This is a genomic window from Pseudomonas marginalis, assembly GCF_024169655.1.
Lineage (GTDB): Bacteria > Pseudomonadota > Gammaproteobacteria > Pseudomonadales > Pseudomonadaceae > Aquipseudomonas > Aquipseudomonas paraveronii.
Genome location: NZ_JALJWV010000001.1, coordinates 4,317,672 through 4,373,450 on the forward strand (window position 1 = coordinate 4,317,672; position 55,779 = coordinate 4,373,450).

Annotated in this window: 56 protein-coding genes (2 of these 56 running past the window's edge); 31 read left to right on the forward strand and 25 right to left on the reverse strand. The window is 61.8% G+C overall.

From position 1 onward, the window contains the following. The 3 genes from ngg to J2Y83_RS19685 all read left to right on the forward strand — a co-directional run. Positions 1–1,352, forward strand: partial view of an N-acetylglutaminylglutamine synthetase gene (gene ngg / locus J2Y83_RS19675; RefSeq protein WP_253397625.1) — the 3' portion only. It extends 394 nt beyond the left edge of the window; only the last 1,352 of its 1,746 coding nucleotides appear in the window; its start codon lies beyond the left edge, outside the window; it ends in the stop codon at positions 1,350–1,352. Positions 1,353–1,435: 83 nt separating this feature from the next. Then, positions 1,436–2,620: an osmoprotectant NAGGN system M42 family peptidase gene (locus J2Y83_RS19680; RefSeq protein ID WP_198717301.1), complete on the forward strand. Its 1,185-nt coding sequence runs from the start codon at positions 1,436–1,438 to the stop codon at positions 2,618–2,620. A 59-nt stretch (positions 2,621–2,679) separates the two neighbouring features. Next, positions 2,680–2,907: a YheU family protein gene (locus J2Y83_RS19685; protein WP_003236706.1), complete on the forward strand. Its 228-nt coding sequence runs from the start codon at positions 2,680–2,682 to the stop codon at positions 2,905–2,907. 9 nt (positions 2,908–2,916) lie between these two features. Here J2Y83_RS19685 and csrA read toward each other — a convergent pair whose 3' ends face one another. After that, positions 2,917–3,120, reverse strand: coding sequence for a carbon storage regulator CsrA (gene csrA / locus J2Y83_RS19690; protein WP_198717300.1), 204 nt, complete (start codon positions 3,118–3,120; stop codon positions 2,917–2,919). A 156-nt stretch (positions 3,121–3,276) separates the two neighbouring features. Continuing rightward, positions 3,277–4,092 (reverse strand): SDR family oxidoreductase, encoded by an 816-nt coding sequence (locus tag J2Y83_RS19695; RefSeq protein ID WP_253397627.1) that lies wholly within the window; start codon positions 4,090–4,092, stop codon positions 3,277–3,279. A gap of 331 nt (positions 4,093–4,423) precedes the next feature. Here J2Y83_RS19695 and J2Y83_RS19700 point away from each other — a divergent pair, with 331 nt between their 5' ends. After that, positions 4,424–4,576, forward strand: a complete 153-nt coding sequence (locus J2Y83_RS19700) for a DUF3309 family protein (protein ID WP_198717298.1) — start codon at positions 4,424–4,426, stop codon at positions 4,574–4,576. Positions 4,577–4,631: 55 nt separating this feature from the next. Here the strand turns inward: J2Y83_RS19700 and J2Y83_RS19705 are convergent, their stop codons facing one another. The 5 genes from J2Y83_RS19705 to J2Y83_RS19725 form a co-directional block, all read right to left on the reverse strand. Continuing rightward, complete coding sequence (locus J2Y83_RS19705; protein WP_253397629.1) at positions 4,632–6,719, reverse strand: LTA synthase family protein; 2,088 nt, start codon at positions 6,717–6,719, stop codon at positions 4,632–4,634. 412 nt (positions 6,720–7,131) lie between these two features. Then, complete coding sequence (locus J2Y83_RS19710) at positions 7,132–7,323, reverse strand: PLDc N-terminal domain-containing protein (RefSeq protein ID WP_198717296.1); 192 nt, start codon at positions 7,321–7,323, stop codon at positions 7,132–7,134. Positions 7,324–7,391: 68 nt separating this feature from the next. Further along, complete coding sequence (locus J2Y83_RS19715) at positions 7,392–7,922, reverse strand: hypothetical protein (RefSeq protein ID WP_253397631.1); 531 nt, start codon at positions 7,920–7,922, stop codon at positions 7,392–7,394. 41 nt (positions 7,923–7,963) lie between these two features. Beyond that, the gene (locus J2Y83_RS19720; protein WP_198717294.1) at positions 7,964–8,479 is read right to left on the reverse strand and encodes an ankyrin repeat domain-containing protein; all 516 of its coding nucleotides are present in this window, start codon (positions 8,477–8,479) and stop codon (positions 7,964–7,966) included. 111 nt (positions 8,480–8,590) lie between these two features. Beyond that, positions 8,591–10,417, reverse strand: a complete 1,827-nt coding sequence (locus J2Y83_RS19725; protein ID WP_253397633.1) for a long-chain-acyl-CoA synthetase — start codon at positions 10,415–10,417, stop codon at positions 8,591–8,593. Positions 10,418–10,818: 401 nt separating this feature from the next. On the opposite strand from J2Y83_RS19725, the gene J2Y83_RS19730 reads away from it, so the two are divergent. After that, positions 10,819–11,097 carry a DUF3509 domain-containing protein gene (locus tag J2Y83_RS19730; RefSeq protein ID WP_048721059.1) on the forward strand — a complete coding sequence of 93 codons (279 nt, stop codon included), beginning with the start codon at positions 10,819–10,821 and terminating at the stop codon, positions 11,095–11,097. 56 nt (positions 11,098–11,153) lie between these two features. Here the strand turns inward: J2Y83_RS19730 and J2Y83_RS19735 are convergent, their stop codons facing one another. From J2Y83_RS19735 to aroC, 4 genes are all read right to left on the reverse strand, one after another. Beyond that, positions 11,154–11,420 carry a response regulator transcription factor gene (locus tag J2Y83_RS19735; RefSeq protein WP_198717292.1) on the reverse strand — a complete coding sequence of 89 codons (267 nt, stop codon included), beginning with the start codon at positions 11,418–11,420 and terminating at the stop codon, positions 11,154–11,156. A 210-nt stretch (positions 11,421–11,630) separates the two neighbouring features. After that, the gene (locus J2Y83_RS19740) at positions 11,631–12,161 is read right to left on the reverse strand and encodes an acireductone dioxygenase (RefSeq protein ID WP_253397635.1); all 531 of its coding nucleotides are present in this window, start codon (positions 12,159–12,161) and stop codon (positions 11,631–11,633) included. Then, positions 12,158–13,321, reverse strand: coding sequence for an MFS transporter (locus J2Y83_RS19745; protein WP_253397637.1), 1,164 nt, complete (start codon positions 13,319–13,321; stop codon positions 12,158–12,160). The genes J2Y83_RS19740 and J2Y83_RS19745 overlap by 4 nt, the downstream gene beginning before the upstream one ends. A gap of 52 nt (positions 13,322–13,373) precedes the next feature. Next, positions 13,374–14,465 carry a chorismate synthase gene (gene aroC, locus J2Y83_RS19750; RefSeq protein WP_198717289.1) on the reverse strand — a complete coding sequence of 364 codons (1,092 nt, stop codon included), beginning with the start codon at positions 14,463–14,465 and terminating at the stop codon, positions 13,374–13,376. A gap of 142 nt (positions 14,466–14,607) precedes the next feature. On the opposite strand from aroC, the gene J2Y83_RS19755 reads away from it, so the two are divergent. Together J2Y83_RS19755 and J2Y83_RS19760 are read left to right on the forward strand one after the other, a co-directional pair. Beyond that, a complete protein-coding gene (locus tag J2Y83_RS19755) occupies positions 14,608–15,570 on the forward strand; it encodes an alpha/beta hydrolase (RefSeq protein WP_253397638.1) in 963 nt (320 codons plus the stop codon). A 99-nt stretch (positions 15,571–15,669) separates the two neighbouring features. After that, complete coding sequence (locus J2Y83_RS19760; protein WP_198717288.1) at positions 15,670–16,476, forward strand: hypothetical protein; 807 nt, start codon at positions 15,670–15,672, stop codon at positions 16,474–16,476. Positions 16,477–16,574: 98 nt separating this feature from the next. Here the strand turns inward: J2Y83_RS19760 and prmB are convergent, their stop codons facing one another. Continuing rightward, on the reverse strand, positions 16,575–17,483 hold the full coding sequence (gene prmB / locus J2Y83_RS19765; protein WP_198717287.1) for a 50S ribosomal protein L3 N(5)-glutamine methyltransferase: 909 nt from the start codon (positions 17,481–17,483) through the stop codon (positions 16,575–16,577). Positions 17,484–17,723: 240 nt separating this feature from the next. On the opposite strand from prmB, the gene J2Y83_RS19770 reads away from it, so the two are divergent. From J2Y83_RS19770 to J2Y83_RS19790, 5 genes are all read left to right on the forward strand, one after another. Continuing rightward, positions 17,724–18,314: a cysteine hydrolase family protein gene (locus J2Y83_RS19770; RefSeq protein ID WP_198717286.1), complete on the forward strand. Its 591-nt coding sequence runs from the start codon at positions 17,724–17,726 to the stop codon at positions 18,312–18,314. Positions 18,315–18,454: 140 nt separating this feature from the next. Then, complete coding sequence (locus J2Y83_RS19775) at positions 18,455–18,775, forward strand: hypothetical protein (RefSeq protein WP_198717285.1); 321 nt, start codon at positions 18,455–18,457, stop codon at positions 18,773–18,775. 75 nt (positions 18,776–18,850) lie between these two features. Further along, positions 18,851–19,408: a Smr/MutS family protein gene (locus J2Y83_RS19780; protein WP_198717284.1), complete on the forward strand. Its 558-nt coding sequence runs from the start codon at positions 18,851–18,853 to the stop codon at positions 19,406–19,408. 78 nt (positions 19,409–19,486) lie between these two features. Beyond that, positions 19,487–20,032, forward strand: coding sequence for a GTP cyclohydrolase I FolE (gene folE / locus J2Y83_RS19785; RefSeq protein WP_017845839.1), 546 nt, complete (start codon positions 19,487–19,489; stop codon positions 20,030–20,032). Positions 20,033–20,132: 100 nt separating this feature from the next. After that, positions 20,133–20,504, forward strand: coding sequence for a glutathione S-transferase N-terminal domain-containing protein (locus tag J2Y83_RS19790; RefSeq protein ID WP_198717283.1), 372 nt, complete (start codon positions 20,133–20,135; stop codon positions 20,502–20,504). A 48-nt stretch (positions 20,505–20,552) separates the two neighbouring features. On the opposite strand, the gene J2Y83_RS19795 is transcribed toward J2Y83_RS19790, so the two are convergent. Genes J2Y83_RS19795 through J2Y83_RS19805 form a run of 3 tightly spaced genes read right to left on the reverse strand, consistent with a single transcriptional unit; the run spans position 20,553 to position 23,495 of the window. Further along, positions 20,553–20,879 (reverse strand): AtuA-related protein, encoded by a 327-nt coding sequence (locus J2Y83_RS19795; RefSeq protein ID WP_198717282.1) that lies wholly within the window; start codon positions 20,877–20,879, stop codon positions 20,553–20,555. Then, positions 20,876–22,201, reverse strand: a complete 1,326-nt coding sequence (locus J2Y83_RS19800) for an acyclic terpene utilization AtuA family protein (RefSeq protein WP_253397639.1) — start codon at positions 22,199–22,201, stop codon at positions 20,876–20,878. Before J2Y83_RS19800 ends, J2Y83_RS19795 begins: the two co-directional genes overlap by 4 nt. A 1-nt stretch (position 22,202) precedes the next feature. Then, complete coding sequence (locus J2Y83_RS19805) at positions 22,203–23,495, reverse strand: CitMHS family transporter (RefSeq protein WP_253397640.1); 1,293 nt, start codon at positions 23,493–23,495, stop codon at positions 22,203–22,205. Positions 23,496–23,606: 111 nt separating this feature from the next. Between J2Y83_RS19805 and J2Y83_RS19810 the strand changes: the two genes are divergently transcribed. Then, complete coding sequence (locus J2Y83_RS19810; RefSeq protein WP_253397641.1) at positions 23,607–24,524, forward strand: LysR family transcriptional regulator; 918 nt, start codon at positions 23,607–23,609, stop codon at positions 24,522–24,524. Between the two features lies 1 nt (position 24,525). Here the strand turns inward: J2Y83_RS19810 and J2Y83_RS19815 are convergent, their stop codons facing one another. Beyond that, positions 24,526–25,128: a glutathione S-transferase family protein gene (locus J2Y83_RS19815; protein WP_198717278.1), complete on the reverse strand. Its 603-nt coding sequence runs from the start codon at positions 25,126–25,128 to the stop codon at positions 24,526–24,528. Positions 25,129–25,138: 10 nt separating this feature from the next. Beyond that, complete coding sequence (locus tag J2Y83_RS19820) at positions 25,139–26,305, reverse strand: PLP-dependent aminotransferase family protein (RefSeq protein ID WP_198717277.1); 1,167 nt, start codon at positions 26,303–26,305, stop codon at positions 25,139–25,141. A gap of 81 nt (positions 26,306–26,386) precedes the next feature. Between J2Y83_RS19820 and J2Y83_RS19825 the strand changes: the two genes are divergently transcribed. The 3 genes from J2Y83_RS19825 to J2Y83_RS19835 all read left to right on the forward strand — a co-directional run bounded on the left by J2Y83_RS19825 (position 26,387) and on the right by J2Y83_RS19835 (position 29,043). Further along, positions 26,387–26,821 (forward strand): MarR family winged helix-turn-helix transcriptional regulator, encoded by a 435-nt coding sequence (locus J2Y83_RS19825; RefSeq protein WP_198717276.1) that lies wholly within the window; start codon positions 26,387–26,389, stop codon positions 26,819–26,821. Positions 26,822–27,018: 197 nt separating this feature from the next. Further along, entirely contained in the window at positions 27,019–28,350 is a 1,332-nt protein-coding gene (locus J2Y83_RS19830) for an NCS2 family permease (RefSeq protein ID WP_253400420.1), read from the forward strand. A 66-nt stretch (positions 28,351–28,416) separates the two neighbouring features. Further along, positions 28,417–29,043: a LysE family translocator gene (locus J2Y83_RS19835; protein WP_253397642.1), complete on the forward strand. Its 627-nt coding sequence runs from the start codon at positions 28,417–28,419 to the stop codon at positions 29,041–29,043. Here J2Y83_RS19835 and J2Y83_RS19840 read toward each other — a convergent pair. Both J2Y83_RS19840 and uraH read right to left on the reverse strand, forming a co-directional pair. Next, positions 29,040–34,310 (reverse strand): dermonecrotic toxin domain-containing protein, encoded by a 5,271-nt coding sequence (locus J2Y83_RS19840; protein ID WP_253397643.1) that lies wholly within the window; start codon positions 34,308–34,310, stop codon positions 29,040–29,042. The two genes, J2Y83_RS19835 and J2Y83_RS19840, sit on opposite strands and share 4 nt — an antisense overlap. A gap of 142 nt (positions 34,311–34,452) precedes the next feature. After that, positions 34,453–34,806: a hydroxyisourate hydrolase gene (gene uraH / locus J2Y83_RS19845; RefSeq protein ID WP_198717272.1), complete on the reverse strand. Its 354-nt coding sequence runs from the start codon at positions 34,804–34,806 to the stop codon at positions 34,453–34,455. A 389-nt stretch (positions 34,807–35,195) separates the two neighbouring features. Between uraH and puuE the strand changes: the two genes are divergently transcribed. The 6 genes from puuE to J2Y83_RS19875 all read left to right on the forward strand — a co-directional run bounded on the left by puuE (position 35,196) and on the right by J2Y83_RS19875 (position 40,981). Continuing rightward, a complete protein-coding gene (gene puuE / locus J2Y83_RS19850; RefSeq protein WP_198717271.1) occupies positions 35,196–36,122 on the forward strand; it encodes an allantoinase PuuE in 927 nt (308 codons plus the stop codon). Then, a complete protein-coding gene (uraD, locus tag J2Y83_RS19855) occupies positions 36,119–36,634 on the forward strand; it encodes a 2-oxo-4-hydroxy-4-carboxy-5-ureidoimidazoline decarboxylase (RefSeq protein ID WP_253397644.1) in 516 nt (171 codons plus the stop codon). Before puuE ends, uraD begins: the two co-directional genes overlap by 4 nt. A gap of 41 nt (positions 36,635–36,675) precedes the next feature. Further along, a complete protein-coding gene (alc, locus tag J2Y83_RS19860; RefSeq protein ID WP_253397645.1) occupies positions 36,676–37,677 on the forward strand; it encodes an allantoicase in 1,002 nt (333 codons plus the stop codon). A 118-nt stretch (positions 37,678–37,795) separates the two neighbouring features. Further along, complete coding sequence (locus tag J2Y83_RS19865) at positions 37,796–38,299, forward strand: ureidoglycolate lyase (RefSeq protein WP_198717268.1); 504 nt, start codon at positions 37,796–37,798, stop codon at positions 38,297–38,299. A 51-nt stretch (positions 38,300–38,350) separates the two neighbouring features. Continuing rightward, positions 38,351–39,634, forward strand: a complete 1,284-nt coding sequence (locus J2Y83_RS19870) for a urate hydroxylase PuuD (RefSeq protein ID WP_253397647.1) — start codon at positions 38,351–38,353, stop codon at positions 39,632–39,634. Between the two features lie 561 nt (positions 39,635–40,195). Continuing rightward, positions 40,196–40,981 carry an outer membrane protein OmpK gene (locus J2Y83_RS19875; protein WP_198717266.1) on the forward strand — a complete coding sequence of 262 codons (786 nt, stop codon included), beginning with the start codon at positions 40,196–40,198 and terminating at the stop codon, positions 40,979–40,981. 48 nt (positions 40,982–41,029) lie between these two features. On the opposite strand, the gene J2Y83_RS19880 is transcribed toward J2Y83_RS19875, so the two are convergent. Both J2Y83_RS19880 and J2Y83_RS19885 read right to left on the reverse strand, forming a co-directional pair. Beyond that, positions 41,030–42,184: a patatin-like phospholipase family protein gene (locus J2Y83_RS19880; protein ID WP_198717265.1), complete on the reverse strand. Its 1,155-nt coding sequence runs from the start codon at positions 42,182–42,184 to the stop codon at positions 41,030–41,032. A 30-nt stretch (positions 42,185–42,214) separates the two neighbouring features. Beyond that, the gene (locus J2Y83_RS19885) at positions 42,215–43,150 is read right to left on the reverse strand and encodes a lipid A biosynthesis lauroyl acyltransferase (RefSeq protein WP_198717264.1); all 936 of its coding nucleotides are present in this window, start codon (positions 43,148–43,150) and stop codon (positions 42,215–42,217) included. Between the two features lie 119 nt (positions 43,151–43,269). Here J2Y83_RS19885 and minC point away from each other — a divergent pair, with 119 nt between their 5' ends. The 7 genes from minC (at position 43,270) to J2Y83_RS19920 (ending at position 50,040) form a co-directional block, all read left to right on the forward strand. Next, entirely contained in the window at positions 43,270–44,007 is a 738-nt protein-coding gene (gene minC, locus J2Y83_RS19890) for a septum site-determining protein MinC (protein WP_198717263.1), read from the forward strand. A gap of 199 nt (positions 44,008–44,206) precedes the next feature. Beyond that, positions 44,207–45,019, forward strand: coding sequence for a septum site-determining protein MinD (gene minD / locus J2Y83_RS19895; RefSeq protein ID WP_048721002.1), 813 nt, complete (start codon positions 44,207–44,209; stop codon positions 45,017–45,019). A gap of 3 nt (positions 45,020–45,022) precedes the next feature. Beyond that, entirely contained in the window at positions 45,023–45,277 is a 255-nt protein-coding gene (minE, locus tag J2Y83_RS19900) for a cell division topological specificity factor MinE (RefSeq protein ID WP_003175252.1), read from the forward strand. 96 nt (positions 45,278–45,373) lie between these two features. Then, positions 45,374–46,009, forward strand: coding sequence for an RluA family pseudouridine synthase (locus J2Y83_RS19905; protein ID WP_010208822.1), 636 nt, complete (start codon positions 45,374–45,376; stop codon positions 46,007–46,009). A 161-nt stretch (positions 46,010–46,170) separates the two neighbouring features. Then, positions 46,171–47,460, forward strand: coding sequence for a M18 family aminopeptidase (locus J2Y83_RS19910; RefSeq protein ID WP_198717262.1), 1,290 nt, complete (start codon positions 46,171–46,173; stop codon positions 47,458–47,460). Between the two features lie 162 nt (positions 47,461–47,622). Continuing rightward, positions 47,623–47,799, forward strand: coding sequence for a hypothetical protein (locus J2Y83_RS19915; RefSeq protein WP_253397649.1), 177 nt, complete (start codon positions 47,623–47,625; stop codon positions 47,797–47,799). 72 nt (positions 47,800–47,871) lie between these two features. Beyond that, complete coding sequence (locus J2Y83_RS19920) at positions 47,872–50,040, forward strand: mechanosensitive ion channel family protein (protein ID WP_198717260.1); 2,169 nt, start codon at positions 47,872–47,874, stop codon at positions 50,038–50,040. A gap of 69 nt (positions 50,041–50,109) precedes the next feature. Here the strand turns inward: J2Y83_RS19920 and J2Y83_RS19925 are convergent, their stop codons facing one another. The 4 genes from J2Y83_RS19925 to J2Y83_RS19940 all read right to left on the reverse strand — a co-directional run bounded on the left by J2Y83_RS19925 (position 50,110) and on the right by J2Y83_RS19940 (position 53,458). Next, positions 50,110–50,331: an MbtH family protein gene (locus J2Y83_RS19925; RefSeq protein WP_253397663.1), complete on the reverse strand. Its 222-nt coding sequence runs from the start codon at positions 50,329–50,331 to the stop codon at positions 50,110–50,112. A 235-nt stretch (positions 50,332–50,566) separates the two neighbouring features. Continuing rightward, positions 50,567–51,334, reverse strand: a complete 768-nt coding sequence (locus tag J2Y83_RS19930; protein ID WP_253397665.1) for an N-acetylmuramoyl-L-alanine amidase — start codon at positions 51,332–51,334, stop codon at positions 50,567–50,569. A 124-nt stretch (positions 51,335–51,458) separates the two neighbouring features. Beyond that, the gene (locus J2Y83_RS19935; RefSeq protein ID WP_253397667.1) at positions 51,459–52,778 is read right to left on the reverse strand and encodes an ATP-binding protein; all 1,320 of its coding nucleotides are present in this window, start codon (positions 52,776–52,778) and stop codon (positions 51,459–51,461) included. Continuing rightward, positions 52,778–53,458 carry a response regulator gene (locus J2Y83_RS19940; RefSeq protein WP_198718005.1) on the reverse strand — a complete coding sequence of 227 codons (681 nt, stop codon included), beginning with the start codon at positions 53,456–53,458 and terminating at the stop codon, positions 52,778–52,780. Before J2Y83_RS19940 ends, J2Y83_RS19935 begins: the two co-directional genes overlap by 1 nt. Before the next feature lie 176 nt (positions 53,459–53,634). On the opposite strand from J2Y83_RS19940, the gene dsbD reads away from it, so the two are divergent. Together dsbD and J2Y83_RS19950 are read left to right on the forward strand one after the other, a co-directional pair. Then, entirely contained in the window at positions 53,635–55,362 is a 1,728-nt protein-coding gene (gene dsbD, locus J2Y83_RS19945) for a protein-disulfide reductase DsbD (protein ID WP_253397669.1), read from the forward strand. Further along, on the forward strand, positions 55,362–55,779 hold the start of the coding sequence (locus J2Y83_RS19950) for a TlpA disulfide reductase family protein (RefSeq protein ID WP_247406818.1). 428 nt of this gene lie beyond the right edge of the window; only the first 418 of its 846 coding nucleotides appear in the window; the start codon lies at positions 55,362–55,364; its stop codon lies beyond the right edge, outside the window. Before dsbD ends, J2Y83_RS19950 begins: the two co-directional genes overlap by 1 nt.

Sequence of the window (55,779 nt, forward strand, 5' to 3'; positions counted from 1 at the left end):
ACCAGCTCTATCAGGGACGCGGCATGCTGCCGGTTGACGCCGCACGCCTGACGCCCCGCCACGCGGGCGGCCCGGTGTATTGGCTGGCCGAGGACGAAGACAGCGGCGCGGTGATCGGCAGCGTGATGGGCCTCAACCATCAGAAAGCCTTCCACGACCCGGAACACGGTTGCAGCCTGTGGTGCCTGGCGGTCGACCCACACTGCACCCGCCCCGGCGTCGGCGAAGTGCTGGTGCGCCACCTGGTGGAACACTTCATGAGCCGTGGCCTGAGCTACCTGGACCTGTCGGTGCTGCACGACAACCACCAGGCCAAGAGCCTGTACGCCAAGCTCGGCTTTCGTGCCTTGACCACCTTTGCGATCAAGCGCAAGAACGGCATCAACCAGCCGCTGTTCCTCGGCCCTGGCCCGCAGGCGGGGTTCAACCCCTACGCCCGGATCATCGTCGAAGAAGCCCATCGTCGTGGCATCGACGTACACGTGGACGACGCCGATGCCGGCCTGTTCACCCTCAGCCATGGCGGCCGACGCGTGCGCTGCCGTGAATCGTTGAGCGACCTGACCAGCGCCATCAGCATGACCTTGTGCCAGGACAAAAGCCTGACCCACAAGGTGCTCAACGCCGCCGGGTTGAAACTGCCGGCGCAACAACAGGCAGGCAGCGCCGATGACAACCTGGAGTTCCTCGACGAACACCAGCGCATCGTGGTCAAACCGCTCGATGGCGAACAAGGCCAAGGCGTGGCGGTGGATCTGCAGACCATCGAAGAGGTGCAACAGGCGATTGAAGCGGCGCGCCAGTTCGACAGCCGGGTCTTGCTCGAAAGTTTCCACGAAGGCCTGGACCTGCGCATCCTGGTGATCGGCTTCGAAGTAGTCGCCGCAGCGATCCGCCGCCCGGCCGAAGTGATCGGTGACGGCCAGCATTCCATCCGCGCCCTGATCGAGGCGCAAAGCCGTCGTCGCCAGGCCGCCACCGACGGTGAAAGCAAAATCCCCCTGGACGCCGAAACCGAGCGCACCCTGCACGCAGCCGGTTATGACTACTCCAGCATCCTGCCCAGCGGCGTGCAGTTGGCCGTGCGCCGAACCGCCAACCTGCACACCGGCGGCTGCCTGGAAGACGTCACCGGCATCCTCCATCCGACGCTGGTCGACGCCGCCGTGCGCGCCGCGCGTGCCCTCGACATCCCGATGGTCGGCCTCGACCTGATGGTGCCGGCGGCCGATCAAGCGGAGTACGTGTTTATCGAAGCCAACGAACGGGCCGGGCTGGCCAATCATGAGCCGCAGCCGACAGCGGAGCGGTTTGTGGATTTGTTGTTTCCGCACAGTCAGCCAAGCGCTTGAAAGATGTATTGCCTGGAGCGGCGCTATCGCCGCTCCAACCCCTCATCGAAACCATCGATGCCCTCACCCCATCAGGAGTTTCCATGACCCGAACCCTCCCCGAACCGGATCTCAACTACCTGCAAAAAGTGCTGCTGGAAATGCTCGCCATTCCCAGCCCGACCGGCTTTACCGACACCATCGTGCGCTATGTCGCCGAGCGCCTGGAAGAACTCGGCATCCCCTTTGAAATGACCCGCCGTGGCACCATCCGCGCCACCCTCAAGGGCCAGAAAAACAGCCCCGACCGCGCGGTGTCGGCGCACTTGGACACCATCGGCGCCGCCGTGCGTGCGATCAAAGACAACGGCCGCCTGACGCTCGCCCCGGTCGGCTGCTGGTCGAGCCGCTTTGCCGAAGGCAGCCGCGTCAGCCTGTTCACCGACAACGGCGTGATCCGTGGCAGCGTGTTGCCGCTGATGGCCTCCGGGCATGCGTTCAACACCGCCGTGGATGAGATGCCGGTGAGTTGGGACCATGTCGAGCTGCGTCTGGACGCGTACTGCGCCACCCGCGCCGATTGCGATTCCCTGGGGATCGGCATCGGTGACTATGTGGCGTTCGACCCGCTGCCCGAGTTCACCGAGAGCGGGCATATCAGCGCGCGTCACCTCGATGACAAGGCCGGCGTCGCCGCCCTGCTCGCCGCTCTCAAGGCGATCATCGACAGCGGCGAACCTTTGCTGATCGACTGCCACCCGCTGTTCACCATCACCGAGGAAACCGGCAGTGGCGCGGCGGCCGCCCTGCCCTGGGACGTGAGTGAGTTCGTCGGCATCGACATCGCCCCGGTCGCCCCCGGCCAGCATTCCAGCGAACATGCCGTCAGCGTGGCGATGCAGGATTCCGGCGGGCCGTATGACTATCACCTGTCGCGCCACCTGCTGCGCCTGGCGACGGATAACGAACTGCCGGTACGCCGCGATCTGTTTCGTTATTACTTCAGCGACGCACACTCGGCGGTCACCGCCGGCCACGACATTCGCACTGCTTTGCTGGCGTTTGGTTGCGATGCGACCCATGGCTACGAACGCACCCACATCGACAGCCTCGCGGCGCTGAGCCGTTTGTTGGCGGCTTACATTCTCAGCCCGCCGGTATTCGCCAGCGACGCGCAACCGGCGCAGGGTTCACTGGATCGGTTCAGTCATCAGCTCGAGCACGAGACCCAGATGGAGAGCGACACCCGCGTGCCGTCGGTGGACAGCCTGGTCGGCCAGAAGTCCTGACACTGGCAACAACGGTCCCGGCGCAGTAGCATCGCCGGGACTTAACCCCAGAGGCTTGTATGCTGATTCCCTACGACGCACTTGAAGTCGACACCCTGACCCGCCTCATCGAAGACTTCGTGACCCGCGACGGCACCGACAATGGCGACGACACGCCCCTGGAAACCCGCGTACTGCGCGTGCGCCAGGCACTGACCAAGGGCCAGGCATTGATCGTATTCGACCCCGACAGCGAGCAATGCCAGTTGATGCTCAAACACGACGTGCCCAAGCATCTGTTCGACTGAAATGGCAGTTCAGGGGTTGGGCACCAGCACCGGATGAGTCGCGGCGCCCTGGCGTTCGACGATCTTCTGGTACACCTCGGCGCGATGGACCTGCACCCCGGCGGGGGCTTCGACCCCGAATTTCACCTGGGAACCGTTGAGTTCGAGAATGTGCAAGGCGATGTCATCGCCGATGGAAATGATTTCGCCTACGGCACGGCTTAAGACCAGCATGGCGGTTGTCCTTTTCGAGTGACAGGACCCCGACCTTGCGCGCTTGGGTGATGCTCAGCAATGACTTGCGGTCGAATCAGGCATCACCTACAGCAGCAGGTAATTTGCCTGACAGACCACATGATTTTTTTGCGCAGAGCCCGGTCAAGAAACCGATCAGCCCTTAATCGCCTGGGCTTTGGCGCGCATCTTGTCAGCCATCACGGTCATCTCGTCATACAGCAACTGCGGGTTCTTCTGCTTCAACGCCCAGGCCATCCGCCCTTGCTCGTGGGGCAGGATCATGAACTCACCCTCGGCCACCCGCTGGTAAATGTAATCGGCGATATCGGCCGCCGAAATCGGCGAGCTTTCCAGCAACTTGCCCACCTGCGCCTTCATCGCCGGGGTCGGCCCACGGAATGAGTCCAACAGGTTGGTCTGGAAGAACGACGGGCACACCACGTGAACCCCGACTTCCTGCTGCTTGAGCTCCACCAGCAAACTCTCCGACAACGCCACCACACCCGCCTTGGCCACGTTGTAGTTGCTCATGGCCGGCCCTTGCATCAGCGCCGCCATTGAGGCGATGTTGATGATGCGGCCTTTGCTCTTTTCCAGCAGCGGCAGGAACGCCTTGCAGCCCTTGACCACGCCCATCAGGTTGATTGCGATCTGCCAGTCCCAGTCTTCCAGGGACAGTTCGGCGAAGAACCCGCCAGAGGCCACGCCAGCATTGTTGACGATTACATCGATGCCGCCCAGCTTGACCTCGCAGGCCTGGGCAAAGGCGGTGAGCTGGCTGTAGTCGCGCACATCGCAACGCTGGATAAACCCATCGCCGCCCGCCTCGCGCACTCGCTTGAGGGTCTCTTGCAAGCCCGGCTCGCTGACATCCGACAAGGCCAACTGCCAACCCTCGCAGGCCCAGCGCAGCGCGATTTCGCGACCCAGTCCGGACCCGGCACCGGTGATCATCATGCGATTTTGCATAGGAAAATAGCCTTGTGGTTCACGGAAGAAGTGATCGGCAGTGTAGCGAAGGTTTTTCCTACACCCACGCACCATCCAATTGATGAATGCCCTGAGCAAACCGCGGGACGGGTCGGATGCCATGGCCTGGCCTAAGTTCAATCTTTTTCAACTAAGCGCAGGCATTTGTCGGCGCGTTAAAAGAAATAAGTGCGTTTCCAAAATGCTTTAAAAAAACACGGAATTTTCTGCGAAGCGGCACAGTCGGAGTTGTTAAGGCGTCCGCAATTAAACCGGCGGGCCTAATGTTAAACAACCAGTCCTTGCACAAGGCCTATAAGGAAATACAACTATGAGCCTCATTTTAATCATCATCCTGATTCTCCTGCTGGTCGGCGGTTTGCCGGTGTTCCCGCACTCCCGTAGCTGGGGTTATGGGCCGTCGGGTATTCTCGGTGCCGTCCTGGTGGTGCTGCTGATCCTGTTGTTACTCGGCAAGATATAAACGCCGGGCAAAAAAAAGAGGCCTTCATGAAGGCCTCTTTTTTATTGCCGGGCGATTAGTCCGGCTTACCGTCGACAACACCGGCGGTGTTATCCAGCAAACTTTTGGTCGCGGTCTGCAGGAACGATTCGAGCTTCTGTTTCAGCCCAGCCTCGTCCGGCGATTCCGCGATCACTTTACCGGTCGGCTCGGCGCCCAGTTCGTATTGCCACAGTTTCGCTGGCATTTCCTTAGGCAATACCAGCACGCGGTCGCCGGTGACCAACGCCACGGTCTGATCGCTGCCCGAAGGTTTGATCACGCCGAAGCCCTTGTCGCCTTCCGGCAGGTTGAGCAGGTCACGGCCCCAGCACTGGTGCAGGGTGTCGCCACCGAGACGGCCCATGATGGTCGGTACGATGTCGATCTGGGTGCCCACGGTGTGGTCACGCTCGCCGAACTTCTCTTGCATGCCCGGTGCAATCATCAGCATTGGCACGTTGAAGCGGCCCAGGTCCATCTCGGTGATCTGCTGCTCGTTACCGAAACCGTGGTCGCCCACGATCACAAACAGGGTTTCCTTGAAGTACGGCTCCTTGCGGGCCTTTTCAAAGAACTGGCCCAGGGCCCAGTCGGAGTAGCGCATCGCCGTCAAATGCTCGTTGAGGCTGCCACGGTCGGTGACTTTCTCCACCGGCAACGGGGTCGGCAAGGCATACGGCGTGTGGTTGGACAGGGTTTGCAGCAGGGCGTAGAACGGTTTGCCGCCTTCACGCGCTTTCAGTTCTTCCAGGCCACGGTTGAACATGTCCTGGTCGGACACGCCCCACGTCGGATCGGAGAACACCGGGTCGACAAAGTCGTTGCGGCCGATGAAGTTGGTCATGCCCTGGTTGCTGAAGAAGCCCGACTGGTTGTCCCAGGCGAAATCGCCGTTGTAGACATACACGTCGTCAAACTTGCGCGCACTGAGCAACTGCGGCAGGCCCGACAGCTTGTGGCTGCCTTCCGGGGTCTGCATCAGGTACTCGAACCCCGGCAGGTTCGGGAAGCACGCCATGGTGGCAAACATACCCTGGTGGGTGTGAGTGCCGTTGGAGAAGAAGCGGTCGAACAGCAGGCCTTCCTTGGACAGTTTGTCGAAGTACGGCGTGATATTGCCCGGACGCCCCAGGGCGCCCACCGAGTGACCGGCGAAGCTCTCCATCAGGATGACCACGACGTTCTTGATCGGCAGGGTTTTCTCGGCCGGTGGCGTGAAATCACGGCGCACGGCGGCGGTGTCGGTATCCACCAGCTTCTCTTGCGGCAGCACCAGCATGTCGCGCACGGTCTGGGTGGCCAGCGGTTGTTCGAGGGTGGCCTTCCAGATGTTGGTGCGGTCTTCGGAGAAGCGCGACTTGGCTGCGGCGATCAGCGACAACGTGCCATTGAGGCCCAACTGGTTGGCGAAGTTCGAATCGGTGGTATAGACGTCACCCCAACGCAGCGGCGGGCCCTGGCGCAGGGTGCCGCGAGCGGCGACCACGGCGACCAGCAGGCACACCACAAACACCGCGATCCGCGAATACCACGGCGCCACTTGGCGGGTGCCAATGCTGCCGCCGCTGAACGGGCCGCGTGGGCGCGTCGCGCGGTCGGCGCCCTTGAAGGCCATGCTCAGGATCAGCGTGCCCACGGCCCAGGCGAGCAGGTAGCGCACCACCGGAAAACCGTACCAGAGCATGCTCATCACGGTTTTCGGGTCTTCCTTCACGTATTGGAAGACCAGGCCGTTGAGGCGCTGGTGGAATTCGCGGTAGAAGTCCATTTCCATCAGGCCCAGGAACAGCGCGATGCTAGAGGCCAGGGTCAGCCAGAAACGGAAGAACCCGCGCGCGGCCATGGCCCGCACACTGAACAGTGCCAGCAGCAAGGGGATCACCAGGTACACCACCAGGCGAATGTCCAGGCGCAGGCCGTTGGCGAACGCTTCCAGGAAGGTCGAGGCCGGTGTGTCGAGGATCATCTCGCGGTTGTACGCCAGCAGCGCCAGGCGCAGCAGGGAGAACATCACCATCATGACCAGTGCGCAAAGCAGCGTGTATGCCAGATGGGATTTGACGGTCGGTTGCAGCAGGCGATTAGAAGCTCGCTGCTGATTCAGGGCGTCCGGGTTTGCCATGTCGTTTCAGGACCCATTGGAAGTTTAAGTTGCGAAAGAGTGCAGTGGCGTCCGACCCTCGCCCAGGCTGGCTGGGGTAGGCGGTAAACGCGGTGGCGCAAATGGTGCCCGATCACTGCCGGCAACGCTATTAATTACTGAACGCATGCCGCAATCCTGCCGCTGACGGAGCGTGAGATAGAGCCGTTGCAGGGAGATAAAGCCGGCGAATTGTCTTGGATGAGATGTGAAAATTTCGTACAGCGAATATTTCGACACACAATATCAAGGCATTCGTTGAAACCATTGTGGGAGGGGGCTTGCCCCCGATAGCGGTGGTTCAGCCACTGTTGTAACGACTGATACACCGCTATCGGGGGCAAGCCCCCTCCCACATTTTCCGTACTCACTCCTGCTTGAGTGAGTCGAGCGCTCAGAAGCGCATGTTGCCCCGTGGCCCGGCGATCGCCCAGATGATCAGGCCCAGGACCGGCAGCAGCAGGATCAACAGAATCCACAGCACCTTGGCACCGGTGCTTGCGCCACTTTTGAACACATTGATGATCGCCCAGATATCCAGCGCGAGGATGATCAGCCCGACCAGACCGTTGAAAGTGGAACCCATGGTGTCGCTCCTAAGTGAGGGCATGCCCTTGTAGGATAGCCAGCCCTGGCAGGGGGTTCCGTTTTATTTCAGACGTGGACCGCGACCCGCAGCGCTTCCAGGGACGGTTCGCCCTTGATGCCAACTTCGGCGCACAGTTCCAGCACGCGCGGCAGGTCGTTGCCGTACACCAGCACGGCCTGGATCTCGTCGTCCAGTGGCTGGCTGAAGTTCAGCAACACATAACCACCGTCTTGCGGGCTGAGGGCACTCATCTGGATCTGGATACGATTGAGCGCGGTGAGGGCTTCGGTCTTGGCCAGTTGCTTGGGCTTGAGGTTAAACGCCACGCCGGGGCCGAACGATGCAACGATCTGCGTAAACAGGTCGCCATAGGTGTCGGCCTGGAACAGCACGGTGTCCGGCAGGCTGCCGACCACTACCCACTCGCCCAACGGAATCGAGAACGTATCGTCGTAGTTGATGTCCGGGTTTGCCGCCAGAAACGCCACAGGGTCGGCGTAGGCCTGCGCCGCTTCTTCGGCGATGCGTGCCACCTCGTCGTCGCCCATGACGCCGGCGCTGATTTTACGGATGAGTTCGACGAGGGCGTTTTTCATGAAAGGGTCCTGTGGCGGGCTGGTTTTTGAGGGCGCGTAGCCTACACCAGTTTCTGCAACTGCGCCGCCGTATCCACCGCGCCCATGGTCTGTGCCGCTGCCAATGCCGTGGCGCCCTGGGCGTCGATCGCCTTGGGGTTGGCGCCCTGGCTGAGCAGGTAGTCGAGCATTTCGACGCGGTTGAACATCGCCGCCATCATCAATGCCGTGCGCCCGTCCGAGGATGACGCGTCAACCGGCGCGCCGCCTTCGATCAGCGCCTTGACCACGGGCAAATGGCCCTTGAACGCCGCACCGGCCATCGGCAGTTGATGCTTGTCATTGGCGATCTGCGGGTCAGCCTTGAATTCCAGCAGCACTTTTACCGCGTCGGCGTGGCCGTGATAAGCGGCCAGCATCAGCAAGGTGTCGCCATTGTGGTTACGCAGGTTGGCTGGCAAGCCCTTGGCCAGCAGCGCGGCCATCAGGGCGGCATCGCCTCTGCGCGCGACGTCGAAGACCTGCTCGGCAAATTCGGCGGCTTCGTCGTCAGTCATTTGTTTGGCGTGGTCCGACATGTGGGGGCTCCTTGTCTGGTAAGGCTTGGGGTACTGAAGAGTAGGCGCCCAGTGTCGCGAGGGAGTTCCCCACTGTCATGGTTTTTTTGTCGAAAGCGGCCATAGGCAGAATCAATAGCGGAACTGACCGCCCTGGATCTGCGCAAGCAACTGGCCGGTGACGGGCACGTAACTGTCCGAACCGGGCAACCAGGCGTACACCGGGTCGTTGCCCGCCTTGTCCGGGTCGAACGCTTCCTCCTTGAGCCGCACTTTCTGGTACTTGAACGTACCCGTTGTCTCCATCTTCATCTTGATCCGCAGGAACAGCGGCACCGCATAGTGCGGCAACTGGCCATGGGCGAATTGCAGCAACTCGCGCATATCCAGGGCGGCCAGGGATTCGCTGGGGGTGATGGCGACCATGCCGGCGCGGCCATTGGTGTTTTCGATCTCGACGCCGTAGGCCACCACTTCGGCGATCTGCGGGTGTTGCAGCAGGATGTTCTCGACCTCGGTGGTGGAGACGTTTTCACCTTTCCAGCGATAGGTGTCCCCCAGGCGATCGACAAATTGCGCATGGCCAAAACCGATGCTGCGCAGCAGATCGCCGGTATTGAAGTAACGGTCGCCCTTTTCGAACACGTCGGTCAGCACCACCTTGCGGTTCTTTTCCGGGTCGGTGTAGCCGTCGAACGGCGCCTTTTCGTCGATCTTGGCCAGCAGCAGGCCCTGCCCGCCCGTTGGCACCTTGCGCATGAAGCCATCGGCGCCACGCAGTGGCTCACCGCTGTCGTGGGCGTAATCCACCAGCGCCCAGTGCTGCAGGCAGAAGCCGATGGTGTTGTCGAAATTCAACACATTGGTGAAGCCGATATTGCCGTCACTCGCGGCATACAGCTCACAGATATGCTCGACGCCAAAGCGTTGCTTGAACTGCGCCCATACGCCGGGCCGCAGGCCATTGCCGACCATCTTGGTCACGCGGTTGTCACGATCCTGGACGTTGGCGGGTTGGTCGAGCAAGTAACGGCACAACTCACCGACATAACCCAGGGTGGTGGCGTTGAACTTGCGCACATCGTCCCAGAACTGGCTGGCGCTGAATTTGCGGCGAATCGCAAATCCCGACGCGCCGACAATCGCCGAGCCCCAGCACACGCAAAGGCCAGTGGCGTGGTACAGCGGCAAGGTGCAATACAGGACGTCGGCGGGACCCATGTCGAGGGCGATGCTGCCGAAGCTGACGGCGGTTTTGGTCCAGCGGCCATGTTTCATGATGCCGGCCTTGGGCAAGCCGGTGGTGCCGGAGGTGTAGATATAGAAGCACGGGTCGTTGAAAAAGATCTGCCGGGAGCTGGCCAGGTTGTCCACCGCGCACTCGGCACTGGCGGCCATCAGGTCGGCATAGCCAGCAGGCACGGCGCTGCTGTGTTGATCCGCGACAAACCAGGTGCGGTCCGTCTCGATCGCCACTTGCTCGCGCACCGCCGTGTAGGCCGCCACCAATTCCGCCCCCACCACAATCGCCACCGGGTTGACCAGATTCAGGCTGTGAACCAGCGCCGCCTGGGTTTGCGCGGTATTGAGCATGGCGCAGATGCCGCCCAGCTTGGCCACGGCCAGCACGTTGAGCAGCAATTCGGGGCGATTTTCAATAAACAACGCCACTACATCGCCTTTGCGGATGCCCTGGCTGTGCAAGTGATGGGCGATGCGGTTCGCACGCTGATTGGCGTCGCGGTAACTAAGCACGCTGTCGCCATACAACAACGCAGCACCGTCAGGGTTGCGCAGGGTCGCTTGCTCGAAATGCCAGCCCAGGCCACAGGGCTGCGCGGGGTCGGTGACATTGGCGGCACGCATGCCGCGGACTACCCGAGGCAAGGCCCGGACGATGGCGGGCACCTTACGCAGCAGCATGCTCCAGGTAATCATGTCGTTTTGCGGAGGGTTCATAGAGGAACGTCCTTTTTCTTATTCTTCGTGGAGGCCAGAAGCTCCGGCACTTTTGTAGGCAGCAAGCCACATGCTTACGGGAAAATACGCCAGCCGTTCTTAGGCTGTACACGCGGGATTTGAAATGTTTTGTATCCCGGGCCGGCAACAGGCAACCGACAAACAGGGAATTTAGCGACACATCCACAGTCCTTATGAGTAACGATGCGCCCGCCTGGCCGGATCGAATAGCGCAAAATGCAGGATGCATGATGGCCACTCATGCAAATTGCACGAAATCAAAAATCTCTATTTTTCACAACTGATTGATTTTTAAAGACTTATTGTAAAGTAGTGAGGTGGCACAATCACTGCACCTATCACTCCATGCTTGCCAACTTGAGCCAACGGAGCTGATAGACATGAGCCTGATCCAAGATAAATTCGCCTCAGTATTTTCCCAATACGACGTCACCACTCAGCCACGCCCGGACGGCGGTATCCTGTTGACCCTGCGCAACAGCGAAGGTAAGCAGGTCAAGCGTTCGATCTCCTACCAGCAATTGCACACGGCCGATCAACTCACCTGGGTAATCAGCGCCATTCGCCGCGACCTGGCCGAACAAGCCAGCGACCTGCCGCAGATTTCGATGCTGCAAAGCCAGAACCGCTTTGCCCTGCCGACTTACCACTCGGCATAAGCCACCCATAAAAAAGGGCCGCGACGCCATTAAGCGTCGCGGCCTTTTTTATGAACTCAACACAAGCCCAAGCGGGCCGCTTCATTCATCGCTTGTACACGATTGTTGACTTGTAACTTGCCGTAGATGTTACGTAGGTGGAATTTCACCGCGGCTTGGGACGTTTCACGAATCCGGCTGATTTCCCAGATCGTCTTGCCTTCGGAGGCCCAGCGCAAGATCTCCAACTCGGTCCGGGTCAGGGGCTTGCCGGACAGGGCCAGACGCTTTCTGGCATCGATGGGCACGCTGAACGGCGTACCTGACGCCTCTGGATCACTCATCGCTTTCTCTCCTTCTTATTGGTTGATGCTTATCGCCTTTCGGATTCCTCCTATTGACAGGCGATATAAACATTGAGGCCGGAGAGAGTTACATAATGCAGAGCGTTAGAGCGTAAGGCCGGTGATAAACAGCCAGGCCTTACAGGTAAATAGGCCTTTTCCCACAACAAATTCCAACTTGCCGGGGTTGAACATTCAAGTCGATTAAGACTAGTCATCCATCCCTGGAAAACCGGCAGCGATATCGTCCCCGGTGAACTCAGACACCCCACCGTTTGCCGTATGGGACAGGCGCAACATCACAAAATGTGGGTTCTCGCCCATATCGAACCAATGAGGCATGCCGGCCGGGATCACCAACAGGTCATTTTTCTCACAGCGCACGCCGTACACATAGTCGCCAATGTGCAAGGCAACCAGGCCTTGGCCGGCGACGAAAAAGCGCACGTCATCTTCGCTGCGACGGCGCTCGGCGAGGAACTGATCGCGCAATGCCGCCTTCTGCGCAGGATCGCCGGGGACACGCAGCACGTCGACGCTGGCATAGCCGAGGGCGTCGATCTGCGGCCGGTACGCTGCGATCATGGCGGCGTCGTCCGCGCCCTTTTCAATAACGGCGGGCTGCCAGCGCTCGAATCGCACGCCGTGCTCGGCCAGGGTCGACACGACATCCTCGAAGTGGGTCAGGACTTTGTTCGGGGTATCCGGTGTGGAGACGTGGTAAACAGCTACATAACTCATAGGACAGTTCCTTGGTTCTGCTCGTGCAATCGAAAGCCGATGATAAGGGCGGCGGCCAGGGCCGCAACGCTGGCGATACTGAAGGTCAGGGCCGGCCCCAGCAGGTTCCAGCTGTAACCGGAATACAACGCACCCAGCGCGCCGCCGGTGCCGGCCAAGGCCGCGTATAACGCCTGGCCCTGGCCTTGTTGGCGGGGGCCGAAGCTGCGTTGCACAAAGGCAATCGCCGCCGCATGAAAGCTGCCGAAGGTGGCCGCGTGCATCACCTGCGCCAACAGCAGCACCCAGAAAAATTCCGCGAACGCGCCCAGCAACAACCAGCGCAGCGCCGCCAACAGGAAACTCGCCATTAACACCCGGCGCAGCGAAAAGCGCGTGAGGATGCGGCTCATGCCCAGGAACATCAATACTTCCGCCACCACCCCGAGGGCCCACAGCATGCCGATCACGCCACGGCTGTAGCCCAAGTGTTCCAGGTGCAGGGTGAGAAAGGTGTAATACGGGCCATGGCTCATTTGCATCAACGCCACGCAGGCATAAAACGCCAGGACGCAGGGGCTGCGCAACTGCTTGAGGAAGCCTTCGCTGGCCAGGCGCGGGCCGTGGTTCGCGGGCTGCGCATTCGGCACCCACAGGCTGGCAGCAATGATCCCGGCCATGATCACCACGACCACTACCGGGTAAATATCCAGGCTCAGCCAGTCGAACAGGCGACCCATGATCACCACCGTGAGGATGAACCCGATGGAGCCCCACAGGCGGATCTGGCTATAACGCGAGGTCTGCTGGTGCAGGTGGGCCAGGGTGATCACTTCAAACTGCGGCAGCACCGCATGCCAGAAGAACGCATGCAGGGCCATGACCAGAGCCAGCCAGGCGTAGGTCTTGCTGACGAAAATCAGCGCAAAACTTACCAGGGTACACACCGCGCCAAAGCGCACGATGGCCAGGCGCCGGCCAGTGTAGTCGCCCAGCCAGCCCCACAGATTGGGGGCCACGCAGCGCATCAGCATGGGGATGGCCACCAGCTCGCCGATACGCGCGCTGGAGAACCCCAGGTGATCGAAGTACAGCGCCAGGAACGGCGCCGTTGCCCCCAGCAGGGCGAAGTAAAAGAGGTAGAAGCTGGAGAGTCGCCAGTACGGAAGTGCTGGAGTCATGCAAGGGGCCGCTTTGCGGCAAGGCGCGAGCAAGCTCGCGCGCCACACACCGTCACAGCTGGCCCAGTACCGGAGTACTCACGCGCACATCGGCGTTTTGCCCACGGTTGCGCAGCAGGTGATCCATCAACACGATGGCCATCATTGCTTCGGCGATCGGCGTGGCGCGGATGCCGACGCACGGGTCGTGGCGGCCCTTGGTGATCACGTCCACCGGGTTGCCGTACACATCGATCGAACGGCCCGGCGTGGTGATGCTCGACGTGGCCTTGAGTGCCAGGTGCGCAACGATCGGCTGACCGGAGGAAATACCGCCGAGGATGCCGCCCGCATTGTTGCTGAGGAAGCCCTGCGGGGTCAGTTCATCGCGATGCTCGGTGCCGCGCTGGGACACGCAGGCGAACCCGGCGCCGATTTCCACGCCTTTCACGGCGTTGATGCTCATCAGCGCGTGGGCCAGTTCAGCGTCCAGGCGGTCGAAGATCGGCTCGCCGAGGCCCGGTTTCACACCTTCGGCGACCACGGTGATTTTCGCCCCGACCGAATCCTGGTCGCGGCGTAGCTGGTCCATATAGGCCTCCAGCTCAGGCACTTTGTCCGGGTCCGGGCAGAAGAAGGCGTTGTCGCCGACACTGTCCCAGGTCTTGAACGGGATTTCGATCGGGCCCAGCTGACTCATGTAGCCACGGATAACGATGCCCTGGGTCGCCAGGTATTTCTTGGCGATGGCACCGGCGGCCACGCGCATCGCGGTTTCGCGGGCCGAGCTGCGGCCGCCGCCACGGTAGTCGCGTTCGCCGTATTTGTGGTGGTAGGTGTAGTCGGCGTGGGCCGGGCGGAACAGGTCCTTGATCGCCGAGTAGTCCTTGGACTTCTGGTCGGTGTTGCGGATCAGCAGGCCGATGGCGCAGCCGGTGGTGCGACCTTCGAACACGCCGGAGAGGATCTCGACTTCATCGGGTTCCTGGCGCTGCGTGGTGTGGCGGCTGGTGCCGGGCTTGCGGCGGTCGAGGTCACGCTGCAGGTCTTCCAGGGACAGCTCAAGGCCGGGCGGGCAGCCGTCGACAATGGCGACCAACGCCGGGCCATGGCTTTCGCCCGCGGTGGTGACAGTGAACAGCTTGCCGAAGGTATTGCCGGACATGCAGGGCGCTCCGTGAAATCAGTTGTAATCACTCAGAGGTGATAACCAAGCGCGCCAGTATACGCGGGCCAACCGACTAGTTCATCCTCGAAACCTTCCCGGTAGACGTTGGTCGAACCGGCACCTCCTCAATGATGGCGCGATGATGCTTCGAGTTTTGCTGTTTACCCTCACCCTGTTGACTGCCGTAGCCCATGCCGCGTCCCCCGTGGTGTTGCAACGCCCCATCAGCCTCGACACCGGCAGCGGCGAGCTGTTCGGCTCGCTGCTGCTGCCGCAGTCCGACAAACCGGTGCCGGTGGTGCTGATCATTGCCGGCTCCGGCCCGACCGACCGCAACGGCAACAGTGCCGACGGCGCGCGCAACGACAGTCTCAAGCGCCTGGCCTGGGTCCTGGCTCGGCATAACATCGCCAGCGTGCGTTACGACAAGCGCGGCGTGGCGGCCAGCCTGGCCGCCACCCCCGATGAACGCAACCTGACCCTCGACGCCTACGTGGCCGACGCCGTGGCCTGGGGCAAGCTGCTCCAAGCCGACAAGCGCATGGGCCCGCTGATCGTGCTCGGCCATAGCGAAGGCGCGCTGGTGGCTGCGCTGGCGGCACCGCAACTCGACCCGGCCGGGGTGATTTCCCTGTCCGGCAGCGCCCGCCCGGTCGACCAGGTGATCCGCCAGCAACTGGCCGGTCATCTCCCCCCGGCCCTGCAGTTGCGCAGCAATGAAATCCTCGACCACCTCAAGGCAGGCCAAGTGGATGCCGATGTGCCTGACCCACTGCTGGGCATTTTCCGACCCAGCGTGCAGCCGTATCTGATCAGCCTGTTTCGCGCCGATCCTTCGGCCGCCTTTGCCAAGTTGCGCATGCCGGCACTGATCATCCAGGGCACCCACGATTTCCAGGTGGGTGTGGGCGATGCCCGACAATTGAAGAGCGCCAAGCCCGATGCCGAACTGACGGTGATCGAAGGCATGAACCATGTGATGCGCATCGTGCCCAATGAGGTGAAGCAACAGTTGGCGTCCTACAACGACCCGCAATTGCCCCTCGCCGCCGAGCTGGGAACCCGCCTGGTGCGCTTTATCGACGGACTTCAACCCCGTTAACCGACTAATTGCCTCCAGTACTGGGAAAAACGGCCGATAAGCCCAACGTCGACAGCAAAAAGCCTGTCGATTGGCTGGGCTAGGACAGGATCGCGCCGCATGACTAACACCGAAGCAACACCAGAACCTACCGCCGACACCCCGGCGGAACATACCGAGGTCGTCGACGCGGCGTCCCTGCCGTGGGCGGACGTGCAGGCCGAACATTTCAAAATGCTGCGTCTGGCGCCTCTGGCCACCGACCGCGCCACCGGGGTGCGGCCCTTGCGGTTCGTGCAATTTGGCTATGTCGAGCGCCATGACCAGCATCACAGCCTGCTGCGCATGGTCATCCAGTTGCCGGGACAAAGGGTGCGCCGCGAGCAGAATCACCTGGATATCTGGGTCGATCACGCTAAACACCGCGTGCATTTCGGCCCGGGCAATAGCCTCGAAATCGAACCGGCCAACCGTGGCATCGGCCGCTTCCTGGTCGCCCAAGGCGCCGCGTGGGCGAAGAAGAAGTGGTCGCACTACCGCGTCGACGGTGTGGACCTGTCCAACAAGGACGCCCTAAACGAAGCCACACGCCTGCGCCGCGATCATTTCTTGCGTATCCAGGGTTTTGATGTGGCCTACGCCGACGTGCAGCATCTGAAGGGCAACGTGCAACCCGGCAAGGTCAGCGACGTGCTCGATAGCTGGAACACCGAGAAAGTGCAGTTCGTGGAAATCCTTGAAGCCGCGCAAATGCTGCAACAGGCCGAGCAGAACCTGATGGAGCAGGAGGTGAAGCTGCGCAAGGAAGAGGAAAAGGTCACCAAGTTCAAGCGTGAGGACAGCGGGCTGCGCTTCACCATCACCTGTCTGGTGGCGTTTACCGTGTTTCAGGCGGGGTTGTTGATCTGGATTGCCACCCACCGGTGATGTGGAAGGGGGTTTGCTCCCGATAGCGGTGCATCAGTCAATGCATTCAGTGACTGTCACGCCCGCATCGGGGGCAAGCCCCCTCCCACACGGGTCGGTTAAACCCTGGCGGCGAATACCGCCTGATGGTTGCGGCACTGCTCCGCCGTGAGCATGAACACCCCGTGCCCGCCGCGCTGGAACTCCAGCCATGCGAAGTCGACTTCCGGGTACAGCGCCTCGACATGCACCTGGCTGTTGCCCACTTCGACGATCAACAAGCCCTTCTCGGTCAGGTGGTCCGCCGCTTCGGCCAGCATCCGCCGTACCAGGTTCAAGCCATCGTCGCCGCAGGCCAGGCCCAGTTCCGGTTCATGCTGGTACTCGTCCGGCATGTCGGCGAAGTCTTCAGCGTCCACATACGGCGGGTTGGACACGATCAAATCGAAGCGCTGGCCTGGCAAACCATCAAAGCCATCGCCCTGAACGGTATACACACGCTCGTCGGCGCCATGGCGCTCAATGTTCTGGTTGGCCACTTCCAACGCTTCAAACGACACGTCCCCCAACACCACTTCGGCGTCCTGGAACTCGTAGGCACAGGCGATGCCGATGCAACCAGAGCCGGTACACAGGTCAAGAATGCGTGCCGGCGGCTGGTCCAGCCAGGGTTCGAAGCGGTTTTCGATCAGTTCGCTGATCGGTGAGCGCGGGATCAGCACGCGCTCGTCAACGATAAACGACATGCCGCAGAACCAAGCCTCGCCAATCAGGTAGGCTGTCGGCACCCGCTCATGGATGCGACGGTGGAGCAGCCGTTGCAGGTGGGCGACTTCCTCTTCTTCCAGGTTGCAATCGAGGTAGCTGTCGGCGATTTCCCAGGGCAGATGCAAGGCGCCGAGCACCAATTGCCGGGCGTCGTCCCAGGCATTGTCGGTACCATGCCCGAAAAACAGCTCTTCCCCATGGAAACGGCTGACAGCCCAACGGATATGGTCGCGCAAGGTGCGCAGGCGGGAAGTGATCACGGGGGCAGACTCCTGGAAAAAACGACTGGCGATTCTAACAGCCTTCGTCTGTACCGACGATGTACGAAAAGCCTCAGCCGTATGTCGGATTTCATCCAATTTGCCATCATCGCGTCAAACAAGCGCACCTCTTGACATGGCTGCACGCCAGCAACGGCGTAGCTTACGATGGTAGCGATTCACAGAACCGCTCAGCCAGTGGACAATGGCGCAAAAGCCCCCCTCACAGGAGCCCCCAGAATGTCCGTTCCAAAGACGATGTTTCAAATCAGCGGTCGAGGTTACGCGGCTGCCAATCTCAGCCATGCGACCCTCGTGATCATCGATGCGCAGAAGGAATACCTCAGCGGTCCACTCGCCCTCACGGGCATGGACGCGGCGGTCGGCAATATCAAGCAACTGGTCGCCGCGGCGCGCAACGCCGGTCGCCCAATTGTGCATGTGCGCCACCTGGGCACCGTGGGCGGCCTGTTTGACCCACAAGGCGAGCGCGGCGAGTTCATTCCCGGCCTGGAGCCTATGGGCGACGAAACCATCATCGGTAAACTGCTGCCCAGCGCGTTCCACGGCACCGGCCTGGAAAAACACCTGCAGGACCTCGGTCCTCTGGACCTGATCGTCTGCGGTTTCATGAGCCACTCCAGCGTCAGTACCACCGTGCGCGCCGCCAAGAACCTGGGCTTTCGTTGCACCCTGGTGGAAGACGCCTGCGCCACCCGCGACCTGCCGTACAAGGGCGGCGTCCTGAGTGCCGAGCACGTGCAACAAACCGAAATGGCCATCATGGCCGACAACTTCGCCACCCTCGCCTTGACCAAAGACCTGATCTGATTGCCCTGGGATGAGCGGCGCGGCCGATTCAAGGCCCCGCTCATCTGCAAATGCCTGTCATTTGCTGCAATTACCTCTGGCACAGGAACAACCTGTGTATCTTCCGGTCGAAGGGCCGATACCCTGGAGGAAAGGTCGGAATGAAGATATCCGATGGTTTTGATGCTCGTCGCTTGCGCTCCAAGGGCCCGAGCAACTGGCGTCTGCGCCTGGCAACCGGCATTGCCGCGCTGCTGGCGATAATAGGTGTGCTGCTGGCGGTCGCCGGCGGCGCTGGCTTGTCGGGACATTCCCCGGCGCTGGGCGAACTGAATGCCAGCCCCGGCGGCTCGGCGATTCTGTTGGTGATCGGCCTGTTGGTGCTGTGGTTCGGCGTGTGGTTGTGGCGCCGCAGCCGTCGCCGGATGCGCCAGCCATTGGAGCTGAACATCGCCTCGCACTTGATGAAAAAGCACGACTGATGGCGCTTGGATAGCGTTTCCTGCGCCCCGGCCGCCGCGATTTAGGTAAACTGCCCGCCCCTCGCGGAGGCTGACATGCAAGACGACGATTTTTCCCTGTTCAAAAACGAGCTGCGCGGCGTCAAGCCGATCAAGCACGACCGCGCCGAGACCGGCAAACCCAAGACTGACCGGGCGCAGATCGCCAAGCTGCGCCAGGCCGCGACCGTGCGCACCGATGCCACCACCGTGGACGGTCTGTCGGACCAGTTCGTCATCGACGTCGGCCCCGAAGACGAGTTGATGTGGGCCCGCGACGGCGTACAGGAAAGCCAGATGCGCAAGCTCAAGGTCGGCCAGATTCCGTTCGAAGGCAGCCTCGACCTGCACGGTATGAATGTGGAAAAAGCCCGGGAAACCCTCTGGGCATTCCTCGCCGAAGCCACCAAGTTCGAAATCCGCTGCGTGCGCGTCACCCACGGCAAGGCCGTGCGCCTGGACGGCAAGCGGCCGATGATCAAGAGCCACGTCAACACCTGGCTGCGCCAGCATGCCCAGGTGCTCGGCTTTACCTCTTGCCAGGCCCGCCATGGTGGCGCGGGCGCGGTATACGTGATGCTCAAGCGCACCATGATGGAAGGACGCGACGAGTAACAAGTGCCATCGTCAGGCTTGCAGCGATGTGTCGGCCACCGTACCCTTGCGCTTTGCGAAAATCCCACAGGTAGTTTCATGTCCCTGGAACAGAATTACACCGCGATCCTCGGCCAACTCGGCGAGGACGTTACCCGCGAGGGCCTGCTCGACACGCCAAAGCGTGCCGCCAAGGCGATGCAGTACCTTTGCCGCGGCTATGAACAGACACTGGAAGAAGTCACCAACGGTGCCTTGTTCAGCTCCGACAACAGTGAAATGGTGCTGGTCAAGGACATCGAGTTGTACTCGCTGTGCGAACACCACCTGCTGCCGTTTATCGGCAAGGCCCATGTCGCGTATATCCCGAGCGGCAAAGTGCTGGGCCTGTCGAAAGTCGCGCGAATTGTCGACATGTATGCGCGCCGCCTGCAGATCCAGGAAAACCTCAGCCGCCAGATCGCCGATGCCGTGATGCAAGTGACCGGCGCGCTGGGCGTGGCCGTGGTGATCGAAGCCAAGCACATGTGCATGATGATGCGCGGTGTGGAGAAACAGAATTCGTCGATGATCACCTCGGTGATGCTGGGTGAGTTCCGCGAAAACGCGGCGACCCGCAGCGAGTTCCTCAGCCTGATCAAGTAACCGGTCGGGTAGGAAAAAGCCGGCGTTCATCGCCGGTTTTTTTTCGCCCCCGTAAATCAAGTAAGATGCGGCCCTCTGTTCTGGGCAAGAGGTTTCAGCCATGTTCGTCAAAGCACTTCGAGTGGGCCTCGGCCACGTCATCATCGCGGGCGACTACATTACCCGCCCACGCAAAAAGCAGCGCCCCGCCGAGCAGCAGGCGCAGGTCAACGCGGCCGCCAAAGAGCTGACCCTGTATCAGTTCCACGCTTGCCCGTTCTGCGTGAAGACCCGTCGTACCCTGCATCGCCTGAATGTGCCGGTAGCGTTGAAGGATGCGAAGAACAACGAACAGGATCGCCAGGCCCTGCTGGAACAAGGCGGCAAGATCAAAGTGCCGTGCCTGCGCATCGAAGAGAATGGCCAAACCACCTGGATGTATGACTCCAAGGTGATCATCGATTACCTGGACAAGCGTTTCGCCGCCATCTGACAGACCTGCGCCGATCCACTGTGGGAGGGGGCTTGCCCCCTCCCACATTTAGTTCGGTGTTGGCAAATCCAGGTCCAGATCCAGCAGCGCCGAACCCAGGCATTTGCCATGGGCATCCAGCGCCAGCGAGCGGGTCACTCCGCCGCGCAAGATCCCCGGCAACACGAAGTTCAGCGCCTGGACATTGGGCAACTCATAGCGCCGTACCGGCGCCGCTCCCGGTTCCAACAAACCGGCGAAGAACGCCGCCACACGCTCGGCCGTGAGCTGTTCGCAGAGCCGCGGATAATCCTCGGCGCGATAGGCAATGATCGAGATATTCGAGGTGTCGCCCTTATCCCCGGTGCGGGAATGGGCCAGGGTATGCAGCTTCATGCTTCGATCCTCGGGTTGACTGCGCCGCGCGGCAACAACAACGATGCCACCGCCACCACCTGGCGCACGCTCTTGCTGGCACCGCCGCCGCCGGACGGGCCGTTGGTGTAGAGGGTTTCCACTTCATTGCCAACCCGCACCGCTTCGCTGCGCTCTTCACAGCGCGCGGCCACGCGCAGGCGCACTTCCCACGGCTCGACGCTGCTGCGCGGGCCGTGCAGCGAGTCCATGCCGATCAACTCGGCGCGCACGTCCTGCATCTTCACGCCCATCAGTTCCAGACGCTTGAGCACCACTTCCCGCGCCAGTTGGGCGCGTGCGACGGCGCCCGGGCCGCCGTAGGACATCTGCCCCTCGCCGATCCACCCGTCCAGATAACCCACGCTGACTTTCAGCCGCTCTGGCCGCGCCCGTCCGGCAGCGCCCTGGGCGCGTACCCGGTCGACGCTTTCCTCGACAAAGCTCACGCGGGAAAAGTCGGCCGTCACGTCCGGCGTCAGGTATGCCGCCGGGTCATGCACTTCGTAGATCAGTTGCTCAGTACACGTGGCGCGGCTGACGCGCCCGCCGGACCCGCTCACTTTGGTGATCACGGCGTTACCCTCGGCATCGATCTCGGCCAAGGGGAAGCCCAGGCGCGCCAGGTCATCCACGTCCTTGAACCCGGGATCGGCGAAATAACCACCGCTGACCTGCCCCGCGCATTCGAGCAAATGCCCGACCAGCGTGCCCCGCCCCAGGCGCGGCCAATCGTGCGCCGCCCAACCAAACTCAAACATCTGCGGCGCCAGGAACAACGAGGGGTCCGCAACACGCCCGGTGATCACCACATCGGCCCCGGCGCGCAACGCATCCAGAATGCCGTCGACGCCCAGGTAGGCGTTCGCGGAAATCAGCCGCGCGCCCAGCGAGCCGAGCGTCTGGCCGTTATCCAACACCTGCTCGGGGCGCAACACGTCGAGCACATCATCGCCCACCACCGCCACGACCTTGAGGGCCAGGCCCAGTTCGCTGGCGATGCGCCGCACTTCACGGGCCGCCGACACCGGGTTGGCCGCGCCCATATTGGTGATCACCCGCAAGCGCCGACGACCTTCATGCTCGCCCACAAAGGGCAGCACCCGGCGCATGCGTTCACTCAGCAGCGGGTCATACCCGCCCTGTGGATCGCTGATGCGCGCCTGTTGCGCCAAGGCGATGGTGCGTTCGGCCAGGCATTCGAAAACCAGATAATCCAGGTCGCCAAGTTCGGCCAGTTCCACGGCAGGTTCGATACGGTCGCCGGAGTAGCCGGCGCCGGAACCGATGCGCAAGGTTTTCATCTCAAAACACTCCCAAGAGCAACGCCGTCATGGTCATCAACACCGACGCGGCGAACAGAAACGGAATGGTGAAGCGCTGGTGATCGGCCAGTTCGATCTTGCACAGGCCCACCAACAGGAAGGTCGCGGGGGTCAGCGGGCTGACCGGGAAACCGGTGGTGTGTACGCCGAGCAACGAGGCCTGGGCCACTTGCAGCGGGTCGACGCCCAGGGCCTTGCCGACTTCGGCGATCACCGGCATCACGCCGAAATAGTAGGAATCAGGGTCAAACAACATGCTCAGCGGCATGGAAATAAAGCCCACCACCGCCGGGATCAACTTGCCATGGCCAGCCGGAATCTGCGCCACCGCCACTTCGGCAATCGCCTTGAGCATGCCGGTGCCTTGCATGATGCCGGTGAACACCCCGGCGGCGAGCAGGATACTGGCCATGGTCAGCGCCGTTTTTGCATGGGCATCGATGCGTGCACGCTGGGCGTCGACATTCGGGTAGTTGATGCACAGCGCGACCACGGTACCGAGCATGAACATCACCACCGGGTCGACCCAGCCGGCAATCATCACCACCATGACCAGCACGGTCAGGAGCAGGTTGACCCAGAACAGCCGTGGGCGACGCAGCTTGATGTCGTCGTCGCTGAGCACCCGTTGCGGCATCGCGTCCACCGTCGAACCGGCGCCCAGGCCCAGGCGTTTTTCCTCACGATGGCCAAGCCACCAGGCGCAGGCGAAGACGAAGATCAAGCCGACGATCTGTACCGGGATCAGCGGCTGGAACAGGTCCGCCACCGGCACATGCAACGCCGCCGACGAGCGCAGCACCGGACCGGTCCACGGCAGGAAGTTGACCCCGGCGGCCATCGCGCAGACGCAGGCGAGGATGCGTTTGTCGATGCCCAGCCGCGTATACAGCGGCAGCATCGCCGGCACCGTCACCAGAAACGTCACCGCGCCGGAGCCGTCGAGGTGGACCAGCAGGGCCAGGGTCGCGGTGCCAACGACAATGCGTGTCGGGCGCGTCCCTACTGTGCGCAGGATGCGATCAATGATGGGGTCCAGCATGCCGGCATCGGTCATGATCCCGAAAAACAGGATCGCGAACACAAACATGCCCACCACTGGGGCGACGTTCTTGATACCGGTAATGACGAAGGCACTGGTTTGCAGGCCGAACCCACCGAGCAGCGCGGCGATGATCGGCAAGGCGATCAGCGCCACCAGGGGCGAGAGGCGTTTGCTCATGACGGCAGCGAGCAAGCAAAGGATGGTAATGACACCCAGGGTAGCGAGCATGGGTTACTCCAGAGCGGCCTTGGTGGCCGGTTATTGTTTTCCCTGGAGTATTGGAAGCGCGTTAGACTTTGTAAATTGGAATATTCACCCGCTGGTGTTCGAAAAAACAAAATGAAGAATTCAATCCAACACATCCACGCCTTCCTCGCCGTCGCGCGCACCGGCAGCTTTACCAAGGCGGCCAACGAACTGCACCTGTCGCCGTCCGCGCTCACCGTGCAAGTTCAGCAACTGGAAGACTGGCTCGGCGTCGCCCTGCTCGACCGCAGCCCGCGGCATGTGAGCATCACCGCCGCCGGCCAGGAGGCGCGCGGGCCGATGGAAAAACTGCTGCTGGACCTGGACAACATCGTCACCGGCTCCCGCGACCTCGCCGCCCTGCGCCGGGGCGTGGTGACTATCGCCGCCCTGCCCTCGGTCTGCGCAGGCGCCCTGCCGCCCGCGCTGCGCCTGTTTCGCGAACGGTTTGGCGGAATCGAAGTGCGCCTGCATGACTTGGTGGCCCACCGCATTCACGCCCAGGTACGCTCGGGCGAGGTGGATTTCGGCATCGGCGTGCGCGCACGACTGAGCCACGGGCTGGCGTTTGTGCCGGTGCTCAATGATCGGTTGTGCGCGTTTGTACCGCTGGATCATCCGCTCGCCCGCCATCGGACGTTGACCCTGGAGCAACTGGCGGATCAGCCGATCATCCTGACCGGGCGCGACAGCAGCGTGCGCGAACACGTCGAGGCGTTATTTGATCAGACACGCCTGACGATGAACGCAGGCATGGAGGCCAACTACATGTCGACGGTGTTGGCGCTGGTGCGTCAGGGCTTGGGGATCAGTGTGTTGCCGGAGTCGGCGGCGGACAGCCTGGAGGGGTTGAAGCGCATCAGCATCGATCATCCCGGCGTGAACCGGGAGATCGGGCTGATCAGTCGCGGCGGGATGGGCCTGAGCCCGGCGGCGCAGCGCTGTTTCGACTTACTGCATGAGCAATTATCCGACACACCACTGAGCCCCCTCCCACCGTTGACCGAGTGAGTCAGTCAAGCATGGCCACATGCTTGGGATGGCTGGCCACCCGCTTCAGCCACGCCTGCACGGCCGGGTAAGGCGTCAAGTCAAAACCGCCCTCATGCGCCACATGGGTGTAGGCATACAGCGCAATATCGGCAATCGAATACTGCTCGCCCACCAGGTACGGCGTGCTTTGCAACTGACGCTCCATCACCCTCAACGCCTTGTAGCCGCCCTTGTGACTGGTGTTGTATTCGTCGAGGCGATCCTGCGGCATGCCCAAATACAGCTGGATAAACCGCGCCACCGCAATATACGGCTCATGGCTGTACTGCTCGAAGAACTGCCACTGCAACACCTGGGTGCGCAGGCGCGGTTCGGTGGGCAGAAACTCGCTGCCATCGGCGAGGAAGTTGAGGATCGCGTTGGATTCCCACAGGCAGGTGCCGTCTTCAAGTTCCAGCACCGGGATCTTGCCGTTGGGGTTCTTGGCCAGGAACTCAGGGGTCTCGGTGCCGCCGTTGAGGATGTCGACATCCACCCATTGATACGGGATGCCCAACAGGTTGAGCATCAATTTGACCTTGTAGCAGTTGCCCGACTTGTGATCGCCATAAACCTTGTACATGGGGCTCCCCTTATGCCGCTTGCGCGTGCTGTGCTTGACGGACCACTGCGGCCAGGCGCTTGAGACCTTCGTCCAAACGGGACGGGTCGATATGGCTGAAATTGAGCCGCAGTGAGCCAAGGTGCTGGTCCGGCTCGGAAAAAAACGGTTCACCGGGCATGAACGCGACGTTCTGATCGAGTGCAGGTGCCAACAAGGTGCGGGTATCGAGCGGTTGTTTCAAGGTCAGCCAGAAGAATAATCCGCCCTGGGGCACCTGCCAGTCCGCCAGATCGTTGAAATGTCGCACCAATGCGGCCTGGAATGAGTCGCGGCGCTGGCGATAGAAACTGCGCAGTTCCACCAGGTGCTGTTGATACTTTTCGCTGCCAATCCACTGCATCGCCTGCCACTGGCCGATGCGATTGGTGTGCAGGTCGGCCGACTGCTTGAGCTTGAGCAGGTGCGGGAACAGGTCGGGGCTGGCGATCAGGTAACCGACGCGCAGGCCGGGCAACAATGTTTTGGACACGGTACCGGTGTAGATCCAACTGGCCTTTTTCAGACGGCCGGCGATGGGCTGTGCACTGCCGCCGTCGAAGGTCAGTTCGCGGTAGGGTTCGTCTTCGATCAGGGTCACGCCGAACTCGTCGAGCAACGCCGCGACGGCTTCGCGCTTGGCCTCGCTGTAACGCACGGCCGAAGGGTTCTGGAACGTCGGGATCAGGTAGATGAACGCCGGGCGGTGGCGTTCCAGATTTGTGCGCAGCGCGGCCAGGTCCGGGCCGTCGGCTTCCAGTTGCACGGTGAGACACTCGGCGCCGAACAGTTGGAAAATCTGCAGCGCGGCCAGGTAGGTCGGGCCTTCCAAGAGGATTTTCGTGCCCTTGTCGATATACAGCTTGGCCGCCAGGTCCAGGGTCTGCTGCGAGCCGCTGACCACCAGCACCTGGCTGGCCTGGCACGGCACGCCGAGTGCGCGCGCCTCGGCGGCGAGCAATTCACGCAGTTGCGGCTCGCCTTCACTCATGCCGTATTGGCCGATATTCAACGGCATGTCGTCCCAGTTCAACGCGGGCAACATCGCTTCGGCAGGCAACCCGCCGGCGAACGACATCACTTCCGGGCGCTGGGCCGCCGCGAGGATTTCACGGATCAGGGAGCTTTTGAGGCGTGTAACACGTTCTGAGAAGGCCATAGGGTCACCGGTAGCAAAGCCTGTGGGAAATACGTCAAACTGGTTGACCGAAATTACGACGACTTCAGTGGATACGTCAATATGCTTGACCTTAAAAACCAGACCAGCCAGCAAAAAGCCATGGAGGCGTTCTTCTTCGGCTACCAGGCGTTCACCGCCAAGGCCGACGAAATGCTGGAGCGCCGTGGCCTGAGCCGGGTGCATCAGCGCATCGTGTTTTTTATCGCGCGCTACCCCGGCCTGAGCGTGAAGGAGCTGCTGGAATTGCTCGGCGTGAGCAAGCAGGCGCTGAACATGCCGCTGCGCCAATTACAGGAAATGCACCTGGTGGAGAGCGTCGCGTCCGAGACCGACAAGCGCAAACGCCTGCTGGAATTGAGCACCGAAGGCCTGCGCTTCGAGCAATCCTTACGCCGTGAACAGGTGAAGCTGTTGCAGCGCGCCTTCAATGAGGCGGGGGAAGAAGCGGTGAACGGCTGGCTGGCGGTCAATCTGGCACTGAGTGCGGTGAATTAGCCTTTCATCCTTTTTTGCGCAGACAATCGAAAACATTATTTGCTTTATTTGTATACAAAAGCATAATTCGCTTCGTGCGAGTTCCTGACCAATTAGTCAACAAAACCCGCCAGTACCTCACAGCGCCTACGCGCTGGCCATAACAATAAAATGCTTGAGGAGTACTCGCTGTGGATAGCCGCAAATCCGAAGCCCCGCTGGACCTCGCCCCGCCGGACCTCTCCCTCACGAACCCTGGCTGGCTGGAACGCCTGTTCAAACTGCGCTTGCATGGCACCACAGTGAAGACCGAGTTGATCGCCGGCCTCACGACGTTCATCACCATGGCCTACATCATCTTCGTCAACCCGAACATCATGGCCGACGCCGGAATCGATCACGGCGCCGCGTTCGTCGCCACCTGCATCGCCGCCGCGCTGGGGTGCCTGTTGATGGGCCTGTACGCCAACTGGCCGGTGGGCCTGGCGCCGGGCATGGGCTTGAACGCGTTCTTTACCTACACCGTGGTCGGGACCATGGGCTACACCTGGGAGACGGCACTCGGTGCGGTGTTTATCTCCGGCGTGTTGTTCATGCTGCTGACGCTGTCGCGCATCCGTGAATGGCTGCTCAACAGCATTCCGGTGAGCCTGCGCCACGCGATGGGCGCCGGTGTGGGGTTGTTTCTCGGGGTGATCGGCCTGAAAACCGCCGGTATCATCGTCGACAGCCCGGCCACCCTGATCAAGCTCGGTTCGCTGCACGAGCCAGCGCCGTTGCTGGCAGCCATCTGCTTCCTACTGATCGCGATCCTCAGCTACCACCGGGTGTTCGGCGCGATCCTCATCAGCATCATCGCCGTGACCCTCGCCGGCTGGGGCCTGGGCCTGGTTCACTACAACGGCATCCTCTCCACCCCGCCGAGCCTGGCGCCAACCTGGCTGGCCATGGACGTTAAGGGTGTGTTCAATGTGAGCATGATCAGCGTGGTATTTGCCTTCTTGTTTGTACACATGTTCGACACCGCCGGGACCTTGATGGGCGTCGCGCAACGCGCCGGTCTGGTGAACGCCGACGGCAAGATCCACAACCTGTCCCGTGCGTTGAAGGCCGACAGCGCCTCCAGCGTATTCGGCGCCATGGTCGGCGTGCCGCCGGTGACCAGCTATGTGGAAAGCGCCGCCGGTGTCGCCGCCGGTGGCCGTACCGGGCTGACCGCTGTGACCGTGGGCGTGCTGTTTGTGGCGGCGATGTTTTTCGCGCCGCTGGCCGGCATGATTCCGGCTTACGCCACCGCCGGTGCGCTGATTTATGTGGCGATGCTGATGATGGCGAGCATGGCCCATATCAACTGGGACGAAGCCACCGACAGCATTCCGGCTATCGTCACCGCGATCATGATGCCGCTGACCTTCTCAGTCGCCGACGGGATCGCCCTGGGCTTTATCACGTATGTGGCGCTCAAGGCCGGCACCGGCAAGTACCGCGAAATCTCCATCAGCCTATGGGTGTTGTGCGCGATTTTTATCGCAAAATTTATCTTCCTGTAGTTCGGGAACGCACAAAGAAACCGCCTCACCCTCGGGTGAGGCTTTGGCATCAAAGGAGCACTGTAAATGAACCTGGAAACCTGGCTGCTGTTCAGTGGCGCGGCGTTGATCGTGATCCTGATTCCCGGCCCGCTGTCGTTGCTGATGATCAGCAACAGCCTCAACTACGGCCTGCGCCGTTCGTACCCGGCGTTTCTCGGCGGCGTGTTTGCCTCGATCTGCCTGTTGAGTGCCTCGGCACTGGGGCTGGGCGCGCTGTTGTTGGCGTCGGAACAGCTGTTCAGCGCCTTGAAGATGGTCGGCGCGCTCTACCTGTTTTACCTCGCCTGGCAGAGCTGGCAGCAATCGCGCCAACCGGCCCGGGGCGCGGTGGTGCCCCAGGCCGTCGCCACGCCGCGTTTTCGCGCCTTGTTTGGCCGTGCGTTTGTGCTGGGCGCGAGCAACCCGAAGGACATCCTGTTCTTCGCCGCCTTCCTGCCGCAGTTCCTCAGCAGCGACCGGCCGTTTCTGCCGCAGTTGCTCGTCATGATCGCCACCTGGACCGTACTCGACCTGCTGTGCAAGCTCGCCTACGGTCTTGGCGCCCACGGTGCTGCGCGGTATTTGCGCAGCGGCAACGGCCAGAGCTGGTTCAACCGCACCAGTGCCGGGCTGTTCGGGGCCGCTGGCGTTGCGTCGCTGATCAACCGCTAGGACGGGGTCACTTTAGCGAAATAGACGCTCGGAAGGGCGTCTCCTGCAGTAGGCCATTGGATGCCCGCTACGATTCGAAACAGGCGCTTGTCGTTCATCGCACTCTTGACGGCAGCCAACGCCACCGACGTCGGATTATTGCTGATCGCAATATTGAACCAACGATCCGTCAGCCGGCGTTCCAACTTGATAGACCCCAGCTCAAGCCAATGAACGGACACGTAGTACACCCGGTTTGAACCGGAAAGAGGATGAGTCACGAATAAATCACGGGTGGTCTTGTTGCCGTGCCTTACCAGAAGCTCCTCGACGCTGAACCCCTGCTGTTCCAGCACACGTTTGATCGCCGCGCACTGTGCAATGTCTCGCCGAGGTCCCATCTCGCGGCCGCCGGATCGCAGCGCAGGGTCCAAGTCGGTCACCTTGAAATCGACGCGAGTGAAGCCCGGTGCCTTGCCGTCAAAACCGATGTGAAAGGTTCTTTTGCCCCTTTCGGTGGACCGCAGCATTCTCAGCAAATCATCCGTCTGACCCGCCCTCGCGGGGGCTGGAGGCGACCAGTTGTCCAGCGTCGCGCGGATATTGAGCAGATGCGTGGCCGTTGCCGGGCGGGATGGGCCTGCCAACTCAATCAACCTTGCGGCGGTAAACTGTCGACTGGAGAGCGTCATGGTGGGGAACACCGCGCCCACATACTCCGGCAAAGGCTTATCGAACAGGGGCGCATGGACCAGCCATTCACCCGCAGGGCTACGTGTCACCGGGAAAGGCTGCTCCAGAATATCCACGCTGGTCCAGCGCTCAATGTCAAAACTGGCCAATGACACCATTGGCTCATTCCTGTGGATAAACACGATGCCGTCCAACGGCGCCTGATCCCCCTGAGGGAGCATCCTGTAATAGCCGCTCATAGGGTCCATCACGCCGGTATTCGGCGGGGCCACCCGAAGGACATTGTGGGGAAACCCTCGGCTGTCCGACGCAATATGAAACACCTCGGGAACCGGAGAAGGCGCATCCGGGCTCTGAAGTGAAGTCCGCCAATTCGACCAGTAGCTCGACGTCGTGGATGACTGGCGAATGGCGTCTTCCGTAGCAACCCGTGCAGTCGCGGGCCACCAGTCGGGCGGCGGTGGCGTCGGCGGCGCGCGCCATGGGTTGAGCACGCCGGAACTTGTGCCCGCCACCGGTTGCGGGGCGTCCGCGCCGAGTGACCATTCCTTGGGCTGATGGAGGTGCAAAATCAGTTCGTCTTGCCCCGGCGCCTGCGTGTTTTTCAGGCGAAATACCGGTTCGTCCCCACGCCGGTAAAGGGGGTAATAGTGCGTGTCATCCGCCACAAAGGGCTCACCATTTTTCACATAGACGCCCGACTCGCCCGGCCCTTTCAGCGCAATGGCGCCCTCCGGCACCCCCTTGATTTTGAACCGCTCCAAGGCTTTCAACTGGGTCACGGGGGACGACGCCGTGCGGGACACCCCGCTGTGTACCGTCATCCGCAAACGATGTATGCGCCCCAGCAACCCTCTCAGCACCGGCCGCGCAATACCTGCGCCGGCACGGCCCACCTTCTTCGGGCCGGGGATTAAGTTCAGCAGCAGGTCGATCGCCATAAAGGCGCTCATAAAACCCACATCGACCGCATCGTGGGGGTCGCCGAAACGGTGATAACTGCGCGATACGCGCAGCAACTCATAGAAGTCATTGAACATCCCGTACAACGGTGAGAAAAACCCCACCACCGCCCGCGCGCGGGTGTCGCCCTGCTCACTCAGACGGCGGGTTCGATAGCTCGCCAGCGCCTTGCCGGAATGGCTGGCGGCTTGGGTCCGCCGTTGCAAATCCAGCACGCTGGCGTGGTAGAGCAACGCCTCGGCGTTGCTGTGGGGCGTAGCCACAAACCCCAGCCAGTCCTGCGGATCGCTGGCGATCTGCTCAAGGGTTTGGGCTTCGATCTCCTCAAGCACCGCCGCAGGCTCCAAGTGCTTGATGCTGAATGAACGAACAAACTCGATCCCGCGCCAGATCCCTTTCACCATGAAAAAAGCCGGTATGGCTTTAAGCGTTTTTGCAGCCTGGACGTGTGCACCGCCGCCCTCCGCAGGCTGGGGGATCGCCTCGAATGCCCAACCCGGTGCGACCTGTCGCGCCAACGCCTTGACGTTATCCGGTAACGCGCCGATGCGGTTCAATTCAGCCTGGGCCCGTTGCAGGCTATCGTACTCGGTCAGGACCAGGGACGACGGCGCATCGGGCCAGTAAACCAGGCACAGTTCGGAGCGCCGGTCATGCACCACCACGATCCCTGCGACATAGCGATCATGCTGCATCGTGTGGCCCACCAGATGAACCACGTACAGCTGCAACTGGTGCTGGTTGTTCGACAGGTCTTGCGGTGTGCGGGCCGCCATCGCGGTCTTGAATACGCTTTGTGCCGTCGCCGTCAGCCCCTGCTGAGTCGCGCAGAACAGGTGATACTCAACGCCCGCGCGCAAGGCGCGATTCAACAGTTCGGGAATCCGTCCGTTGCTGAGCTCGCGATCGGCTTCAATACGCGGATAGAAAACCCGGTTGATCAAGGTGTCGTACTGACCACCGATATCCAGCGAGGACACCATACGGGTCAAGTAAGCGGCATTCAGGCGTTGCTTCCACTCAGGTTGCAGATAGCGCGCGTGACTGAATCGCCAAGCGGTCCAGGGCGCCAGTGGGTCGAGGTTATGCAGCGTCAGTTGCAGCAGGCTGAAGGTCGTGCGCGCTGCGGTTGGGGTCAGCACGATGTTGCGATCACCCACCGTACAGCCGCTGATCCATCCACAAAAGGCACCGTGGACATCATCCGGCATATCAATCAACGGTTGGTCGATGTCCAACGGCGGGAAGAAACCGTCCTGGCGCAAACGGGCGATCAACGCGCGCCGGGCGAACGTGTCCAGGTCAGGCAGGCGTTGCTCAAGTCGGCCTTTAAACGCAAAGGCGCTGCCCAGGTACAGCCGCAGCAAGCGCTTGAAGGCTCTACGCTGGGCCTGGGTCGCGTGCGCCAACCAAGTGGGCAGTTTCTTCGCGTCAGACGCCGCCGTGCGCAGCAGCTCGATGTTGGCCAGAGCCTGGCTCAGGGCGTCATTGAGCGGAATATTCAGCTGCTCTTCCAGCTCGACCATCAGCAGCGAGCGGCTGAGCTCGGCATCCGTCACTTCACTGAAAATACGCGTGATGTCTTCGCGGCTTTGTTTCAAGCGGTCGTAGCAGCCCAGCAGTTTCTTGAGCGCCACCAGCGCAGGCTTGCCCTTGATCTCAACGTAGCGCACGCCGAGGGTTCCACAGGCCGCATGTGCGCGTAAGTCACGCCGCTTATCGTGCTCGACGCAGCCCCAAAGCACCGAGTCGTCAAGGCTGCTCAGGCTTGCCTTGAGGCTTTGGGTCAAGGCGTCCAGTCCGGCAAACGCCTTGACCCCGCCTTCGATGCCAAACGCGTACACCACCACCGGGAGCTGGCGCGACGGGCGCCTTACCGCCGCGCCCGTGGTCACCACCCAGACGTTATGGAGGGCGTAAAAGGCGTCCGGTTCGCTGCCCACCGCGATCGACAGTACTTGGGTCTGACTGCCAAGGCGTTGGCTGGGCGACGGCTGTTCCACCACTTCGATCATCAGGTCGCGATGCGCCGTACTGATCAGCTTGAGCCGGTGTTGCAACTCAACCTCGCAGCGCAAGGCCTCGGTTTGGGTGCGCATGAACAGCGACACGCGCCTGGGCGTACCCGCGCCGTCGGGACGCTCGGCCCAAAAAGCCAAATCGAGCAACCGATGCTGCCCATCCCGCATCAGTGTATTCAACACGTCGGCATGCGCCTTGAGTTGGCCCACCAGCGCCACGATTATCTGGTACGCAAGCGTGTCCGCGCAGGGATCGTCCGGGACCAGCAGCGCAACCAGCGCTTTTTCGTAGCGTTTGACCTGACGCTCAGCGGCGCGCAGAGCCAGGCCGGACGCCGTGCTGGCGAAGATGATTTCTGCGCCTCGTCGTTGTCGGTCCCAGTTGAGCAATTGATCGCCAATAACGCCGAGCCGAGCGCCACCGACCAGTTGCCGCCTCGCCCCCTCCACCTGTGCCAGAAAAGGTGCGGCGTCCAGCGGCTGAGGCCGAGGCCGTTGCTCAGAAAACACGTGCGCGTAATTGATCTTCACCGCACAAGCCAGCTCGTTGCTCCATTGCCCGGTCAGCAACGCCTGGGCGCCCAGCGTCAGCGCGTCGTCCATCAGCGGCAGGCCGCGAACAAAGCGGTGCGCCGCAGACAAGACTGTTGGCCGGCATAAGTCATTGCGCCGACTCAGCGGCAAGCACTGCCAGAGCGCGTGGAACCGGGACCGGTCCAACACCAGCAGGCCGTCCTGCAGGGCCGTGTAGGACGGGTACTCGTAGAAGTTGCAGCCCTCTCCCGGCAGATAGACCACATGCGGTGCCTCGCAGGGGTCGCCTTCTCGATAAAGATGCAAGACCCCGGGAATCGCTACCGGAGGCGTACCCGGCCACAGCAACTGCCCCACTTGCAGCGTGGCCCAAGCCCCGCCCGCACGCTGGCGGGCCTCGGCGGTGGGGGCATCGATCAGGGCCTGAACCATGTCCCATGCCGCACTCGATAGCTGCTCCAACTGCCGCGCCATAAACGCCCGGTCGGCGAAGAGCGCCTTGTGCAACTCGACCCAGCGCTCCCGGCGAGTGAGCCAGGAACCCTGCGCCAGGGTGTCCCAATAGACGCTGACCGCATGGGCCAGCCGCTCAAACAGCCTCAGCGCGATCACACGGCGCAGTGCTTCCAGCGGCGTATAAGGCAAGCGCCGGTTCGGCTCGTCTTTAACGCTCAGGGTGGTGAACTGATTGACGTTGATCACCACCGTCGGCAGGACCAGCAACGCCAGCGCCCGATCGGTCAGGCTGTCGACTTTGCGCGGCACGGCTGGCGGCTTGGGCTCGGTGAACAACAGGTGGTCCGGGTCCATCTCGAACGCTTTGCGCAGCTCGGCGCGAATGACCGTCAAGACTTTGGGCGAGCGTCCTATCAGGCGTGCCAGTGTCCGCGTCGCGGTGATGCAGCGCGCGTCGGCAAGACCGATCTGATTGATCAGGCGACTGGGATGGGTATGGGCATTGATCCGCCGTTTCAACTGCTCGCGAATCGCCTGCGATTGCGCTTGGGCAGCGAGGTCCGGGTCGTCGGCAGTAGCGGTATCGGCTGAAACGCTCACGTGATCGGGGGACGAGGTCATGGTGTTTTCTTCTGCATGAGGAAAACGCCCAGCCTAGGCAGTGCCTCCGTGCAAAAGGCGCTAGATAGTTGCACGCGCAAGCGGCATGAAAAGCCCGCCGTGTCGGCGGGCGAAAAACCAGCGAAGAGCTTTGGGGTGGCGCTCAGCTACCGCGGTAGGTGGAGTAACTGTAGGGCGAAATCAGCAGGGGCACATGGTAGTGATCCTGTTCAGCGCTGATGCCGAAGCGCAGCACCACCACGTCGAGGAAGGCCGGCTCTGGCAATTGCACGCCACGGGCACGGTAATAGTCGCCGGCGCTGAATTGCAGCTGGTACACACCGCTGCGGTAGTCGTCGCCTTGGAGCAACGGTGCGTCGCAGCGGCCGTCACTGTTGGTCACGGCGCTGGCGATCAGCTCCAGTTGCGCGCCGTCGACGCGGTACAGCTCAACCTTGATGGTGCTGCCGGGACAGCCGTGAGCGGCGTCCAAAACGTGTGTGGTCAAACGTCCCATGGCGTGTACGCGCCTCCCGAGGTCAGTAGAAGTGAATGCCGCACTTTTTTTGTGCAGCGAAAAAGCCGGCGCCGGCTGATTAAGACACTTTTTAAAAAAATTGTACACAATAAAAACCACAAACCCTACGATCCTCCAGTCGACCTTGCTCGACCGGCCGATTCACGAGTAATCCTTGCTTTTAAACAACCTTTTGTCCATTAGCTGACCAGTCAGGCAAGTTTCTTGCTACACCCTTGAAGGTGAGCGTGGCAGAAAAAAGGCAGAAATCCAGGCTTACAAAGTGGGCAATAAGTTGTATACAATCACTCATCACTGTGACGCCACTCAGTCTTTCCACTGCCCGGCCGCCACACACACCGCTACCACGCACAAGAAGGAAGACTGCAGTGAGCGCTGACTACCCACGCGACCTGATCGGTTACGGCAGTAACCCTCCTCACCCCCACTGGCCGGGCAAGGCACGCATCGCGTTGTCTTTTGTACTCAACTACGAAGAAGGCGGCGAGCGCAATATTTTGCACGGTGACAAAGAGTCCGAAGCCTTCCTTTCGGAAATGGTCTCGGCCCAGCCGCTGCAGGGCGAGCGCAACATGAGCATGGAGTCGCTGTACGAATACGGCAGCCGTGCCGGCGTGTGGCGCGTCCTCAAATTGTTTAAAGCATTCGATATCCCGTTGACCGTCTTCGCCGTGGCCATGGCCGCCCAGCGCCATCCGGAGGTGATCCGTGCAATGGTCGCCGCCGGCCATGAGATCTGCAGCCACGGCTATCGCTGGATCGACTACCAGTACATGGACGAGGCCCAGGAGCGCGAGCATATGCTCGAAGCCATCCGCATCCTCACCGAGCTGACCGGCGAACGCCCGCTGGGCTGGTACACCGGCCGCACCGGCCCGAACACGCGGCGCCTGGTGATGGAGGAAGGCGGCTTCCTCTATGACTGCGACACCTATGACGACGACCTGCCCTACTGGGAACCCAACACCCCCACCGGCAAGCCGCACCTGGTGATCCCTTACACCCTGGACACCAACGACATGCGTTTCACCCAGGTGCAGGGCTTCAACAAGGGCGATGACTTTTTCGAGTACCTCAAAGACGCGTTCGACGTGCTCTACGCCGAAGGGGCCGACGCGCCGAAGATGCTCTCCATCGGCCTGCACTGCCGCCTGATCGGCCGCCCGGCGCGCCTTGCGTCGTTGAAGCGCTTTATCGAATACGCCAAGGGCCATGAACAGGTGTGGTTCACCCGCCGTGTCGACATTGCCCGTCACTGGCACGCCACGCACCCTTACAAGGGAGCGGCGCAATGACCGCGTTCCAGACCTTGAAACCGTCGAGCCTGAACCGCGATGCATTCATCAGCGCCTTTGCCGACATCTACGAACATTCGCCGTGGGTGGCTGAAAAGGCTTTCGACCTGGGCCAGGACGCCTCACTCGACGCGGTCGAAACCCTGCACCAACGCATGAGCGACATCCTCTTGAGCGCCGATCACACCCGGCAACTGGCGCTGATCAACGCTCACCCGGACCTGGCCGGCCGTGCGGCCATCCAGGGCCAACTGACCGAAGCCAGCACCCAGGAACAAGCCGGCGCCGGTATTCACCAATGCACGGCCGAAGAGTTCTCACGCTTCACCGAGCTGAACGAGGCCTACAAAGCCAAGTTCAAGTTTCCCTTCATCATGGCGGTAAAAGGCAGCAACCGGCATCAGATCATCAACGCGTTCGAATCGCGCATCCATAACCCGGTAGACACCGAGTTCAAGTGCGCGCTGGACGAGATCAACAAGATCGCGCTGTTCCGCTTACTGACCCTCTAAACGACCATCCCCAGCCACTCTATCCAAGGCAGACAAGAAGAATGAAAGCGCAACCCTTACCGTTCGAGAAGTTCGTCAACCTCGCCGACGCCCGCCTCGGCACCAAGATCATCTCGGTGACCGATGACTGGTTCGCCGACGCCAACCGCCTGTTCCAGCCGACCCCGGCCGTGTGGAAGGAAGGCGTTTTCGATGATAACGGCAAGTGGATGGACGGCTGGGAGTCACGCCGCAAACGCTTCGAAGGCTACGACAGCGCAGTGATCCGCCTGGGCGCCGCCGGCTCGATCAAGGGCGTGGACATCGACACTTCATTCTTCACCGGTAACTTCCCGCCGTCGGCCTCCCTGGAAGCCTGCTTCCTCGCCTCGGGCGAGCCGGACGACAGCACCGAGTGGGTGGAAGTGCTGTCGGCCGTCGAGCTGCAAGGCAACAGCCACCACTACCACGCAATCAACCACGACCAGGCATTCAGCCACCTGCGCTTCAACATCTACCCGGATGGCGGCGTGGCCCGTCTGCGTGTGTACGGTGTGCCGTTCCGCGACTGGTCGGCGGTGGGCGACAACGAACAGGTCGACCTGGCTGCCGCGCTGAACGGCGGCCGCGCCCTGGCCTGCTCCGACGAACACTTCGGCCGGATGGGCAACCTTCTCAATCCGGGCCGTGGCGTCAATATGGGCGATGGCTGGGAAACCGCTCGCCGTCGCACGCCAGGCAATGACTGGGTGATCGTCGCGCTGGGGCATGCGGGCGAGATCGAAAAAATCATCGTCGACACCCTGCACTTCAAGGGCAACTACCCGGACACCTGCTCGATCCAGGCCGCGTTCGTGAAAGGCGGCACCGACAGCCAGATCGAAACCCAATCGCTGTTCTGGCGCGAACTGCTGCCGGCGCAGAAGCTGGAAATGCACGCCGAACACACCTTCGCCGAGCAGATCAAGGCGCTGGGCCCGATCACCCACATCCGCCTGAACGTGTTCCCGGATGGTGGTGTGAGCCGCCTGCGAGTATTGGGCAAGGTCGCTAAATCGGCGTGAGCCCAATCGCGGGCAAGCCCGGCTCCCACAGGGGTACGCGGACAAATGTGCGAGCCGGGCTTGCCCGCGATAGCGGTAGATCAGACACCATCACATTCAAAAACTTAAGAAGACAGCCATGCGCACACTGATGATCGAACCCCTGACCAAAGAAGCCTTCGCCCCCTTCGGAGACGTTATCGAAACCGACGGCAGCGATCACTTCATGATCAACAACGGTTCGACCATGCGCTTCCACAAACTGGCGACGGTCGAAACCGCAACGCCGGAAGACCACGCCATCATCAGCATTTTCCGCGCCGACGCGCTGCAAATGCCACTGACCGTGTGCATGCTGGAGAGACACCCGCTGGGCAGCCAGGCGTTCATACCGCTGCTCGGCAACCCCTTTCTGATCGTGGTCGCGCCACTTGGCGATGCACCGGTATCAGGCTTGGTCCGCGCCTTCGTCACCAACGGCAGGCAGGGCATTAATTACCATCGCGGCGTCTGGCACCACCCGGTGCTGACGATCGAAAAGCGGGATGACTTCCTGGTGGTTGATCGCAGTGGCACCGGCAATAACTGCGATGAGCATTTTTTCAAAGAGGATGAGCGGTTGATCCTCGCCCCCCACCAATAAGAGAAGGCCTGATCACCCGACAACAAGGGCGACAAGCGAGAGGTAAAGACTGTGGAAGCACATCTGTTGGAATGGCTGAACCTTAGCGTGCGCTGGGTTCACATGATCACTGGCGTCGCCTGGATCGGCGCGTCGTTTTACTTCGTCTGGCTGGAAAACAACCTCAACCGCGCCAACCCCAAGGACGGCCTGGCCGGTGACTTGTGGGCGATCCACGGTGGCGGTATCTACCACCTGGAAAAATACAAACTGGCCCCGCCGACCATGCCGGACAACCTGCACTGGTTCAAATGGGAAGCCTATTTCACCTGGATGTCGGGCGTCGCGCTGCTGTGCGTGGTGTTCTACCTCAACCCTACGCTGTACCTGCTCGCCCCTGGCAGCAGCCTGAGCGGCACCGAAGGCGTGTTGTTGGGCATCGGCTCACTGCTCGCCGGCTGGTTCATCTACTCCTTTCTCTGCGACTCGGCCCTGGGCAAACGCCCTGCGCTGCTCGGCCTGACCTTGTTCGTGCTATTGATCGCGGCGGCGTATGGCTTCAGCAAAGTGTTCAGCGGCCGCGGCGCGTACCTGCATGTGGGGGCGATCATCGGCACCATCATGGTCGGCAACGTGTTCCGCATCATCATGCCGGCGCAACGCGCGCTGGTGGCGGCAATCGCGCAGAACCGCACGCCGGACCCGGCCCTGCCGGCCAAGGGCTTGCTGCGTTCACGACACAACAACTACTTCACCTTGCCGGTGCTGTTCATCATGATCAGCAACCACTTCCCGAGCACTTACGGCAGCCAGTACAACTGGCTGATCCTGGCGGGGATTGCCGTGGCGGCGGTGTTGGTGCGGCATTACTTCAACACCCGGCATAACAGCCAGAAATATGCCTGGACCTTGCCGGTGGGCGCGTTGGCGATGATTTGCCTGGCGTATGTCACCGGGCCCAAGCCGGTCACGGACGTGGCCAAGACACCGGCAGCCATCGAGTACCAACCGTTGCCGGAAACCGCGCTGGGCGGCGGCCTGAAACCCGCTGCGCCCGCCGCCCCCGCTGCTGTAGCCGCGCCCGCCCAGGCGACGATTGATTTCGACAAGGTGCATGGTGTGATCCAGGCACGCTGCGCCGTCTGCCATTCGGCCAGGCCCAGCAGCCCGCTGTTCAGCACTGCACCGGCGGGCGTGATGTTCGACACACCGACGCAGATCCAGCAGCAGGCTGCGCGTATTCAGGCGCAGGCCGTGGCGAGCCAGATCATGCCACTGGGCAACATCACCCAGATGACCCAGCAGGAACGCGATCTGATCGGCACCTGGATCAATCAAGGGGCGCGCACGAATTAACGGATTAGCGCAGGACTAACCTGTGGGCGGGGGCTTGCTCCCTCCCACATCCGGCCTGCGTTGTCGCTGAATGTACTGTTCCACATCCTCGCGGCTTTGAACCACCCGCCGTCGTCCACACGCATTGATTCCTTCGTTCCAGAAAAACAATAAAGAACAGGAACCCCAACATGCATGCCATCCAACGGGGAACAGCCACACGCCGTGCCCCATTCTCGCCCCGCACGCGCTCTAACAGCGCACTTGAGCCAAGGCTTTGGAGCCAGTATTCTCCGCGCCCGCTCGAATCGACTCAAAAAAAAACAGCGAATATAAAAGCTGACTATAAGGCCAACTTATCCCGGCCTGCGGTCTGCGGCCCAAGTGCGCAAAAGTCCCCTGAGTTCGACTGCATCTGTTGCCGTCGACGACATTTTTTTGGGTTTTTTAGCACCTTGGCGCAGCTCTTGCTAAAGCATCAAAGCTGACCGAACAGACGATTTTTTCAGCGAACCAAAAGGCGCCACACCAGAGCGCCGACATAGAAGAAAAACCATAAAACTTTAACTCGGGAGCAACCGAATGAAACCTATGTTCAAAGGCCTGATGCTGGCAGGAACCCTGCTGGCTGGTGGCCAAGCTGTGGCCGGTGACCTGTTGCAGTGGCAGAACAACAGCCTGACGTACCTGTGGGGCAAAAACTTTACCGTCAACCCGCAGATCCAACAGACCGTCACGTTTGAACACGCCGATGCGTGGAAGTACGGCGACAACTTCTTCTTCCTCGACCGCATCTTTTACAACGGTAAGGAAGACGGCAACGTCGGCCCCAGTACTTACTACGGCGAGTTCACTCCACGCCTGTCGTTCGGCAAGATTTTCGACAAAGACTTGTCCTTCGGACCGATCAAAGATGTATTGCTGGCGTTCACTTATGAGTTCGGCGAAGGCGATAACGAATCGTACCTGGTAGGCCCGGGCTTCGACCTGAACATCCCCGGTTTCGACTACTTCCAGTTGAACTTCTATCAGCGCCAGACCGAAGGCAATCGCGCAGGCGACGGCGTATGGCAGATCACCCCGGTGTGGTCGTACACCCTCCCGGTGGGCAACTCCAACATCCTCATCGACGGCTATATGGATTGGGTGGTGGACAACGACAAGAACGCCCGTGGCACTTATCACGCCAACCTGCACTTCAACCCGCAGGTCAAATATGACCTGGGCAAGGCGATGAACTGGGGCGAGAAACAACTGTATGTCGGTTTTGAATACGACTACTGGAAGAACAAATACGGGATCGAAGATTCCGGCGCGTTCAAGACCACTCAGGATACGGCGAGCTTCCTGGTCAAGTACCACTTCTGATTGAACACCGCCGATTCATGTGGGAGGGGGGCTTGCCTCCTCCCACCTTCAGATCGGTAACAGGCCCAGGAACCGCGTTATTTCCTCGCGCTTGGCCAGGGCATCACTGCGCCCCAACTCGATCAATTCGCTGCAATACCCCGCCTCGAACAGCAAATAACTGAGCACCCCCGCCCCGCTGGTCTTGGTCGCACCCGGCCCCCGCAGGAACAGACGCAACGCCGCCGGCAATTCCTGCCGATGCCGCGCCGCAATTTCATCGATCGGCTGACTCGGCGCAATCACCAGCACGTCCACCGGCGCCAGGCCCTGGGCCGCGCTGTCGATCGGTTGGAAATGGCTGAACTGGTTCAAGCGCTCCAGCAATTCGATATCACTTTCCAGGCTGTCAATGAACGTGCTGTTGAGCATGTGCCCACCGATCTGCGCCAGGGTCGGCTGCTGGCCAGTGTAGGCACGCTGCAACGAGTGTTCATGCTCGACGCCGCGCGGGTTGCCGCTGACGCCCACCACCAGCACGCGGTTGGCGCCCAGGTGCAAGGCTGGGCTGATAGGCGCCGATTGCCGCACGGCGCCATCGCCGAAATACTCATGCTTGAGTTTGACCGGGGCAAACAGCAAGGGAATCGCCGAACTGGCCAACAGGTGTTCAACCGTGAGTTGGGTGGGCACACCGATACGCCGATGGCGCAACCAGGCATCGATGGTGCCGCCGCCCTGGTAGAACGTCACCGCTTGCCCGGATTCGTAACCGAAGGCCGTGACCGCTACCGCCTTCAGGTGTTTGTCGCGGATGGCTTCGTCAATGCCGTCCAGGTGCAGTTTGTCGTGCAACAAATCGCGCAGCGGCGAGCTGTTGAGCAGCGCCACCGGCACCTGGGCGCCCAGGCCGAGCAGGCTGTGGAAACAGAAGCGACCGGCCTGGTGAATCACCCCCGGCCAGTCGCTGCGCAGCACCAGATGGCTGCGAAACCCCTGCCAGAACGCCGTCAGACGCTCGATCGCCGCAGTGAAGTCCATGGCGCCGCTGGCCAGGCTCACCGCGTTGATCGCGCCGGCCGATGTACCGACGATCACCGGAAACGGATTGGCCGCGCCCGGCGGCAGCAACTCGGCAATCGCCGCCAGTACCCCCACCTGATACGCCGCTCGCGCCCCGCCGCCGGAAAGAATCAAGCCTGTGACCGGTTCAGCTTGGCGCATCGCATTACTCCATGGGGGGAAAAGCAGGTCTTATCGACGGCGTTTTTCGTACAGTTTGGGCTCGCCCGGCGGCCGGCTCTTGAAGCGGCGATGGGTCCACAGGTATTGCTCGGGGCATTCGCGCACCGAGGTTTCGACCCACTGGTTGATCCGCAGGCAATCGATCTCATCGCTCTCGCCGGGAAAATCCGTCAACGGTGGGTGGATCACCAGGCGATAACCGCTGCCGTCGGCCAGGCGTTCCTGGGTAAACGGCACCACCAGCGCCTTGCCCAGGCGGGCAAACTTGCTGGTGGCGGGCACGGTGGCGGCCTGGATGCCGAACAGCGGCACGAAGATACTTTGCTTGGCGCCGTAGTCCTGGTCCGGTGCGTACCAGATGGCCCGGCCGGCGCGCAGCAGCTTGAGCATGCCACGCACGTCTTCACGCTCCACGGCCAGGGAGTCGAGGTTGTGGCGCTCGCGGCCACGGCGCTGGATAAAGTCGAACAGCGGGTTGCCGTGCTCGCGGTACATGCCGTCGATGGTGTGCTTTTGCCCGAGCAGGGCCGCGCCGATTTCCAGGGTGGTGAAATGCAGGGCCATGAGGATCACGCCCTTGCCGTCCAACTGGGCCTGCTTGAGGTGCTCCAGGCCTTCGACGTGGGCCAGCCGCGCCAGACGCTGGCGCGACCACCACCAACTCATGGCCATTTCAAAGAAGGCGATGCCGGTGGAGGCGAAGTTTTCCTTGAGCAAGTGTTTACGCGCTTGTGCGGACTTTTCCGGGAAGCACAGCTCCAGGTTGCGTGCGGCGATGCGGCGCCGTTCGCCGGCCACGCGGTACATGCCGGCACCCAGCAGGCGACCAATGGTCAGCAGCGCACGGTACGGCAATTGAGTGACCAGCCACAGCAGGCCGAGTCCCAGCCATAACAGCCAAAATCGCGGATGAAAAAATACAGCTCGAAAACGCGGGCGATCCATTACAGATTCCGGTAAAGACATGGGCCGCGCATTCTACAACGGTTCGACTCGGCTTGCGGCCAGTGGTTGTTCTCGTTATAAGTCTCGACACTTTTCGTGACAAGCCGCTTTTGCCGACCATGAGCCAAACCGAACCGCTAGACCAAGATCCCGTGTTCCAGCTGAAAGGCAGCATGCTCGCCATTACCGTGCTGGAATTGGCCCGCAATGACCTCGACGCACTGGATCGCCAGCTCGCCGCCAAGGTCGCCCTGGCGCCGAATTTTTTCAACAATGCCCCACTGGTGCTGGCCCTCGACAAACTGCCAGCCGGCGAAGGCACGATCGACCTGCCGGGCCTGATGCGCGTTTGCCGCTCCCATGGCCTGCGCACCCTGGCGATTCGTGCCAACCGTATCGAAGACATTGCCGCAGCCATCGCAATTGAACTGCCAGTACTGCCACCGTCGGGTGCCCGCGAGCGTCCGCTCGATCCGTTGGCCGGTGAAGTGAAGAAAAAACCGGAAAAACCACCGGAGCCTACGGTCAAACCGACCAAGATCATCACCTCCCCCGTGCGCGGCGGGCAGCAGATTTACGCCCAGGGCGGCGACCTGGTGGTGATCGCGTCGGTCAGTCCGGGCGCGGAACTTCTGGCCGATGGCAACATCCATGTATACGGCCCCATGCGCGGGCGTGCCCTCGCCGGCATCAAGGGTGATACCAAGGCGCGTATTTTTTGCCAGCAATTGACCGCTGAGCTGGTGTCGATCGCGGGCCAGTACAAGGTTTCAGAAGACTTGCGCCGTGACCCGCTGTGGGGCGCAGCAGTACAAGTCAGCCTGTCGGGTGATGTGTTGAACATCATCCGTCTTTAACGGATACTGCCGCATTTTCCAAGCATCTCTAGACTCTGATAGCACAGCGAAACCGGCAAGACTTGCGTAGGACTCATTTGAAGTTGGCGTTTCCCTGCGGAAACCACATCTTTTCCCTACAAAGGCTGTCCGCCTGCAGCGAGTTCCAAGAGATGTTTTTCAGGGACTGAAAGTCCTTTTTCCTTAGGGGTGAAACACCTTGGCCAAGATTCTCGTGGTTACATCCGGCAAGGGTGGTGTGGGTAAGACCACCACCAGCGCCGCTATCGGTACCGGCCTCGCTCTGCGCGGCCACAAGACAGTCATCGTCGACTTCGACGTCGGTTTGCGTAACCTCGACCTGATCATGGGCTGCGAACGCCGCGTGGTGTATGACTTCGTCAACGTGGTCAACGGCGAAGCCAACCTGCAACAGGCCCTGATCAAGGACAAGCGCCTTGAGAACCTGTACGTACTGGCCGCCAGCCAGACCCGCGACAAAGAAGCGTTGACCAAGGAAGGCGTGGGCAAAGTCCTCGCTGAACTGAAGGAAACCTTCGAATACGTGGTGTGCGACTCCCCGGCCGGTATCGAAACCGGTGCTCACCTGGCGATGTACTTCGCCGATGAAGCCATCGTGGTAACCAACCCGGAAGTCTCCTCGGTACGTGACTCGGACCGCATGCTCGGCCTGCTGGCCAGCAAGTCCAAGCGCGCCGAAGACGGCCAGGAGCCGATCAAGGAGCACTTGCTGCTGACCCGCTACAACCCGGAGCGCGTCAGCAAAGGCGAAATGCTCGGCGTTGAAGACGTCAAGGACATCCTGGCCGTGACCCTACTGGGCGTGATTCCAGAATCGCAAGCCGTACTGAAAGCCTCCAACCAAGGCGTACCGGTGATTCTCGACGACCAGAGCGACGCCGGCCAGGCGTACAGCGATGCCGTCGATCGCTTGCTGGGCAAAACCGTGGAACATCGCTTCCTCGATGTACAGAAGAAGGGATTCTTCGAGCGTATCTTTGGAGGCAACTAAATAATGAAATTTCTCGACTTCTTTCGCGCAAACAAAAAGCCAAGTACCGCGTCGGTAGCGAAAGAGCGTCTACAGATCATCGTGGCGCACGAACGCGGCCAACGCAGCACGCCGGACTACCTGCCAGCCTTGCAGAAGGAACTGGTCGAGGTGATCCGCAAGTACGTCAATATCGGCAACGACGACGTGCATGTCGCCCTGGAAAACGACGGCAGTTGCTCGATTCTGGAACTCAATATCACCCTGCCTGATCGTTGATCGAACGGGCGGTCGCCACGGCGGCTCCGTCACCTTGATCCCTTTGCGGGAGCCGGGTGGTCGAGCCGCCGTTGGCGTTTGTTACGAGGCTGTTTAATGCCGTTGTCCAACATCCATATCCTCTACCAGGACGACGCTGTCCTGGTGGTGAACAAGCCGACTTTGCTGCTCTCGGTGCCTGGCCGCGCCGACGACAACAAGGACTGCCTGATCACTCGCCTGCAGGAAAACGGCTACCCAGAGGCCAGAATCGTCCATCGACTGGATTGGGAAACCTCGGGGATCATCCTGCTCGCGCGGGACGCCGACACCCATCGCGAACTGTCCCGCCAGTTTCATGACCGCGAAACCGAAAAGGCCTACACCGCCCTGGCTTGGGGTCAACCGGAACTGGACAGCGGCAGCATCGATCTGCCCCTGCGCTACGATCCGCCAACCAAGCCACGCCATGTGGTCGACCACGAGTTCGGCAAGCATGCGCTGACCTTCTGGAAGGTGCTGGAACGTTGCGGTGACTGGTGCCGCGTCGAGCTGACGCCGATCACCGGGCGCTCGCACCAGTTGCGCGTGCATATGTTGTCTATCGGCCACCCGCTGCTCGGTGATGGCTTGTATGCCCATGAACAAGCCCTGGCCGCCTGGCCGCGCCTGTGCCTGCACGCGAGCATGCTGAGCTTCACTCACCCGCAAAGCGGCGAGCGGCTGCGCTTCGAGTGCCCGGCCCCCTTCTAAAGCTGTAAACACCGTCAAATCTGGGAGGGGATTGCAGTGGGTCAGTGAACAAATGCAGTGACTGACACTCCGCCATCGGGGGCAAGCCCCCGCCCACATTTGTGCTGTGCACTTCTCGCCATCGAACGGTAAACTCCGCGCATTGCTGTCTGGAGCTATTTATGCGCGAAGCGTTGAATCAAGGCCTGATCGACTTCCTCAAGGCCTCCCCTACTCCCTTTCATGCCACGGCTGCCCTGGCCCAGCGTCTCGAAGCGGCCGGTTACCAGCGTCTCGACGAGCGCGACACCTGGACCACCGAGGCCAACGGTCGCTATTACGTGACCCGCAACGACTCCGCGATCATCGCCTTCAAGCTCGGCCGCCACTCGCCGCTGCAGGGCGGCATCCGCCTGGTCGGCGCCCACACCGACAGCCCGTGCCTGCGGGTCAAGCCCCAGCCCGAGCTGCAACGCCAGGGCTTCTGGCAGTTGGGCGTCGAAGTCTATGGCGGCGCATTGCTAGCACCGTGGTTCGACCGCGACCTTTCCCTGGCCGGCCGCGTGACCTTCCGCCGCGACGGCAAGGTCGAAAGCCAACTGATCGACTTCAAACTGCCGATTGCCATCATCCCCAACCTGGCCATCCACCTGAACCGTGAAGCCAACCAGGGCTGGGCAATCAATGCCCAGACCGAACTGCCACCGATCCTCGCGCAGTTTGCCGGTGACGAGCGCGTGGACTTCCGCGCCGTGCTCACCGAGCAGTTGGCCCGCGAGCACGGGCTGAACGCCGACGTGGTGCTCGACTACGAGCTGAGCTTCTACGACACCCAAAGCGCCGCCGTGATCGGCCTCAATGGCGACTTCATCGCCGGCGCCCGCCTGGACAACCTGCTGTCGTGCTACGCCGGCCTGCAAGCCTTGCTCACCAGCGAGACCGATGAAACCTGCGTGCTGGTGTGCAACGACCACGAAGAAGTCGGCTCCTGCTCAGCCTGCGGTGCCGACGGCCCGATGCTGGAGCAGACCCTGCGGCGCCTGTTGCCCGAAGGTGACGAATTTGTACGCACCATTCAGAAATCGCTGCTGGTATCGGCCGACAATGCCCACGGCATCCACCCGAACTATGCCGACAAGCATGACGCCAACCACGGCCCGAAACTCAATGCCGGGCCGGTGATCAAGGTCAACAGCAACCAGCGCTACGCCACCAACAGCGAAACCGCCGGTTTCTTCCGCCACCTGTGCATGGCCGAGGAAGTGCCAGTGCAGAGTTTTGTGGTGCGCAGCGACATGGGCTGCGGCTCGACCATCGGCCCGATCACCGCCAGCCACCTGGGCGTGCGCACCGTCGACATCGGCTTGCCGACGTTCGCCATGCACTCCATTCGCGAGCTGTGCGGCAGCCATGACCTGGCGCATCTGGTGAAAGTGCTCGGCGCGTTCTACGCAAGCCGTGATCTGCCCTGAGCCAAAGACTGAATGCAGTTAACCATGTGGGAGGGGCAAGTCGAATCGTCGCACCGCCCCCTCCCACATTTGGCTTCGCGTACACCTGATCTATATCACCTGCATTTCCCGCAATCCCACCTAGACTTGTCAATATTCCCACTCTGAGAAGGCCATCGCCTCATGATCACCATGTCCTCCTTCCACACCATGCTCATCCCTATCCTGATCGGCATGACCATGCTCGCGGTCGGTTTCAATTTTCGTGACAAGCCGCTCGGTGTGTTTGGCATGTGGGTCGGCATGCTGTTGATCCTGGGCACCGTGGTTTACAAGATCCTCGCTAAACTCGCTGAATAACAAATGCCCTCGCATTGGGCATAGGGGCCTCGTACACTCGGTCAATTCGTCGTTTTCAAGGTTGACCGCCTCGTGCTTTCCCGTCTGTTTGCCCTGCCCTGCTGCTTGCTGATCGCCCTGCTCACCCTGCTCCCGCTCGCTCCGGCCCAGGCCGTTGGCTTGCCCGGGCTGCTGGGTGGCACCAGCAAGCCGCAACCCCAGGCCGAGTTGCCGCTGGGGCAGTCGCTGGACGAGGTGATCAAGACCCTGGAAAACGACCAGCAGCGCACCCAACTGCTGAGCGACCTGAAGAAACTTCGCCAAGCCACGCAAAAGGCCCAGCCGGCCGCCGAACAAGGCGTGCTCGGGCTGATCGGCAGCACGCTGTCTGGCCTTGAGCAGCAATTCTCCGGTGTCGACAGCCCGCTGGGACGCTGGTCCGATGAAGTGGACATGGCCACGGATGAACTCAAGGCCTTGATGCTGCCGGCCAGCGAATGGCTGCCGATCATCTTCGGTTTTGCCCTGATCCTCGCCGTGTGGAGCCTGCTGGCCGCCGCGCTGATCTGGCTCAGCCACCGCGTGCGCGAGCGCTTCGGCCTGCCCGAAGAACTGCCGCAACACCCGCGCACCTGGGACATGCTGCGCTTCGCCCTACGCAAACTGGGGCCGTGGCTGATCGCACTGGTGATCACCGTGTACCTGAGTTACGCGCTGCCCTCGTCCCTGGGCAAATCCCTGGCGATGGTGCTGGCATATGCGCTGGTGGTCGGCACCTGTTTCTCGGCAATTTGCGTGATCGCATTCTCCGTGCTGGACGGCCCGCATCGCCGTCGCGCGTTGTATATCCTGCGGCGCCAGGCGTTCCGGCCGTTGTGGTTGATCGGCAGTTTTGCCGCCTTTGGCGAAGCCTTGGGTGACCCCAGGCTGGTCGTCGCGCTGGGCCAGCACCTGGCGCACACGGCGGCAACTGTCGCCAATGTGATGGCCGCGCTGTCCACCGGTGTGTTTATCCTGCGCTTTCGCCGGCCGATTGCGCACCTGATCCGCAACCAGCCGCTGTCCCGTCGCCTGACCCGCCGCGCCCTCAGCGATGCGATCGAAATCATCGGCACCTTCTGGTACATCCCGGCCCTGCTGTTGGTCTGCATCTCGCTGTTCGCCACCTTCGTCTCCGCCGGCGACACCAGCAACGCGTTGCGCCAGTCATTGCTATGCACGGTGTTGCTGGTGCTGTGCATGGTGATCAACGGCCTGGTACGCCGCCATGCCCTCAAGCCGCAACGCGGGCACAAGCGCCATGCGCTGTACTCCGAACGCCTGAAGAGCTTCCTCTACACCCTCGCCCACCTGGTGGTGTGGCTGACGTTTATCGAGCTGGGGCTAAGGGTCTGGGGCTGGTCGTTGATCCGCTTCACCGAAGGTGACGGCCATGAAATCAGCGTCAAGCTGTTCGGCCTCGGCGGCACGCTGCTGTTTGCCTGGCTGATCTGGATTCTCAGCGACACCGCGATCCACCACGCCCTCACCCGCTCGCGCAAAGGCCTGGCCAACGCGCGCGCGCAGACCATGATGCCGCTGATCCGCAACGTGCTGTTCGTGACCATCTTCATCATCGCGGCCATCGTCGCCCTGGCCAACATGGGCATGAACGTCACGCCGCTGCTGGCCGGTGCCGGTGTGATCGGCCTGGCCATCGGCTTTGGCGCGCAGTCGCTGGTGGCGGACTTGATCACCGGCCTGTTCATCATCATCGAAGACTCCCTGGCCATCGATGACTACGTGGACGTCGGCGGCCACCTCGGCACAGTCGAAGGCCTGACCATCCGTACCGTGCGCCTGCGCGACATCGACGGCATCGTGCATACCATCCCGTTCAGCGAGATCAAGAGCATCAAGAACTACTCCCGTGAGTTCGGCTACGCGATCTTTCGGGTGGCGATCCCCTACAACATGGACATCGACGATGCGATCAAGTTGATGCGCGACGTCGGCCAGCAGATGCGCAACGACCCGCTGCAACGCCGCAATATCTGGTCACCGCTGGAGATTCAGGGCGTGGAAAGTTTCGAGTCGGGCAGCGCGATTCTGCGGGCGCGCTTCAAGACTGCGCCGATCAAGCAATGGGAAGTATCGCGGGCGTTCAACCTGTCGCTCAAACGCCATCTGGACGAGGCCGGGCTGGACCTGGCCACACCGCGCCTGAGTGTGCAGGTGGTGACCGGCGCTTCGGGCGGGCTGGAGAAAGAGAAGAACGCCTGAGCCTTCAGGCGCGATGTGGGCGCTGCCTAGCCCCCACATTGGAGATTCGCTGATTTCAGTGGGGTGGGCTCAGGCCAGCGCGGCGCCGTCCATCTTCTGGCGCAGGCTCAACGGACGCATATCGGTCCAGACCTCTTCGATGTAGTCCAGGCACTCTTGCTTCAGGCCGCTCTTGCCCGCGTTACGCCAGCCTTCCGGCACGGCCTTGTAGTCGGGCCAGATGGAATACTGTTCTTCATGGTTGACCACTACCTGAAACAGGATGTCGTCGCGGTCAAATGCTGAGGTCATTGCTGTTCTCCATCGTTCAAAGGCTGGCTGCGCACCACGCGCAGCGCTGATATCTATAGAAACGTACCAGGCTGGCGAAAAATTAGAGGCTGGCGACCGCTGCCGCCAAGGCACGCCCGAAAATCTCGGCGACCTGATCCTTCGACAATCACCGCCGCAGGCAACAACACCCCGTCTTCCGGGTCGTTGAGCAGGTTACGGATGGATGAAGCGCCAAATGAGGCAACGCTTGACGTCAAAGCCCCCGGTACTTGTCGTTCAGCGCATACAAAATCGCACACGTCTCGGCATCCAGGCACCCACAATAATCCCTGGCCCGAAAGTGCATTTGAAACGCGCGGGTCCGCAGCTCGAACGCCTGGCGATTCTGCGCCGGTTTATACCCGTAGCGCTGAAAGGCGCGTTCCACTTCCACCTCGGGCGGTAACCCGACACAAAATCGGCGCTGGTACATCGCCCGCGTCGCCTCATCGAACCAGGCCCCTACGCCCGCCTCGAACAGGCAACGCCAAGGCAAGCGTGGCCCCGGATCACTCTTGCGCCAATACGCCACATCCGAATGCCCAAGGATCTCGCTCGGGCCGATGTGCGGGTAACGCGCAAGGATGTCGCGCAGCAATTCGATCAATACATCCACCTGCTCCCGAGGGTACGCAGGAAAGGTAAACACGCCGTCCTCATCGCGCGCCTGGTTGACGATCTCGATGCCGATCGCGCGGCTATTGAGGTTGTCCCGCCCGCCCCAGTGGCTCACCCCGGCATGCCAGGCGCGCTGCGCCTCATCCACCAGGCGGAACACGCGCAACTCGTCATAACCGGCGGCGCGGTAGCCGGGCTCTGCCGGATCGGGCAGCAGATAGTGCGCACTGACACCGTGTCGCGTCAGGGTGTGCAGGGATGACATAAACGGTGCGGCGGTGTAATGCAGGACCACTTGCCCCACGGGCTCGCCGTTGCGTGCGTTGAAGTCCTTGGCGGGGAAACTGGTATCGATGACCAACATAAGAATCGTCCTTTTCGGTACAGGCCGAGTCATTCGGCCCGTTCAAGCGCAAAACAATGACCGCCATCCTGAAGGGTTGAACGTCAGGCGGGCGGTAACTATTTGGCACGCGAAAGAACGCTGATCAGCGCCGCAGCGGCATACCCAGATCGACCTGCAGGCCATCCGGCTGGCTATCGAACGTCAACGAGCAGGAGCAGCGCTGGACAATCGCCTGCACAATCGCCAGGCCCAGGCCACAACCCTCGCTGTTGCCGTTGCGCCAGAAGCGCTGGGTCAGGTACTGCAGGTCTTCGCTGGCGATCTGTTGGCCATGGTCACGCACGCGGAACACCACCTGATCGCCGGCCATCAACACACTGAGCTCCACCCGGGTATCGGCCGGGGTGTGGCGCAGGGCGTTGTCCAGCAGGTTGCGCAGGGCGGCGACGGCCAGGCCCACTGGCATTTCCACCGGGGTGTCGCTGAGGTTGTCCGGCAGGATCAGGTCGATACGCTGGTTGTCGCCGGCGTTGGCGTCCTGGATCGCCAACCGCGCGACTTGCTCGGCGCTGGACTGCAAGCCGTCATCGAACGACAGGCTGCCCTCCACCCGCGCCAGCAAGAGCAATTGCTCGAGGGTGCGATGCAGGCGGTCGGCACCCTCCTCGGCATGGGCCAGGGACTGATCGCGGGCCGCGCCTTCGGTCATGCGCGCCACTTGCAGGTGGGTCTTGATCGCGGTCAGCGGACTGCGCAGTTCGTGGGCGGCGTCGCCGGTGAGGCGCCGTTCGCGTTCGATGGTCTTGGCGATGCGCTGCAACAGTTGGTTCTGAGTGTCGAGCAGCGGTTTCAACTCGCTGGGCAGCGGGTGGATCTGCAACGGTTCGAGGGAATCGGCACTGCGTCGCATCAAGGCGTCACGCATGCGATTGAGCGGCTGCAGGCTTTGCCCGATCCCCAGCCACAGCAGGCACAGGCACCCCAACAACGCCACACCGACCGGCACCGAGGCCGCCAGCAGGATCGACAGGTTCAACGCCTCACGCTCGACCTGGCGGTCGGCGGTGGTAATGAACAGATCGCCACGGGCCAGGGTGAAGCTGCGCCACGCCGCACCGTCGATGATCTGGTCGCGAAAACCGCTGCGATGGGATTCCAGGCCCTGGTCCGGGGTAGTGTGGCTGCGCGCCAACACTTCGCCGCGCAAGGAGCTGACCTGACAGGCCATGCCGCCCGGCACGTTCAGTTGCTCGGCGCTGAAGTGTTTGCCCTCGGCGCTGCTCGCCAGGCCCGGCATCTGCTCCATCAAGCCGGCGACCATGCGCGCCGACGCGACCAGGCGCTGGTCGAGGGAGAACATCATCTGGTTACGCAGATCGTTGAGCATCCAGGCCGCCGCCAGCGCCCAGATCAACACAAAAGCGGCGCCGAGCTTGAAGGTCAGGCGCAGGCGCAGGCTCATCACGGGGTGCTATCTCCACCATCCGCCGGGCCCAGGCGGTAACCCAGGCCACGTACTGTTTCGACGATGCCGTTGCCCAATTTGCGCCGCAAATGGTGGATATGCACGTTGAGGGCGTTGCTTTCCAGTTCGTCGTTGAAGCCGTAGACGCTGTCTTTGAGCTGTTCGCTGGAGAGCACGCGGCCCTTGTTGTGCAGCAGCGCCTGCAACAGCGCTTGTTCGCGGCGGGAAAGGTCCACGGGCTGCCCGGCCAGCAGAGTTTCGCGGCTGCTCGGGTCGTAAGTGAGGCGGCCGTGTTCGATCAGGTTGACGCTGCGCCCCGCCACGCGGCGCAGCAAGGTTTGCAGGCGCGCAGCGAGCTCGCGCAGGTCGAAGGGCTTGAGCAGGTAATCGTCGGCGCCGGCCTGCAGGCCGTCGACGCGGTTGGTCACCGAATCCCGCGCGGTGAGGATCAGCACCGGAATTTCCAGGCCCTGGCTGCGCTGCTGTTGCAGCAACTTGAGGCCATCTTCGTCGGGCAGCCCGAGGTCGAGCACCATGATGTCGAATTCGGCAGCCTTGAGCATTGCCCGCGCGGCAGCAGCGCTGGCGACGCGCTCGACGGTAAAGCCCTGGGCGCCGAGGCCGGCCACGATGCCGCTGGCGATCAGTTCGTCGTCTTCACAGACCAGTACGTGCATGCTGAACCCTTCATGAAAGATGGGGGGATTAGAAGACAGATCGATTAAGCGCGCATTATGCCGCCAAAGTTCGCAACATCAGATATTCCCTACACTCTAGAATAGCGTCCGGTTAATCATCGGTTAATCAACGCCACACATTGTGTGCCTCACTTGCATCGAACTAAGGCTTGACCATGCGGCATCTATTTACCTTACTGCTGATGTTGTTCGCGGGATTCGCCCAGGCCGTGCCGGGTAACCCGTTCGAGACCAAACCCGATTTCCTCCCGGTGGGCAAGGCCTTCACCTTGACCACCGAACGCCTGGAGTCCGGCGAAACCCAGCTGTTCTGGCAGATAGCCGATGGTTATTACCTGTACCAGCAGCGCATGAAGTTCGACGGCCTCGCCGAAAAACCCGCGCTGCCCGAGGGTGAAGCCCATAGCGATGAGTTCTTCGGCGAGCAGCAAGTGTACCGCCAAGGCCTCGAAGTGAAGATTCCGGCGGGGACGACCGGCCAGGTCAAGCTGGGCTGGCAGGGCTGTGCCGATGCCGGCCTGTGTTACCCGCCACAGTCGATGACCGTGGACCTGGGCGGCAACCCGGCCGTCGCCGCCACCGCACAAGCCCAGGACCAGAGCCTGGCCAGCGGCCTGCAGCAGCGCAGCCTGGGGTGGAGCCTGCTGGTGTTCTTCGGCCTGGGCCTGTTGCTGGCGTTTGCCCCGTGTTCGTTGCCGATGTTGCCGATCCTCGCCGGCCTGGTGGTCGGCAGCGGCGCCAGCCCGCGTCGCGGTTTTGCGTTGGCCGGCAGCTACGTGGTGTGCATGGCGCTGGTGTATGCCGCGCTGGGCGTACTGGCCGCGTCGCTCGGCAGCAACCTGGCGGCGCTGCTGCAAACCCCGTGGATACTCGGCAGCTTCGCCGCCTTGTTTGTAATCCTGGCCCTGCCGATGTTCGGCTTCTTTGAACTGCAACTGCCGGTGGCCGTGCGTGATCGTCTGGACAACGTCAGCCGCAACCAGCGTGGCGGCAGCCTGATCGGCGCCGGGGTACTTGGCGCGCTGTCCGGCCTGTTGGTCGGCCCCTGCATGACCGCGCCCCTGGCCGGCGCCCTGCTCTACATCGCCCAGAGCGGTAACGCCCTGCACGGCGGGCTGATCCTGTTCGCCATGGGCATCGGCATCGGCATTCCGCTGTTGCTGCTGGTGACCGTGGGCAACCGCTTCCTGCCCAAGCCGGGCACCTGGATGAATGTGCTCAAGGGCGTGTTCGGCTTCCTGTTCCTGGCCACCGCCGTGCTGATGATTCGCCCGGTGGTCGGGGAAAACCTGTGGCTCGGCCTGTGGGGCGCGCTGGCCATGGCCATGGCCTATTGCGGCTGGCGCCTGGCCCAGGATTTCGGGCGGGTCGCCATGCTGTCCGGCGCCGTTTCCGTGGTGCTCGGGTTGTGGGGCGGCCTGCTGCTGGTCGGCGCGGCGGGTGGCAGCGACGATGTGTGGCAACCGTTGAAGGTCTACAGCGGCTCGCGGATCAGCGGCGCGCCGAGTGCCCACGAGGCGTTCATGACGATCAACGACCCGGCCGTGCTGCAAAGCCAGCTCGACAGCGCCAAGGCCCAGGGCCAATGGGTACTGGTGGATTACTACGCCGACTGGTGCGTGTCGTGCAAGATCATGGAAAAACAGGTGTTCGGCAAACCCCACGTAATGGACGCCCTGAAAGACGTGCGCCTGCTGCGCCTCGACGTCACCGCCGACAACGCTGCCAGCCGCGCACTGCTCGGCCGCTACAAAGTGCCAGGGCCACCGAGCTTCGTGTGGATCGGCCCGGACGGTGAAGAACGCCGCGCCCGGCGCATTACCGGCGAAGTCGATGCCGATACGTTCCTGCAACGCTGGACCCAGACGCGGGACGCCCGCTGATGCTGACCCTGACCATCGGCACCTTCGCCATCGCGCTGAATCACATCCTGCTGATCAGCGCGCTGATTCTCGCCACCCTGGTGGGGTGGCGCGTGGCCAAGCGTGGCGGGGAAAACCCGGAGTCGGTGCTGTTCTACCTGTTCCTGCTGGGCATGTTGGCAGCCCGCATCAGCTTTGTGCTGATGTACTGGAGTTACTACCGCAACGACCCGTTGCAGATCGTCGACCTGCGCGACGGCGGCTTTCTCGCCTGGCCCGGCGTCATTGCACTGATCCTCGGCGCGCTGCTGTACGGCTGGCGCCGCCCGGCCCTGCGCAAACCATTGAGTGCCGGGGTGATCACCGGCCTGCTGTTCTGGGGCATGACCAGCCTGTCGCTGAGCCTGTATGACAAAGGCTCGCGCCTGCCGGACATCA

Coding starts and splice junctions, on each gene's coding strand:
- J2Y83_RS19680 (WP_198717301.1), top strand. CDS start 1,436: ATGACCCGAACCCTCCCCGAACCGGATCTCAACTACCTGCAAAAAGTG.
- J2Y83_RS19685 (WP_003236706.1), top strand. CDS start 2,680: ATGCTGATTCCCTACGACGCACTTGAAGTCGACACCCTGACCCGCCTC.
- csrA (WP_198717300.1), bottom strand. CDS start 3,120: ATGCTGGTCTTAAGCCGTGCCGTAGGCGAAATCATTTCCATCGGCGAT.
- J2Y83_RS19695 (WP_253397627.1), bottom strand. CDS start 4,092: ATGCAAAATCGCATGATGATCACCGGTGCCGGGTCCGGACTGGGTCGC.
- J2Y83_RS19700 (WP_198717298.1), top strand. CDS start 4,424: ATGAGCCTCATTTTAATCATCATCCTGATTCTCCTGCTGGTCGGCGGT.
- J2Y83_RS19705 (WP_253397629.1), bottom strand. CDS start 6,719: ATGGCAAACCCGGACGCCCTGAATCAGCAGCGAGCTTCTAATCGCCTG.
- J2Y83_RS19710 (WP_198717296.1), bottom strand. CDS start 7,323: ATGGGTTCCACTTTCAACGGTCTGGTCGGGCTGATCATCCTCGCGCTG.
- J2Y83_RS19715 (WP_253397631.1), bottom strand. CDS start 7,922: ATGAAAAACGCCCTCGTCGAACTCATCCGTAAAATCAGCGCCGGCGTC.
- J2Y83_RS19720 (WP_198717294.1), bottom strand. CDS start 8,479: ATGTCGGACCACGCCAAACAAATGACTGACGACGAAGCCGCCGAATTT.
- J2Y83_RS19725 (WP_253397633.1), bottom strand. CDS start 10,417: ATGAACCCTCCGCAAAACGACATGATTACCTGGAGCATGCTGCTGCGT.
- J2Y83_RS19730 (WP_048721059.1), top strand. CDS start 10,819: ATGAGCCTGATCCAAGATAAATTCGCCTCAGTATTTTCCCAATACGAC.
- J2Y83_RS19735 (WP_198717292.1), bottom strand. CDS start 11,420: ATGAGTGATCCAGAGGCGTCAGGTACGCCGTTCAGCGTGCCCATCGAT.
- J2Y83_RS19740 (WP_253397635.1), bottom strand. CDS start 12,161: ATGAGTTATGTAGCTGTTTACCACGTCTCCACACCGGATACCCCGAAC.
- J2Y83_RS19745 (WP_253397637.1), bottom strand. CDS start 13,321: ATGACTCCAGCACTTCCGTACTGGCGACTCTCCAGCTTCTACCTCTTT.
- aroC (WP_198717289.1), bottom strand. CDS start 14,465: ATGTCCGGCAATACCTTCGGCAAGCTGTTCACTGTCACCACCGCGGGC.
- J2Y83_RS19755 (WP_253397638.1), top strand. CDS start 14,608: ATGATGCTTCGAGTTTTGCTGTTTACCCTCACCCTGTTGACTGCCGTA.
- J2Y83_RS19760 (WP_198717288.1), top strand. CDS start 15,670: ATGACTAACACCGAAGCAACACCAGAACCTACCGCCGACACCCCGGCG.
- J2Y83_RS19770 (WP_198717286.1), top strand. CDS start 17,724: ATGTCCGTTCCAAAGACGATGTTTCAAATCAGCGGTCGAGGTTACGCG.
- J2Y83_RS19775 (WP_198717285.1), top strand. CDS start 18,455: ATGAAGATATCCGATGGTTTTGATGCTCGTCGCTTGCGCTCCAAGGGC.
- J2Y83_RS19780 (WP_198717284.1), top strand. CDS start 18,851: ATGCAAGACGACGATTTTTCCCTGTTCAAAAACGAGCTGCGCGGCGTC.
- folE (WP_017845839.1), top strand. CDS start 19,487: ATGTCCCTGGAACAGAATTACACCGCGATCCTCGGCCAACTCGGCGAG.
- J2Y83_RS19790 (WP_198717283.1), top strand. CDS start 20,133: ATGTTCGTCAAAGCACTTCGAGTGGGCCTCGGCCACGTCATCATCGCG.
- J2Y83_RS19795 (WP_198717282.1), bottom strand. CDS start 20,879: ATGAAGCTGCATACCCTGGCCCATTCCCGCACCGGGGATAAGGGCGAC.
- J2Y83_RS19800 (WP_253397639.1), bottom strand. CDS start 22,201: ATGAAAACCTTGCGCATCGGTTCCGGCGCCGGCTACTCCGGCGACCGT.
- J2Y83_RS19805 (WP_253397640.1), bottom strand. CDS start 23,495: ATGCTCGCTACCCTGGGTGTCATTACCATCCTTTGCTTGCTCGCTGCC.
- J2Y83_RS19810 (WP_253397641.1), top strand. CDS start 23,607: ATGAAGAATTCAATCCAACACATCCACGCCTTCCTCGCCGTCGCGCGC.
- J2Y83_RS19815 (WP_198717278.1), bottom strand. CDS start 25,128: ATGTACAAGGTTTATGGCGATCACAAGTCGGGCAACTGCTACAAGGTC.
- J2Y83_RS19820 (WP_198717277.1), bottom strand. CDS start 26,305: ATGGCCTTCTCAGAACGTGTTACACGCCTCAAAAGCTCCCTGATCCGT.
- J2Y83_RS19825 (WP_198717276.1), top strand. CDS start 26,387: ATGCTTGACCTTAAAAACCAGACCAGCCAGCAAAAAGCCATGGAGGCG.
- J2Y83_RS19835 (WP_253397642.1), top strand. CDS start 28,417: ATGAACCTGGAAACCTGGCTGCTGTTCAGTGGCGCGGCGTTGATCGTG.
- J2Y83_RS19840 (WP_253397643.1), bottom strand. CDS start 34,310: ATGACCTCGTCCCCCGATCACGTGAGCGTTTCAGCCGATACCGCTACT.
- uraH (WP_198717272.1), bottom strand. CDS start 34,806: ATGGGACGTTTGACCACACACGTTTTGGACGCCGCTCACGGCTGTCCC.
- uraD (WP_253397644.1), top strand. CDS start 36,119: ATGACCGCGTTCCAGACCTTGAAACCGTCGAGCCTGAACCGCGATGCA.
- alc (WP_253397645.1), top strand. CDS start 36,676: ATGAAAGCGCAACCCTTACCGTTCGAGAAGTTCGTCAACCTCGCCGAC.
- J2Y83_RS19865 (WP_198717268.1), top strand. CDS start 37,796: ATGCGCACACTGATGATCGAACCCCTGACCAAAGAAGCCTTCGCCCCC.
- J2Y83_RS19875 (WP_198717266.1), top strand. CDS start 40,196: ATGAAACCTATGTTCAAAGGCCTGATGCTGGCAGGAACCCTGCTGGCT.
- J2Y83_RS19880 (WP_198717265.1), bottom strand. CDS start 42,184: ATGCGCCAAGCTGAACCGGTCACAGGCTTGATTCTTTCCGGCGGCGGG.
- J2Y83_RS19885 (WP_198717264.1), bottom strand. CDS start 43,150: ATGGATCGCCCGCGTTTTCGAGCTGTATTTTTTCATCCGCGATTTTGG.
- minC (WP_198717263.1), top strand. CDS start 43,270: ATGAGCCAAACCGAACCGCTAGACCAAGATCCCGTGTTCCAGCTGAAA.
- minE (WP_003175252.1), top strand. CDS start 45,023: ATGAAATTTCTCGACTTCTTTCGCGCAAACAAAAAGCCAAGTACCGCG.
- J2Y83_RS19905 (WP_010208822.1), top strand. CDS start 45,374: ATGCCGTTGTCCAACATCCATATCCTCTACCAGGACGACGCTGTCCTG.
- J2Y83_RS19910 (WP_198717262.1), top strand. CDS start 46,171: ATGCGCGAAGCGTTGAATCAAGGCCTGATCGACTTCCTCAAGGCCTCC.
- J2Y83_RS19915 (WP_253397649.1), top strand. CDS start 47,623: ATGATCACCATGTCCTCCTTCCACACCATGCTCATCCCTATCCTGATC.
- J2Y83_RS19925 (WP_253397663.1), bottom strand. CDS start 50,331: ATGACCTCAGCATTTGACCGCGACGACATCCTGTTTCAGGTAGTGGTC.
- J2Y83_RS19930 (WP_253397665.1), bottom strand. CDS start 51,334: ATGTTGGTCATCGATACCAGTTTCCCCGCCAAGGACTTCAACGCACGC.
- J2Y83_RS19935 (WP_253397667.1), bottom strand. CDS start 52,778: ATGAGCCTGCGCCTGCGCCTGACCTTCAAGCTCGGCGCCGCTTTTGTG.
- J2Y83_RS19940 (WP_198718005.1), bottom strand. CDS start 53,458: ATGCACGTACTGGTCTGTGAAGACGACGAACTGATCGCCAGCGGCATC.
- dsbD (WP_253397669.1), top strand. CDS start 53,635: ATGCGGCATCTATTTACCTTACTGCTGATGTTGTTCGCGGGATTCGCC.